The following is a 57,671-nucleotide window of genomic DNA, read 5'->3' as shown; positions in this document are numbered from 1 at the left end:
CGTCGACGGTGACCTCGGACTTGGTCTCGAGCGTGAGGTCGGTGATCGAGCCGGTCGGCACCGGGACGCGGAGCGCGAAGCCGTCGAGCTTGCCGGCGAGCTCCGGCAGGACGAGGCCGATGGCCTTCGCCGCACCCGTGGAGGTCGGGACGATGTTCAGGGCGGCGGCACGCGCACGACGCGGGTCCTTGTGCGGGCCGTCCTGGAGGTTCTGGTCGGCGGTGTAGGCGTGGACCGTGGTCATGAGACCGCGCTCGATGCCGAACTTGTCGTGGAACACCTTGGCGAGCGGCGCGAGGCTGTTCGTGGTGCAGGACGCGTTCGAGATGATGTTGTGGTTCGCGGGGTCGTACTGGTCCTCGTTCACTCCGAGCACGATGGTGACGTCGTCACCCGTGGCCGGGGCGGAGATGATGACCTTCTTGGCACCGGCGTCGATGTGCTTCTGCGCATCGGCGGCCTTGGTGAAGAAACCAGTCGACTCGATGACGATGTCGACACCCAGCTCGCCCCAGGGGAGGTTGGCGGGGTCGCGCTCCGCGAGGACCTTGATCGCCTTGCCGTCGACCACGATGTTGTCGCCGTCGAGCTCGACCGTCGCCGGGAGCTTGCCGGTGATGGAGTCGAACTTCAGCAGGTTCGCGAGGGACGCGTTGTCGGTGAGGTCGTTCACCGCCACGATCTCGAGGTCGCTGCCCTTGGCCAGTGCGGCCCGGAAGAAGTTACGGCCGATGCGGCCGAAGCCGTTGATACCGATCTTGACGGTCAATGGATCTCCTGGTGGGTGTGGAGCGCCCGGGGGGCGCTGCTTTCGGAGTCGTGTGGCCCTTCGGGCCCACGTGTGGTGGACGATACGCCCCGTAACGTCGCCGTAACGACCCTAGCAGTCGGACTCTGCCAGACCGCGCGGGATGACGGTCCGTCCGGACGGTCGCGAGCGCCGCCCTGGACCACCCCGACGACGGACGGGAGGCGCGGTGCCAGCTGGCACCGCGCCTCCCGTCCGGAACGTCGTCACGCCCGTCGATCAGGCCCCTTCGAGCTCCTCGGGAACGCTCGCTTCGGTCCCCGGGATCCCGAGGTCGGACGCGCGCTTGTCGGCCATCGCGAGGAGGCGGCGGATGCGCCCGGCGATGGCGTCCTTCGTCATCGGCGGGTCCGCGTGCTGGCCGAGCTCGTCGAGCGACGCGTCGCGGTGCTGCAGCCGCAGCGAGCCGGCGTACTGCAGGTGGTCGGGGACCTCGTCGCCGAGGATCTCGAGCGCACGCTCGACCCGTGCGCACGCGGCGACGGCGGCCTGCGCGGAGCGACGGAGGTTCGCGTCGTCGAAGTTGACGAGACGGTTGGCGGTGGCACGGACCTCGCGGCGCTGGCGCATCTCCTCCCAGTCGGCGGTGGTGCGGGCGGCGCCCATCACGGTCAGCATCTGGCCGATGGCCTCGCCGTCGCGGATGACCACGCGGTGCACGCCGCGGACCTCACGGCCCTTCGCCGCGATGCCGAGCCGCGAGGCAGCGCCGACCAGGGCCATCGCTGCCTCGTTGCCGGGGCAGGTGACCTCGAGTGCGGCGGCACGACCGGGGTCGGTCAGGGTGCCGGCGGCGAGGAACGCTCCACGCCAGATCGCGGCGAGGTCCTCGCGGTTGCCGGTGGTGAGCCGGTTCGGCAGACCGCGCACCGGGCGGCGGCGGGCGTCCATGAGGCCCGTCTGCCGGGCGAGGGTCTCCCCCGCCTCGAGCACGCGCACGAGGTACCGGGTGCCACGACGGGCGGACGCGGACGACCCCACCGACGCCTCGCTCCGCACGCCGTACAGCTCGGCGAGGTCCTTGCGCACACGGTGCACGATGATCCGGGTGTCGAGTTCGACCTCGACGGCGATCCGGCCCGAGATGACGTGCAGGCCACCCGCGAACCGCAGGATGGTCGCGAGCTCGGCAGCGCGGACCGTGTTGCGGTTCACGACGACCCGGGCCAGTTCGTCCTTGACCTCGGCAGTCAACGGCACAGCATCATTCCTAACGTTTCTTCTGGTGGGGTCCGCGTGCCCGGCGCACGTCGTGTGGAGCGGCCGGAGGGACGGTCACTCTCGGCCGAGGTCTCGGTTCTTCACACGCACGGCGACGTCGGGCATCCCGCGGAGGAGGTTCGCCAGCTCGGCGACGATGGCGACCGAACGGTGCTTGCCGCCGGTACAGCCGATGGCGATCGTAGCGTGTCTTTTGTTCTCGCGCTGGTACCCCTCGAACACCGGCTCGAGGACGTCGGCGTAGCGCTCGACGAACGTGCGGGCTCCGGGCTGGGCCAGGACGTAGTCCGAGACGGGTCGGTCGAGGCCCGTGTGCGGGCGGAGTTCCGGGACCCAGTAGGGGTTCGGCAGGAACCGGACGTCGGCCACCATGTCGGCGTCGGCGGGCAGTCCGTACTTGAACCCGAAGCTCATCAGGGTCACCTGGACACCCGTGAAGTGGTCGTCGGCGAACTGCTCGGTCACGGCGTTCGCGAGTTGGTGGATGTTCAGGTCGGAGGTGTCGATGACGAGGTCCGATGCCTCGCGCAGGGCAGCGAGCCGACTGCGTTCGCGGCCGATGCCGTCGAGCAGCGTGTCCTCGCCCTGGAGCGGGTGGGGCCGCCGCACCTGCTCGAAGCGCCGCACGAGGACCGCGTCCGTCGCCTCGAGGAACAGCACCCGGACGCGGGCCGAGGCGCTCTTGCGCACCTGCTCGACCGCCTGCTCGGGGTCGGTGAAGAACCGGCCGCCGCGGACGTCGACCACCGTGGCGATCTTCGGGATCTTCTCACCGGCACGGTCCGCGAGCTCGGTGAGCGGCGCGAGCATCTGCGTCGGGAGGTTGTCGACGACGTACCAGCCGAGGTCCTCGAGCGCCTTCCCCACCGTCGAACGACCGGCTCCGGACATGCCGGTGACGATGAGGATGTCGTGCTGCTGCGGCGATCGTGTCGGCGCTGGGACGCTGTCGGTCATCTGGGAGTGGGCTCCGTCGTGGCGGCCCGGGCGCGTCGCCCGGGGAGGTCTCGGCTGCGGGACAAGGGTATCGCCCGGACGCCGGGCTCGGGGTGCGTCATCCGGTCGGGTGCGGTCCGTCGGTCGGGTGCCGTCCGCCGGTCGGGTGCGGTCCGTCGGTCGGGCGCGGTCCGTCGGTCGGGTCCTGTTTGTCCGTCCGTCGGCCGCACGGGAGGCGCGGTGTGCGTCACGCGGGCAGGTGCGGGCCGTCGTCGGTCACCTCGGGGAGCCGGGCCGGTCCTCCGGAGCGGGTGGCGGCCGCCTGCGTGGCGGCCGCCAGGTCGGGCGCGCTGGCTGGGCCGGGCGCGCTGGCGGTGCCCGGTCCGCCGGCTGCGTCGGCCGCGCTGGCGCTGCCGGGTTCGATCGCCGTGTCCGGCGCACCGGCCCCGTCGGGAGCGCTCGTCGGCGTCGGGGCGCCCGCGGCCTCCGGCGCGCTCGTGGGCGTCGGGGCGCCCGCGGCCTCCGGCGCGCTCGTCGGCGTCTGCGCGAGCTTCGTGACCACGGCCGCCGCCGTCGCCGGCCCGACGCCGTTCACCTCGGCGATCTCCTCCGCCGTCGCCTCGCGCAGCCGCGCCACCGACCCGAAGTGCTTCAGCAGCGCGTTCACCCGGGTGGGTCCGAGACCCGGGATCTCGGACAGCCGCGACCGGACGTCCCGCTTGCGCCGGGTCCGCTGGTGCGTGATCGCGAACCGGTGTGCCTCGTCACGGATGCGCTGGATGAGGAACAGTGCCTCGGAGTTGCGCGGCAGGATCACCGGGAAGTCGTCGTCCGGCAACCAGAGTTCCTCGAGCCGCTTCGCGATGCCCACGAGCGCGATGTCGTGCACCCCGGCCTCGTCCATCGCGCGCTTGGCCGCCTGCACCTGCGGCTGCCCGCCGTCGACGATGAGCAGCTGCGGCCGGTAGGCGAACCGCTTGGTCGGCTTCGACCCCTCGACCACCTCGTCGCTGGTGACGTCGGGGACATCCGGCAGCTCGGCGTCCTCGTCGAGGCGCGCAAGCCGGCGGGACAGCACCTGGTGCATGCTGTCGGTGTCGTCGGTGGTCTCGGCGATCGAGTACCGCCGGTACTGGTCCTTGCGGGGCAACCCGTCCTCGAACACGACCATCGACGCGACGACGTTCGTCCCCTGCAGGTGCGAGATGTCGTAGCACTCCATGCGGAGCGGTGCCTCGGTCATGCCGAGGGCGTCCTGGATGTCCGCCAGCGCCGCGGACCGCGTCGTGTAGTCGGCGGAGCGCTTCGTCTTGTAGAGCATGAGCGCCTGGGCAGCGTTCTGCGCCGCGGTCCGGGCGAGCCCCGCCCGGTCACCCCGCTGCGCGGTGCTGAGCTTGGTGCCCCGACCCCCACGGCGTTCGCTGAGCCACTGCTGCAGCGCGTCGGCGTCCTCCGGCAGTTCCGGCACGACGACCTCGCGCGGGGGCTCCTCGCCGGTCGCGTACTGTCCCTGCACGATCTGCTCGATGAGGTCGCCCGTCGAGATGTCGAGTTCCTTATCGACGACCCACCCGCGTACACCGCGGATGCGCCCGCCGCGCACCGAGAACAGCTGCACCGCCGCGGCGAGCTCGTCCTCGGAGATGCCGAACAGGTCGAGGTCGACCGAGTCGCGGAGCACGACCGCGGACTTCTCGAGCACGGCCTCGAGCGCGCCGACCTGGTCGCGGAACTTCGCGGCCTGCTCGTACTGCATCGCGTCGGCCGAAGCGGCCATGCGCTGCCGCAGCTGGGTGATCACCCGGCGGTCGTAGCTCGCCATGAAGCGCACGAACTCCTCGACCAGCGCGCGGTGCTCGGCGATCGTGACCTTCTGGGAGCACGGACCGCCGCACTTGCCGATCTGCCCCGGGAAGCACGGCTTGCCGGTCTGCATCGCCTTCTTGTACGACGAGTCCGAGCAGGTGCGGATCGGGAACACCTTGATCATCAGGTCGATCGTGTCGTGCACGGCCCAGATCTTCGGGTACGGCCCGAAGTACTTCGCGCCCTTGATCTTCCGGTTCCGGGTGACCATCACCCGGGGCGACTCCTCGCCCAGGGTGATCGCCATGTACGGGTAGGACTTGTCGTCCCGGAACTTGACGTTGAAGGGCGGATCGAACTCCTTGATCCACGTGTACTCGAGCTGCAGCGCCTCGATCTCGGAACCGACCGTCGTCCACTCGACGCTCCGTGCCGTGAGCACCATGCGCCGCGTGCGCTCGTGCAGCGTCGGCAGCGGTGCGAAGTAGTTGCTCAGCCGGGCACGGAGGTTCTTCGCCTTGCCGACGTAGAGCACCCGGCCGGCTTCGTCACGCCAGCGGTAGACGCCCGGATCAGTGGGGATCTCCCCCGCCTTCGGACGCCACGGGACGGTGTCCGCCACCTACCGAGCACCCGCCTTCTGCTTCGCCTTCGGCTGCTTCTGGCTCGCCGTGCGTGCGCCGACCGCCTGTTCCTTGCCGACCCGCGCGTCCTGCGCGTCGAAGATCTCCTTGAGGAAGACCCCGGTGTGGCTCTCGGGCACGTTCGCCACGTGCTCGGGCGTCCCCGTCGCGAGGACCGTCCCGCCGCCGGATCCACCTTCAGGTCCCATGTCGATCAGCCAGTCCGCCGACTTGATGACGTCGAGGTTGTGCTCGATCGTGATGACCGTGTTTCCCTTGTCGACCAGGCTCTGCAGCACGAGGAGCAGCTTGCGGACGTCTTCGAAGTGCAGACCGGTGGTCGGTTCGTCGAGGACGTAGACCGTCCGGCCGTTCGACCGGCGCTGGAGCTCGGTGGCGAGCTTGACGCGCTGCGCCTCGCCCCCGGAGAGGGTCGTCGCGCTCTGTCCGAGCCGGACGTAGCCCAGCCCGACGTCGACGAGGGTCGCCATGTACCGGTGGATCGCGGAGATCGGCTCGAAGAACTCGGCTGCCTCGCTGATCGGCATGTCGAGGACCTCGGAGATGTCCTTGCCCTTGTAGTGCACCTGCAGCGTCTCGCGGTTGTACCGCGCACCGCCGCAGACCTCGCACGCGACGTAGACGTCGGGGAGGAAGTTCATCTCGATCTTGATCGTGCCGTCACCGGAGCAGTTCTCGCAGCGACCGCCCTTGACGTTGAAGCTGAAGCGACCGGGCTGGTAGCCGCGCGCCTTCGCCTCGGGCGTCTCGGCGAAGAGCTGTCGGATCCGGTCGAACACGCCCGTGTAGGTCGCCGGGTTGGACCGCGGGGTCCGACCGATCGGCGCCTGGTCGACGTGCACGACCTTGTCGAGCTGGTCGAGCCCCTTCACGCGGGTGTGCTTGCCCGCGATGTGCCGTGCGCCGTTGAGCTGGTTGGCGAGCACCTTGTAGAGGATGTCGTTGACGAGCGTCGACTTGCCCGAGCCGCTCACCCCGGTGACCGCGGTGAACACCCCGAGCGGGAAGTCCGCGTCGATCGACTTGAGGTTGTTCGCCCGCGCACCCTGCACGCTGATCGTGCGCTTGAGGTTGACCTTGCGACGCTCGGCCGGGACCTCGATCGCACGTCGACCCGCGAGGTAGTCGCCCGTGATCGATTCGCGGTTCTCGATGATCCCCTCGTACGAGCCGGAGTGGACGACGTTGCCGCCGTTCACACCCGCGCCGGGACCGATGTCGACGACCCAGTCCGCCGTGCGGATCGTGTCCTCGTCGTGCTCGACGACGATGAGCGTGTTGCCGAGGTCCTTGAGCTTCACCAGGGTGTCGATCAACCGCCGGTTGTCGCGCTGGTGCAGCCCGATGCTCGGCTCGTCGAGGACGTAGAGCACGCCGGTCAGTCCGGACCCGATCTGGGTGGCCAGACGGATGCGCTGCGCCTCGCCGCCGGACAGCCCGCCGGCGCCACGCGAGAGCGTCAGGTAGTTCAGACCGACCTCGAGCAGGAACTCGAGCCGCGCCCGGATCTCGCGCAGGACCGCCGCCGCGATGTGCGCCTCGCGCTCGGTGAGGGTGAGGCTCTCCATGAAGCCGTACGCGTTGTCGAGCGACATGTCCGTCACGTCGGCGATGCTGCGGCCGTCCACCGTCACCGCGAGCACCTCGGGCTTGAGGCGCGTGCCGTCGCAGACCGGGCAGGGGACCTCGCGCAGGTAGCCCTGGAAGCGCTGCCGCTGCGAGTCCGACTCGGCCTCGGCGAACTTGCGCTCGATGTAGGGCATGACGCCCTCGAACCCGCTCGTGTACCGCATCTCGCGGCCGAACCGGTTGCGCCAGGACACCGACACCTGGAAGTCCTTGCCGGTGAGGATCGCTGCCTGCACCGAGGCGTCGAGACGGTTCCACGGGGTGTCCAGGTCGAACCCGAGGTCCTTGCCGAGGCCGGCGAGGAGCTTCTCGAAGTAGGAGTAGAGCCCGCTCGTCCCCGTCCACGGCAGCAGGACGCCGTCGCGCAGGGACGCCTCGGGGTCGCCGAGGACGAGGTCCGGGTCGACCGACATGCGGGTACCGAGGCCGGAGCACTCGGGGCACGCACCGAACGGCGCGTTGAACGAGAACGTGCGCGGCTCGATCTCGGTGAGCGCCAGCGGGTGGTTGTTCGGGCAGGAGAGGTTCTCGGAGTAGGTCCGGACCGCACCGGGTCCCTCGGCGTCGACGAGGTCGATCGCGACCGTGCCGTCGGTCAGGCGCAGTGCCGTCTCGAGCGAGTCGGTCAGACGCCCGAGGATGTCCTCGTTCGCGACGAGACGGTCGACGATGACCGAGATGTCGTGCTTGACCTGCTTCTTGAGCTTGGGCGGGTCGCTGAGCTGGATGCGCTCCCCGTCGACGATCGCGCGGGCGTAGCCGGACGCCGCCAGTTCTTGGAAGAGGTCGACGAACTCGCCCTTCTTCTTGGAGATGACGGGCGCGAGCACCTGGAACCGCGTGCCCGACTCGAACTCCATGAGCTGGTCGGCGATCTGCTGCACGCTCTGCTTGCTGATCACCTCACCGCAGACGGGGCAGTGCGGGATGCCGATGCGCGCCCACAGCAGACGCATGTAGTCGTAGACCTCGGTGATGGTGCCGACCGTCGATCGCGGGTTGCGGTTCGTCGACTTCTGGTCGATCGAGACCGCGGGCGAGAGCCCTTCGATGAAGTCGACGTCCGGGCGGTCGACCTGCCCGAGGAACTGGCGCGCGTACGCAGACAGCGACTCGACGTAGCGGCGCTGTCCCTCGGCGAAGATCGTGTCGAACGCCAGCGAGGACTTGCCGGATCCGGACAGACCCGTGAACACGACGAGCGAGTCGCGTGGGATCTCGAGGTCGACGTCGCGCAGGTTGTGCACGCGGGCACCGCGCACGCTGAGCGTGGAGGTGCTGTGCGGTGCCGTGCCGCCGGGGATGTGGAGGTCTACGGGCTCGCCGAAGGCATTCCGGCCCGACGTCGAGGTTCCGCGGTCAGAGGTGATGGTCATCGTTGTCGATTCTACGAAGCGGCACCGACATTCGGCCGCGATGGACGGTCAGACGAGTGCGTCGAGAGCGAACGCGACCCCGGCGGCACGCTCGCTCGCCACCCAGAGCCGGGCGGCCTCGGCCCGGTCGTGGGCCCGCGGTTCGGCCCGGACGACCGCTGCCGGCCCCCGGAGCTGCATCCAGCCCGACGGCCCCCAGTACTCGCCGGACCGGACGCCGTCGGCGATCGCCGCGTGCACGAGCGGGTCGGCGCCGGCGTCCTTGCCCTGGGCGTACAGCCGCTGCGCCGGACGGGTCCACGCCGGCTCCGATCGGGACGATGCGACGTCGGGACGCTCGGGTGACAGCAGGTCGAGCGAGAACCCGGGATGCGCGACGACGCTGGAGACCGGTGACCCGGCATCGGCGAGGCGTTCGGCGAGCTCGAAGCCGAAGAGCATGACCGCGAGCTTGCTCCGCCCGTACTGGCGGTAACTCGAGTAGTGGCTCGCGCCGAGCGGGTCCGACGGGTCGAGCCGTGCCCACCGGTGTGCGATCGACCCGAGGTGCACCACGCGCCCCGCGCGGCGGTCGAGCAATGGGAGCGTCAGCGCCGTCCAGGCGAAGTGCCCGAGGTGGTTCGTGCCCACCTGCAGCTCGGTGCCCTGGGCCGTCCGCTGCATCGTGCTCGCGCCCACCACGCCGGCGTTGTTCACGATCGCGTCGACACCCTCCGGCTGCAGCGCCGCGAGCTCGTCGGCGGCTGCCCGCACGCTGTCGAGGTCGGCGAGGTCGAGGTGCACGTGCGCGAGGTCGGCGCCGTCCACGTGGCGACGGATGCTCCGCTCGGCCGCCGCAGCGCGCTCGCGGCTGCGGGTCGCGAGGACGACGCGGTGACCGGCGGCGGCGAGCTGCTCCGCGGCGAAGTACCCGAGGCCGGCACTCGCACCGGTGACGACGACGGTGCGACGAGACCCGTCGCGCGCGGCGCGCGCGCCGGCGTCAGCTGACATGGCCCGCCGACTCCATCTGGCGGAGCGCCTTCTTGAGGTCCTGCACCTCGTCGCGGAGCCGTGCGGCGAGTTCGAACTTCAGCTCGGCCGCCGCCTGCAGCATCTGCTCGTTGAGGTCGCCGATGGTCGCTTCGAGCTGCATCGCCCCCTCGCCGGCGATCCCGCCGCGCTTGAGGTTCGGCGTCGGCGAGCGTCGGCCGTCCGCTCCGGGGCGACCTTCGAGCAGCGCCTTCGTGTCGTCGTTCTCACGCGCCAGGATCTCGGTGATGTCGGCGATCTTCTTGCGCAGCGGCTGCGGGTCGATGCCGCGCTCGGTGTTGTAGGCCACCTGCTTCTCGCGGCGACGGTCGGTCTCCTCGATCGCGGTCTTCATCGAGTCGGTCATCTTGTCGGCGTACATCAGCACCTGGCCCGACACGTTGCGGGCGGCACGACCGATCGTCTGGATGAGCGACGTCGACGAGCGCAGGAAGCCTTCCTTGTCGGCGTCGAGGATCGCCACGAGGGAGACCTCGGGCAGGTCGAGCCCCTCGCGCAGGAGGTTGATGCCGACGAGCACGTCGTAGACGCCCTGGCGCAGTTCGGTCAGCAGCTCGACGCGCTTGAGGGTGTCCACGTCGGAGTGCAGGTACCGGACCCGGACGCCGGCGTTGCCGAGGAAGTCGGTGAGTTCCTCGGCCATGCGCTTGGTCAACGTCGTGACGAGGACGCGCTCGTCCTTCTCGACGCGCTGGTTGATCTCCTCGAGCAGGTCGTCGATCTGGCCGTCACTCGGCTTCACGACGATCTCGGGGTCGACCAGGCCCGTCGGGCGGATGATCTGCTCGACGACGCTGTCGGTCACGCCGAGCTCGTACCGGCCCGGGGTCGCCGACAGGTAGACCTTCTGGCCGGAGCGCTCGAGGAACTCTTCCCAGGTGAGCGGTCGGTTGTCGAGGGCGCTCGGCAGACGGAAGCCGTGCTCGACCAGCGTGCGCTTGCGGGAGGCGTCCCCTTCGTACATCGCGCCGATCTGGGGCACGGTGACGTGCGACTCGTCGATCACGATGAGGAGGTCGTCCGGGAAGAAGTCGAGCAGGCAGTGCGGCGGTTCCCCCGCGGCACGGCCGTCCATGTGGCGCGAGTAGTTCTCGATGCCGGAGCAGAAGCCGATCTGCTCCATCATCTCGATGTCGAACGTGGTGCGCATCCGGAGCCGCTGGGCCTCGAGCAGCTTGCCCTGCCCCTCGAGCTCGGCCAGGCGCTCGGCGAGTTCGTCCTTGATCGTGGCGATCGCCCGGTGCATGACCTCGGTGTCGGCGACGTAGTGCGACGCCGGGAAGATCGACACGGCGGGCATGTCCTCGATCACGTTGCCGGTGAGCGGGTGCAGGTACGACAGGGCCTCGACCTCGTCGCCGAACATCTCGATGCGGATCGCGTGCTCTTCGTACATCGGGATGATCTCGAGCGTGTCGCCGCGGACCCGGAAGGTCCCTCGTGCGAAGTCGACGTCGTTCCGCTGGTACTGCATCGCGACGAACTTGCGGACGAGCTGGTCGCGGGAGATGGTCTGGCCGACGTGCAGCGCGACCGAGGCGTTCATGTACTGCTCCGGCGTCCCCAGGCCGTAGATGCAGGACACCGTCGAGACCACCACGACGTCGCGCCGGCTGAGCAGCGAGTTCGTCGTCGAGTGCCGGAGCCGCTCGACCTCGGCGTTGACCGAGGAGTCCTTCTCGATGAAGGTGTCCGTCTGCGGGACGTACGCCTCGGGCTGGTAGTAGTCGTAGTACGAGACGAAGTACTCGACGGCGTTGTTCGGCAGCAGGCTCCGGAACTCGTTCGCGAGCTGGGCCGCCAGGGTCTTGTTGTGCGCGAGCACGAGCGTCGGCCGCTGCACCTGCTCGATGAGCCACGCGGTCGTCGCCGACTTGCCCGTACCGGTCGCACCGAGCAGCACGACGTCGGTCTCACCGGCGTTGATGCGACCGGCCAGTTCGGCGATCGCCGCGGGCTGGTCGCCGCTCGGCGAGTACTCGCTGATGACCTCGAACGGGCGGACCGCGCGCGTGGGCTCGATTGACACTGCCATGCCCACCACGGTAGTCGGCACCCCTGACACCGGAGCCGTCTGCTCGCCCTCGGCGTATCGTCCACGCCAAGCACGCTCCGAGACCGCTGATAGGGACCCGGCATAGCCTCCGATCCGTTCAGCAACCCGACTCGCTCTCACTCCCCGAAGAGGCCCCCATGACGACGGCGACCCCCGCCGCACCGACGAAGGGCACCCCGTTCCGCGGACGCATCCGCGGACGAGTGCTCATCCTGCTGTGCTGCATGTACGCGATCTCGTACATCGACCGCACCAACATCTCCACGGCGCTCCCGCACATCACCGAGGACTTCGGCTTCAACGAGACGACCGCCGGGCTCATCGTCTCCGCCTTCGCACTCCCCTACGCGCTGCTGCAGGTCTTCGGCGGCACGATCGCCGAGAAGTTCGGTCCCCGGAAGGCCTTGTTCGTCATCACCGTGATCTGGGGGGTCGCCACCCTCTGGACCGGGTTCTCGGTCGGCTTCTGGACGCTCTTCGCCGCCCGCGCGCTCCTCGGCCTGAGCGAGGCCGCCGCGTTCCCCGCCGCCACCCAGGCCATGAGCCGCTGGATCCCCCGCGACCGCAACGGCTTCGCACAGGGCGTCGTGCACTCCGCGGCGCGCCTCGGCAACGCCCTCGCACCGCTCCTCGTCGCCTGGGTCATCGGTGCGACCGGCAGCTGGCGGTGGGCCTTCTTCGCGACGGCGGTCCTGTCGATCGCGTGGGCGATCGTCTGGTTCGTCTGGTTCCGCGACAAGCCCGAGGACACCGCCGGCATCCAGCAGGTCGAGCTCGACGAGCTCCCGCCCGTCGAGACCCGCGCCACCCGGCCACCCGTCCCGTGGCGCACGCTGGCCCGGCAGATCTCCCCGGTGACCTTCGTCGACTTCGGGTACGGCTGGGTGCTCTGGGTGTTCCTCACCTGGATCCCGACGTTCCTCAGCGACACCTACGGCCTGCCGATCAGCCAGTTCGCCCTCTTCACCACGCTCGTGCTCCTCGCGGGCGTCGTCGGCGACACCGTCGGCGGGATGCTCAGCGACCGGATCATCCACCGCGGCGGCGACAGCCGGAACGCCCGGAGGATCGTCCTCGTCATCGGCCTCGGTGGCTCCCTCGTCTGTCTCGTCCCCCTCGTGATCGGGCAGGGCCTGGTCGTCGCGACGATCTCGCTCGCCCTCTCGTTCTTCTTCCTGGAGCTCTGCAACGCCAACCTCTGGGCCATCCCGATGGACGTCGCCCCGCAGTGGTCCGGCACCGCGTCGGGGTTCATGAACACCGGCTTCGGCATCGCCGGCGTGATCTCGCCGATCGTGTTCGGCGCGCTGATCGACGCCTCCGGCTGGCAGCTGCCCTTCGCGCTCTCCTGCGCGCTGCTCGCCGCCGCGGCCGTGGTCGCGTGGTTCATGAAGCCGAAGCGGCTCACGATGACGGACGGCGTCCTCGAGATCGGCGTCCCGAAGGCCGAGCAGCACGCCGGCTGATCCGCGTCGCGACGACCGCGACACGCTGCGGACGGGAGGCGCGGTGCCAGCCCGACCCGCGCCTCCCGTCCGGAACTGCGCACGACGGGAGGCGCGGTGCCAGCCCGACCCGCGCCTCCAGTCCCCGCGCGGTGCGGGCGACGCCCCATCGGCGGACGCGCTCAGCGCGTCGACCGCCGCCCGACGTCGTCCGTCTCCCCCACGAGCGCATCGTCCGGCTCGACCGGCTCGACCGGCTCGACCCGCGGTTCCGGGGCGACCACCGGCACGGCACCAGCACCCGCACCCCGAGCAGCCGCCTCCCGCTTCCGCGCCCGCGCCGCCCGCTGCCCACGCGACGACAACGACGGCCGCCCCGTGAGCGGCACGCTCAACGGCGTCCACCGGAACAGCTCCGTCACGGCCACCGACAGCACGAGCACGAGCACGTAGGTGACCAGCGTGAGCCAGGGCTGGGGCACGACCCGTTCGAGCCAGCTGTCGCCGTACAGCAGGATCCAGATCGCGAACGGGTGGCTGAGGAAGATGCCGAACGACCGGTCCGAGCCGTAGTCGACGACGCGGGCGAGCGCGCTCCCGGGCCGGCGCCGATCCGCCCAGCGCGCGCCGATCGCCAGGAACCCGACGAACACGGCGCTGCTCCAGAGCACCTGGACGGGCTGCAGGGGCGTGCCGGCGGCGTAGAGCGACTGCCCGAAACCGACCTGCAGCCACCACACGCTGAGGGTGAGCGCGCCGACGCCCGCGAAGCCCCAGAGGACGGCGCGGCGGTGCACCCGGATGAACCGGAGGAAGGCATCCGCGTGGTCGGCGGCGATCGCGCCGGAGACGATGAAGAACACGTACGAGAAGAAGAACTGCTTCTGGTAGCCGTGCATCCACGCGTCGCTGGCGGGGAAGTACTTGTACCCGGCGAAGACCACGAGCTGGAACACGAGCGTCACGGCGAGGACCGCGACGTGGTGGCCGCGCGTCCTCCGGACCAGCCACGCGATGACCGGCAGGAGCAGGTACACCTGCATCGTCACGAGCAGGAAGTAGAGGTGGTACCAGGAGACGCCGGTGACGATGCCCTCGGCGTACGTGCGCACGAGGTCGGGCACGTCGCCCCGGCGAGTGGCGCTGAGGAGCCAGGACGACGCCACGTAGACGAAGGACCACGCCAGGTAGGGCACGCCGACGAGCAGGAAGCGCTTCGGCCAGAACTGCGCCATCGGCCGCGGTCGGAGCGTGTAGCTGTAGACGAGCACGAAGGCCGTCAGCGAGAAGAAGACCAGGCGGGTGAAGTGGAGCAGGCCGAGCAGGGCGTTCAGCGGGACGTCGTCGGCGGCGACCGTGTGACTCGTGGTGTGGACGCCGATGACGCAGGCGAAGGTCAGGATGCGGAGGACGTCGACCTCGTAGAGGTGCCGCGGCTTCCCCTCGGCGGTGCGGGTCGGCGTCTGCACCCGACGGTCGGCAACGCCGGCGGTGGGCGTGGCAGCGTCGGCGCCGGGCGTGGCGGCGTCGGTCACGGGTGTTCGGCCATCGTCCGCACCTTCGCCCGCTGGACCTTGCCGGTCGGCGCGCGCGGCAGGTCGGGCACGACGACGATCTCGACCGGACGGCGGAACCGTGTGAGGTGCGCCTCGGCTCGCGCGGTGAGGTCGGCGACCAGGGCCTCGGCGTCCACGGCCTCGTCCGGCTGCGGGATCACGTAGGCGATCGGTACCGCGCCGAGGACCTCGTGCGGCCGCCCGACGACCACGGCCTCGAGCACGCGGTCGTCGCCGAGCAGCACGTCCTCCACCTCGGAGGGGTACACCTTCTCGCCGCCCCGGTTGATGACGTCGTCCGAGCGACCGGCGAGCGACACCCAGCCGTCCGCCGAGACCGATCCGACGTCGCCCGTGCTCAACCAGCCGTCCGCGTCGAAGCGCTCGGCTGCGCGACCGAAGAGGTAGCGGTGGACGATGCCCTCACCGCGGATCCAGAGGGCCCCGACCTCGTCGGCGGGCAGCACCGCGCCGTCCTCGCCCCGGACCTGCACCTCGGACCCGACCGGCACGCCGACGGTCCCGACGCGTGCGGGGGCACCGAGCGGCGTGGCGGTGATCTGCGACGCCCCCTCGGTCATCCCCCAGCTGACGACGAGCGGGACGTCGACGAGCGCCTGCCGCACCGGATCGGGCAGCGGAGCGGAGGCGCTGCGGACGAACCGGAGCCCTTCGGGGAAGTCGAGCGGACCGGTCTTGGCGAGGACCGCGAGGATCGCCGGGACCGCGTTCAGCCAGGTGATCCGGCGGTCGGCGAGCAGTTCCCAGAAGCCGGTGCGACGGAACCGCCGGTCGAGCACGAGGGTCCCGCCGGCCACGAGGGTCGCCAGCAACCCGACGACCTCGGCGTTCACGTGGAAGAGCGGGAGGGAGTTGAACCCGCGGTCCTCCGGCGTGAGGCGGTTGTGCTGCGCCACGGCCCGGGCCACGAACAGCAGCTGCGACTCGGGCAGTTCGACGCCCTTCGGGGTGCCGGTGGAGCCGGAGGTGAAGAGCACGACGGACCCCTCGCCGGGTGCGTCCGCGTTCTCCGACGGCAGGTCGCCGTCGCGGACGGATGCCGGGAGGAACGTGGCCGCGTCGATCCCGCTCGCCGGCGCCCCGGGGACGGTCGCGTCCACGGCGCGGTCCGACACCACGAGCGAGGCGCCGCCGATCAGGTCGGCGAGACGGCCGGGTTCCGAGGTCGGCTGTCCGGTGTCGACGGGGATCGCCCGCCGACCGGTCGCGAGGGCGGCGAGGTGCACGACCGCGAACGCGAGCGGGTCGGCGAGGTCGATCAGGACCGCCCCGGACGGCGCGACCCCGATCGCGTCGAAGGTCGACGACCACGCCGACACCGCGTCTTCGAGCGCGCGGTAGGTCAGGACGCGGTCACCGCGCGCGTCCTCGAGGTAGCTGCGCTCCCCGTCCTGCGCCGCGCGGGCACGGATGGTCGAGCGCAGGTCGGGTCGTTCGCCTGCTTGCTGCACGGACTCAGAGTATTGCGGGATCCTATGACCGGTCCGAGGGGAAGCGGTGGAGCAGCCACTGCCACAGCGCCTCCATCCGCGGGAGCCCGTCGCGGCCGATCGGGGTCGTGTCCTTGATCGTGCGCGAGTGCGACTCGGCCGGCGACCCCACCGCGATGTCGGTGAGGATCGCGTGCGGGTCCTCGTCGGGTCCGGGCGGCGCGGTGTCGGTCCGGAACGGTCCGTCGGGACCGTCGAGCCCGAGCACTTTCCAGGAGCCGCGGATCCGCGGGCCGAAGACGTCGCGCACGTCGTCGATCGCGTACATCCGGGCGACCGGTGTCCGCCCCGGGCGGTCCATCCAGGCCGCGTGCTCGCTGCCCAACGACTCGACGGGCGAGGAGAACATCAGCGCGCCCTGCACCGGCCGGATGTGCGCGATGTACGCCGCCTCGCCGCCGCCCTGCGAGTGCCCGGCCACCACGATGTCCTGCCAGGCGATGTCCGAGTCGCCCTGGACGAACCGTCCCCACCCGCCGTCCGGGTCGTGGTCGTCGAGGTAGGCGATCGCGTCGCGGAACCGCGAGACGATCGAGCCGGCCGGCTGCACCGAGCTGAACCGTGACGGCCGGGTGCCGTCGAACCGGTTCCGCTGCACCTGCCCGTAGCAGTGCGGATCCGCCTCGCACGTCCCTGACAGCGTCTTGCCGAGGTTCCAGTAGTCGAGCCCGAGCACGTGGTACCCGTCGCGCAGCGCCGCGGACAGGAACAGCTGGTAGTCGGCGGGCCGGGCGCGGGTCGCCGGCAGGAACAGCAGCAGCGGGCCGCCGGAGTCGGTGCGTGCCGCGAAGTCGTCACGGTTCGGCTCGAGCCGCTGCCCGTTGATCGTGCCGAGGCGGAAGCGGTGGAACTCCCCCACCGGACCGTGCTCGTCGCCGCGCGGTCGGTCGGCTGCGGACACCCGGCCGTGCTCCGCCACCCGATCGCCACCGAGGACGTTCGCCGCGACGAGCGACGCGGCGCCGATCGCCACGAGGAGGACGGCCGCGAGGACCAGGAGCACCCGGTGCTTCATCGGCCGATGCGCTCCCAGACCTCGTCGGCGGATCGGATCGTGTCGGCGAGGGTGCCGGTGGCGTCCACCACGTGGTCGGCCAGCGCCAGTCGGTCGGCGTCGCTCGCCTGTGCGGCGACGCGGCGCTCGGCTTCGTCGCGGGGCATGCCGCGGTGCTCCACGAGCCGCTCGATCCGCTGGGCAGCGGGTGCGTCGACCACCACGACCGCGTCGAACCGCAGCGGCCGGCTCCCCCGGGCTTCGGCGAGGAGCGGCACGTCGTAGACCACGACGGCGTCCGGGTCCGCTGCCTCGGCTGCGTCGAATGCCGCCTGGGCGAGACGCCAGACCTCGGGGTGGGTGATCCCCTCGAGGTCCTTCCGCGCCGCGGCGTCGGCGAACACGATCGCGCCGAGTGCCGGCCGGTCGAGCGAACCGTCGGGTGCGATCACGCCCGGGCCGAACCGCTCGGCGACCTGCGCGAGGCCCGGGCTGCCGGGAGCGACGGCGTCGCGCGCGAGCCGGTCGGCGTCCACCACGACCGCACCGTGCTCGGCCCAGCGGCCGGAGACGGTGGACTTGCCCGCGGCGATGCCGCCCGTGAGACCGATGATGCGCACACCGACAGGCTACCGACCCGCACCGGCGAGACCCCCGACGACCGTGCTCGGCACCGGGTCGAGACGGTGCTGCGGGCGCCGACGCTTCCGTGGTCGTCCGGTCAGGACCCGACTGAGCGGCGTCCACCGGAGCGCACTGACGAGCAGGACGGTCAGGACGACCGTGGCCGTCCACCCCACGACGATGCCGAACTCGAGGCCCACAGCCGGGAGCACACTCGCGGTGAGTTCGACGACCGCACGGAGGACGAGGGCGTGCGCGAGGTACAGCCCGAACCCGAGGTCCTGCATCGACCGCCCGATCCGGGCGACGACGCCGGAGGTCGGGTTCGTGCGGGTGGCCACCACGCAGACGCACAGTGACAGCAGCGACACCGTGATGACCCACACCTGACGGAGGACCAGCGGGACGAGTTCGGCGGCGCCCGACAGCGCACCGGACCTCGACTGGAACGCGGCCACGGCGAAGCCGATGCCGACGACCCCGACAGCCAGGCCGACGAATGGGAGGGCGCGCACCGCCCACCGACGGACCAGCGCGATCCTCGGAGCGAGCACGGCGGCGCCGACGATGTAGAGCGGGTACCCGAGCACGGTCTTGTAGAGCAGCGTCCGCTCGAGACCGCCGTGGTGCTCGGGCACGACCGTCGCGATCTGCGCGAGCGCCGCGGCGAGGAGGAGCGGCAGCACGAGCCGTCCCGGCGTCCGGGCGAGCGCACGGATGATCGGTGCACCGATCGTCAGCTGCACGGTGACCAGCACGAAGTAGAGGTGCGGTGCGGCGCTGCCCGAGGCGAGGCGCCAGAGCAGCTCCCCGACCGATTCGTCCGGCAGCGCACCGACGACCGCATCGACACCGACCGTGATGACCGACCACGCGACGAACGGCGTCAGGATCACCACCAACCGGCGCGAGAGCGACGAGGACGACACCGACCGAGCGATGAGGACGACGGCGATCGTCACGAAGAGGTAGCGGCCGTTCGGGGCCAGAGCGAGCAGGGCGGACTGCAGCGTGCCGGGTGGGACGACGTCGGAGACTGCTTCGCCCGTGTGGTCGAACACGATGCAGGCGAACATGATCGCTCGCGCAGCGTTCAGGAAGGCGAGGTGAGCAGTCTGCTGTTTCACACGTGGCATTCCACCGTTATACATGACGGCGCACGCTCCGGCGAGCAGTCTTCATGCACGGGTGACGAGCGCCGGCGCCCGGGTCACACGCCGTTGCATCGGCCGACCGGTCAGGCTCCAGCTCAACGGCGTCCGCCGGACGACGACCACGAACCCGAGCGTCCCTACGACCACACCGACCGAGAGCACGAGGGTGAGCAGGGCGAACGGCACGGGTCCGGAGACCGGAGCGAGCGCAGTGGCCAGCCCGTGCAGGAACAGCTCGTGCGCGAGGAAGAGACCGTACCCGAGATCCTGCATGCGTTCGCCAGCACGCTTCGCCATCTCGGACCATCGCCCGGTCGACGCGACCAGCTGCATGCACGTCGCGACGACGGCGAGACCGAAGAGCACGTTCCACACGGACCGGAGCTCGCGGAGCAGGAGGTCGGTGCCGAAGGCCCCTGGATCCTGCGTCGAGGTCGCGATGCCGATGTACCCGGCACCGAACACCGCGAGCCCCACGATCAGGTGCACGACGTGCGCGCGGAACCACGTCGTCGCCAGCTCGAGGTTGGCCGCGAGGACCGCGCCGCCGATCACCCAGAGCGGGTACGCGACGCAGAGCCAGCCCACCGGGAAACCCGTCGGCGCAATCACCAGATCGAGTGCGACGACAGCGAGCTGCGCCACAGCGGCGAGCACGACGAGCACGGCCTGCGCGCGTCGCCCCAGGCGTGCGAGGAACTGGATGAGCGGCGCCAGGAGCGTCAACTGGATCGTGACGATCACGAAGTACAGGTGTGGCGCCGCCGAGCCGGTCAGGATCGACAGCACGACGCTACCGACCCCACCCACACCGGGACCGTTCGCCACGACCTCGACGCCGGTGTACAGCACAGACCAGACCAGGAACGGCCACGCGATGACGATCACGCGCTTGACCGCCGACGACGACGACGCGGACCGCGCGATCAGGAACGCGGTGATGGTGATGAACAGGAAGCGCCCCTCCGGCGAGAGGGAGAGGACGACCTCGGCGATCGGGTCATCGGCTGTGCGCGCGCGAGCAAAGCCCTCCGCGTGGTTCCAGACCACTGCCAGGAACATGACGATCCGGAGTGGTGAGAGGAAGTGGATCCGCGGCTTGCTGCTCGTCGATGCACTCATTGCGCGCCTCCATCACCCCATGTGCGCGAGCGCAACCTGTGCATGTACAGAATACAATATACCACAAGTTCGAGGTGGCGCCGAAACGGCCGGAAGCCCGGCACCCCTTCTCAGGGATGCCGGGCTTCCGGTACGGCTGCGCCGCTCGATCAGTTGGTCGAGCTGAGCTTCTCGCGGAGCGCTGCGAGCGAAGCGTCGTCGGCCAGGGTGCCCTGACCGTTCGACTCGGTCGCGAACGTCGAGGACGACGACGACGAAGCGGTCGCCGGGAGGTCGAAGCCACCCTGCGCCTCGTCGGCGATGGTCTTCGCGACCTGCGCCTTGTGGGCTTCCCAACGCGACTGGGCGGCAGCGTACTGACGCTCCCACTCCTCGCGCTGGGTGTCGAAGCCCTCGAGCCACTCGTTCGTCTCCGGGTCGAAGCCGTCCGGGTACTTGTAGTCGCCCTTGTCGTCGTACTCGGTCGGCATGCCGTAGAGCGCCGGGTCGAACTCGGACCCTTCCGGGTCCACGCCCTCGTTCGCCTGCTTGAGGCTGAGCGAGATGCGACGACGGTCGAGGTCGATGTCGATGATCTTGACGAAGACCTCGTCGTTGACCGAGACGACCTGCTCGGCGAGCTCGACGTGCTTGTTCGAGAGCTCCGAGATGTGCACGAGGCCCTCGATGCCGTCGGCAACGCGGACGAAGGCACCGAACGGCACGAGCTTCGTGACCTTGCCCGGTGCGATCTGGCCGATCGCGTGGGTGCGGGCGAAGACCTGCCACGGGTCTTCCTGCGTGGCCTTGAGCGAGAGCGACACGCGCTCGCGGTCCAGGTCCACCTCGAGGATCTCGACGGTGACTTCCTGACCGACCTCGACGACCTCGCTGGCGTGCTCGATGTGCTTCCAGCTGAGCTCGGAGACGTGGACGAGACCGTCGACGCCGCCGAGGTCGACGAACGCACCGAAGTTGACGATCGACGACACGATGCCCTTGCGGACCTGGCCCTTGTGGAGGTTGTTGAGGAACGTGGTCCGGGACTCGGACTGCGTCTGCTCGAGCAGCGCGCGGCGCGAGAGGACGACGTTGTTCCGGTTCTTGTCGAGCTCGAGGATCTTCGCCTCGAGCTCCTGACCGAGGTACGGCGTGAGGTCGCGGACGCGACGCAGCTCGATGAGCGACGCCGGGAGGAAGCCGCGGAGGCCGATGTCGACGATCAGACCGCCCTTGACGACCTCGATGACCGTACCGGTCACGACGCCGTCGGACTCCTTGATCTTCTCGACGTCGCCCCAGGCGCGCTCGTACTGCGCACGCTTCTTCGACAGGATGAGGCGACCTTCCTTGTCCTCCTTCTGGAGAACCAGGGCCTCGACCTCGTCGCCGACCTCGACGACCTCGTTGGGGTCGACGTCGTGCTTGATGGAGAGTTCGCGCGAGGGGATGACACCCTCGGTCTTGTAACCGACGTCGAGGAGGACCTCGTCGCGGTCGATCTTCACGACGGTGCCGGAGATGAGGTCTCCGTCGTTGAAGAACTTCAGGGTCTTCTCGACCTCGGCCAGGAAGTCATCAGCCGAGCCGATGTCGTTGATGGCGACCTGCTTGGGAGCCTTGGTCGTGGTGGTTGTCATGTAGAGATTGCTCCGAACGGACATGAGTCGGGCCGAGACGGCGAGGGAGCGACCCCCTGGTCCGAACCGGATGCCGGTTCGAGCCGTCCTGGCGATGTGTTTGGTGAGCGCGGATTGCGCCGCACAAGTCTAACCGCAGCGAGCGAGCGCCCACAACCGGGCGTGTCGGATCGTGTCGGCCCCGATCGATCAGCCGAGCAGGGCGCTGCGGAGCGTGTCCAGACCGATGCTGCCGAGCGCGAGGGCCCGGTGGTGGAACGCCTTGAGGTCGAACGACGCACCCTCGCGGGCGGCCACCTCGTCGCGGATGGACTCCCAGACGCGCTGACCGACCTTGTACGACGGCGCCTGCCCGGGCCAGCCGAAGTACCGGGCCACCTCGAACTGCACGAACTCGTCGGACATGTTCACGTTCTGGCGCATGAAGTCGAGGGCGTACTCCCACGTCCAGGCGCCACCGTCGGGGTTCGTCTTCTGCAGGTGGACGCCGATGTCGAGCACCACCCGGGCTGCACGCATGCGCTGCCCGTCGAGCATGCCGAGCCGGTCACCGTCGTCGTCGAGGAAGCCGAGCTGCTCCATGAGGCGCTCGGCGTAGAGCGCCCAGCCCTCGACGTGCCCCGAGGACCCGGACAGCTGCCGACGCCAGGTGTTCAGCTCGCCGCGGTTGTAGACGCCCTGGCTGATCTGGAGGTGGTGGCCGGGGACGCCCTCGTGGTAGACCGTCGTCTTCTCGCGCCAGGTGCCGAACTCGGTGACGCCCTGCGGCACGGACCACCACATGCGGCCGGCGCGCGAGAAGTCGTCGGACGGGCCGGTGTAGTAGATCCCGCCCTCTTGTGTGGGGGCGATCCGGCACTCGAGGCGCTTGATCGGGTCGGCGATGTCGAAGTACTTGCCGTCCATCGCCCGGATCGACTCGTCGCTCGTCTCCTGCATCCACCGCTGCAGGGCGTCGGTGCCGTGCAGCACCCGCGCCGGGTCGGCGTCGAGGACCTCGATCGCCCGGGCGACGCTCGCACCGGACTCGATGCGGTCGGCGATGCGCTCCTGCTCGTCACGCATCCGCGCGAGTTCCTCGATCCCCCACTGGTACGTCTCGTCGAGGTCGACGACCGCACCGAGGAACCGCCGGGAGTGCAGCTCGTACGCCTCGCGCCCGACGGCGTCGACCGGCGTCGCGAGCGGCATCAGCTCGTGCTCGAGGAACTGCCCGAACGACCGGTACGCAGCAGCGGCGACCTCGGCCCCGCGGGCGAGCTCGGCCCGGAGCGGCTCAGGCACCGGACCGCCGTCGTCGAACGCGGCGCCGTCGACCAGCTGCCGGAAGACGCCGTCCGCCGCGCCGGTGCGGGTGGCCTGCTCGGCGATGAGCGCGACCTGGCGACGAGCGGGCGTGACGTCCTCGCGCGTTCCCTCGAGCAGGGTCTCGCGGATGCCCTCGATCGCGTCGGGGAGCGCGTGCAGCCGACTCGCGATGTCCTGCCAGTCGGACTCGGTCGCGGTCGGCATGAGGTCGAGGACGTCGCGCACGGACTGCGCCGGGCTGGCGATGACGTTGAGGTCGCGGAGGTGGAGCTTGCGGTCGAAGGACTCTTGGACGAGGTCGAGCTCGGCGCCGAGGTCGGTCTTCGTCACCTCGTCGACGGCGTCCACCGCGTCGGCGGCGTCCAGCGCACGCTTCGCGGCGCGCGCCGCGTCCGCCATGGCCGCCGCACCGGCGGGCGACGTGTCGCCGTACTCCCCCGTGCGCCCCGGGACGCCGATGTACGTGGCGACGGTCGGGTCGAGGTCGACGAGGGTGGACACCCAGTCCTCGGCGACGCGGTCGACGGCGGAGGGCTGGCGGACGGGACGGTCATCGGTCATGCTCACGACCCTATCCACGACGGCTCACGACGAGGAACCTGCGGGACTGGAGGCGCGGTGCGGGCCGGCGCCGCGCCTCCTGTCCAGCAGGCGGTCGCGCCTCAGTGCGCAGCGGCTTCCCAGTTCGGGCCGACGCCCACGGACACGTCCAGTGGGACGGTCAGCTCGGCCGCGCCGCCCATGCGGGTGCGGAGGATCTCCTCGACCCGCTCCTGCTCGCCGGGCGCGACCTCGAGGATGAGCTCGTCGTGCACCTGCAGCAGCAGGTGCGACGCGAGCCCGCCGTCGCGGAGGTCGGCGGCGACGCCGAGCATCGCGATCTTCATGATGTCGGCCGCCGAGCCCTGGATCGGCGCGTTCAGCGCCGCGCGCTCGGCGTTCTCGCGGAGGACGCGGTTCGGGCTCTTCAGGTCGGGGAACGGGCGACGGCGACCGAAGATGGTCTCGGTGTAGCCGTCCTCGCGCGCCTGCTCGACGACACCGCGCAGGTAGTCGCGCACCGCGCCGAACCGGGCGAAGTACTCGTTCATGAGGGTGCGCGCCTCGGACTGCTCGATGCGGAGCTGCTTCGACAGGCCGAACGGGCTGAGGCCGTACGCGAGGCCGTACGACATCGCCTTGACCTTCGTGCGCATCTCGGGCGTGACGTCGGCCGGCTCGACCGAGAACACCCGGGCGCCGACGAACCGGTGCAGGTCCTCGCCCTCGTTGAAGGCCTGGATGAGACCCGGGTCACCGGACAGGTGCGCCATGATGCGCATCTCGATCTGCGAGTAGTCGGCCGTGATGAGCGTCGTGTAGGGCTCGGCGACGGCGAACGCCGACCGGACCCGCCGCCCCACCGCGGTCTTCACCGGGATGTTCTGCAGGTTCGGGTCGGTCGACGAGATGCGGCCGGTGCTGCTGCCGGTCTGCTCGTACCGGGTGTGGATGCGTCCGTCGACGATCGCGGCGTCGAGCGTGTCCACGATCTGCCGGAGCTTCGTGGCGTCGCGGTGCTGGAGCAGCAGGCCGAGGAACGGGTGCGGGTGCTGTTCCTGCAGGTCGGCGAGGCTCGCGGCGTCGGTCGAGAACCCGGTCTTCGTCTTGCGGGTCTTCGGCATCGCGAGCTCGGTGAAGAGGACCTCCTGCAGCTGCTTCGGCGACCCGAGGTTCACCTCGTGCCCGATCTCGGCGAAGGCCTGCTGCGCGAGTTCGGCCGCGCGCTCCCCCAGGTCGTGCGACAGCCCGGTGAGCACCGGACGGTCGATCGCGACACCCGTGGTCTCCATGCCGGCGAGGACCGGGACGAGCGGGAGCTCGATGTCGTCGAGGACGGTGAGCGAGGACTCGTCGAGACGGGCGCGCAGTGCGGTGGTGACCCGGAGCACGAACCACGCGTGCACGCCGACGTTCACCGGGTCGGTCTCGGGGACGAGCTGGTTCGGGTCGGCCGTGGGGAGCTCTTCGCCGAGTTCCTGGTAGACGAGGTCGGCGAGGGGCTGCCCCTGCTTGCCCGGCTGCGCGAGCCACCCGGTCAGGCGGGCGTCGCCGGCGATGCCGTTCACCTCGAAGCCGACCGTGGCGAGTGCCTTGATCGCGGTCTTGGCGTCGTGGAAGTGCTTCGGGGCGTCGGAGGCGAACCACGCCGACAGCTGCTCGTAGTCCTTCGCGCCGCTGCCGCCCGGGACGAGGACGGCGTCGTCGTGCGTGGCGATGCCGATCGCGCTGAGGCGGCCGTCGATGACCTCGACCGCGACGCCGTAGCCGTTCGCCGCCTCGGCCGCGTTGCGCCGCTCGAGCCAGTAGCCGAGCTCCTCGTCGATGAGGGTCTTGACCGCGGGCGGCGTCGGCGCACCGCTGTCGACCGAGCCCTCGACCGCGCTGGACTCCGACGGCTCGCCGGAGCCCGCGACCTTGAACACACGGTCGAGCAGCGTGCGGAACTGCAGCTTCGCGAAGAGCTCGCGCACCGCGGCCTCGTCGAGGGGACGGAGTGCGACGTCAGCCGGCCCGACGGGCAGTTCCACGTCGTTCACGAGCCGGTTGAGCTTCCGGTTGCGGATCGCCCGGTCCTTCTGCTCGCGCAGGTTGTTGCCGACGACGCCCTTGATCTCGTCGGCGTGCTCGAGGACGCCGTCGAGGGAGCCGTACGCCGTGATCCACTTCACCGCGGTCTTCTCGCCGACCTTGTCGATGCCGATGAGGTTGTCGCTGGTCTCGCCGACGAGGGCCGCGATGTCGGGGTACTGGTGCGGCTCGATGCCGTACCGCTCGTACACCTTGTCGCGGTCGTACCGGGTGAGCTCGGAGACGCCGCGGACCGACGGGTACAGCAGCGTGACGTCGTCGTTCACGAGCTGGATCGAGTCGCGGTCGCCGGACACCACGTAGACCTGGTAGCCCTGTTCGGAGCCCTGGCGGGCGAAGGTGGCGAGGATGTCGTCGGCCTCGTAGTCCTCTTTCGTGACGGTGGTGATGCCCATCGCCTCGAGCGCCTGCTGGAGGAGCGGGATCTGGCCCTTGAACTCGGCCGGGGTCTCGGAGCGGGTGCCCTTGTAGTCCTCGTACTCACGCGTGCGGAACGAGAAGCGCGAGATGTCGAACGCGACCGCGAGGTGGGTCGGCTTCTCGCGCTGGAGGAGCATGAGCAGCATCGAGATGAAGCCGTGGATGGCGTTCGTGTGCTGCCCGTCACGGTTCACGAAACTGTCGACCGGCAGCGCGTAGAAGGCCCGGAAGGCGAGCGAGTGGCCGTCGATGACCATGAGGGTAGGCTTTGCGGAGTCCGACACCCGGACAGCCTACCGACGCCATCCGACACGGGAGTCCGCCAGCGTGACCGACCGAGCTGCCACCACCGGGACCGTCGACGAGCGCCTCGCCGACCGGGGGATGGGCGAGCTCGCCGAGAAGATGGGCATGGTCATCACGGAGCTCACGGCCGAGCGCGCGGTGGGCACCATCCCGGTCGAGGGCAACCGTCAGCCCGTCGGACTCCTGCACGGCGGCGCCTACGTCGTCCTGGCCGAGAGCCTCGGGTCGATGGCCGCGAACGTGCACGCCGGTCCCGGCCGGTACGCGGTCGGCATCGAGCTGAACGCCTCGCACTCCCGGAGCGCCACGAGCGGCCTGGTCACCGGTACCTGCACGGCACTGCACCTGGGCAACACGCTCACCACGCACGAGATCGTCCTCACCGACGACCAGGGGCGGCGCTGCTCCACCGTGCGCATCACCAACATGATCCGCGAAGCCCGCTGACCCCGGCGGGCGTCACGAAGGAGTGACCCGTGCCCGCCACCGACTGGAGGATCGAACTGATCCTCGTCCCCGTCAGCGACGTCGACCGATCCCGCGAGTTCTACGAACGGATCGGCTTCTCGATCGACCACGACCAGCGCGTCTCCGACGAGCTCCGCTTCGTGCAGGCCACCCCGCCCGGGTCCGCCTGCTCCATCGCGTTCGGTGAGGGCATCATGTCCCCGGACGTCGTCCCCGGCTCGCTCAAGTCGATCCAGGTCGTCGTCCCGGACGCCGACGAGGCCCTCGCGCACCTGCAGGGGCTCGGCGTCGACGCGATCGGGGTGGACGAGATGGCGTGGGGACGCTTCGTGTTCTTCACCGATCCCGACCGGAACGCGTGGACGCTGCAGCAGCTCCCGGCGCGCGGATGACCGGTCAGTCCTCGGGCGGGCGCTGCAGCAGCAGTCGGGCGTCGCCGAACCCGAGGCGGCGGTAGAGCGTCTCGCCCTCGACGCTCGAGTGCACCGACGTCCGCTCCGCACCGAGCTCGTCGGCGGCGTCGAGCAACGCGGTCACGAGGCGCTTCGCGACGCCGGCGCCCCGCAGGTCGGGGTGGACGTAGACGGTCTGCACGTCAGCGGTCAGCCGTCGCCCGGGTCGGTCCGGCGTCGGGGGCCGTGCGACGAGCCCGAGCCACGCCATGCCGAGCACCCGGCCGTCGCGTTCGGCCACGACGCAGCGGTGCGTGTCGGGGTGGGCGGCGGCGAACGCCGACATCGCCTCGCGGTACTCGTCCGGGGTCACGTCCGGCGTCGCACCGCCTTCGTCGACGCTCCACCGCCATCGCAGGTCGGCCATCGCCGGCATGTCGTCGGCCCTGGAGGCACGGATCACCACGTCGTCCATGGCTCCACCCTGCCAGGTGGTCGGCCTGGTGCGCGCCCGGGTCGCTACTTCTTGGCGCTGAGCTGCTCGATGATCGCCTTGGCGACGTCGTGCATGGTCAGGCGGCGGTCCATCGAGGCCTTCTGGATCCAGCGGAAGGCCTCGGGCTCGGTGAGGCCCATCTTCTCGTTGAGCAGGCCCTTGGCGCGGTCGACGAGCTTGCGGGTCTCGAAGCGCTCGACGAGGTCGGCGACCTCGGCCTCGAGCGTGATGATCTGCTGGTGCCGCGAGAGGGCGATCTCGATCGCGGGCAGGAGGTCGTTCGGCGTGAACGGCTTGACGACGTAGGCGAGGGCGCCGGCCTCGGTCGCACGCTCGACGAGGTCCTTCTGGCTGAACGCCGTGAGGAGGACCACGGGGGCGATGTGGTTCTTCGAGAGCTTCTCGGCGGCGGAGATGCCGTCGAGCTGCGGCATCTTGACGTCCATCACGACGAGATCGGGACGGAGGTCGGTCGCGAGCTGCACGGCGGTCTCGCCGTCACCCGCTTCGCCGACGACGTCGAACCCGTTGTCGCGGAGGATCTCGACGATGTCGAGGCGGATGAGCGACTCGTCCTCGGCGACGACGACGCGACGGGGTGCTGTTGCAGTTGCTTCTGTGTCACTCACACGCAGAAGCCTACTAGACCTCGGAAGTGCCAGTTGTACGAGTGGCGGGACTCGAACCCGCACGCCGTGAAGCAGAGCATTTTGAGTGCCCCGTGTCTACCATTCCACCACACTCGCGTAGGGGATCAGGCTAGCAGGACGCCCGCTCGCGGACGCGCACCGGCCGGCACCGTGACGCTCGCGGGCAGGCGCACGTCGAACACCGCGCCGCCGAGTTCTCCGTCGGCCCCGTGCGCGAGCGAACCGCCGTGCGCGACGGCGATCCCGCGCGCGATCGGCAGCCCGAGGCCGGCGCCGCCGGAGCGGGTGTCCCGAGCGTCCTCGAGCCGGACGAGTCGGTCGAACACGCGCTCGCGGTCGGCTGCCGGGATCCCGGGGCCGTCGTCCTCGACACGGAGCAGCATGCCGCCCGGTCCATTGCTGAGCGCGAGCCGGACCGTGCCGGTGCCCCCGGTGGCCCTCGCGGCGTTGTCGACCAGGTTGCCGAGCACCTGGGCGAGCCGGTCCGGGTCCACGTCGGCGTCGACCGGGTGCTCGGGGACCTCGACGCGCAGCTCCACGCCGGGCAACCGGATGCGGAGCCGCTCGGCCTCGGTGTCGAGCCAGCCGACGAGGTCCGTCCGGCGCCGGTCGAGGGCGATCCCCCGGTCCAGCCGCGCCATCGTCAGCATGTCGTCGACGAGCCGAGCCGCCCGGTCAGCCTGCCGCACGACGTGCACCGCGAGCAGCTCGTTCGTCTCCGGGTCGTCCGGACCGTTGCGCACGAGGGTGTCCGCCGCGGCCCGGACACCGGCGACCGGGGTCCGCAGCTCGTGGGCGGCGTCCGACAGGAACGCGCGCACCCGTTCCTCGGCGGCGACGGCCTGCGCCTCCGCGCCCTCGACCGCGTCGAGCATCTCGTCGAGGGCGAGCGCCACCCGGCCGATCTCCGTGTCCGTGCGGGACGGCCGGAGTCGGCGTCCGCGGTCCCCCGCGGTGATGGACCGGGCCGCGGCGGTCATCTCGTCGAGCGGGCGCAGCGAGCGTCGGACGACGAGCACGACACCCACGACGGCGACGCCGAGGAAGGCGGCGGACGCACCGCCCATCACCCAGCCGAGCTGCGCCAGGGTCTCCTGCACGTCGCGCGTGCCGGCGGTCAGCGTGATGCGGGTGCCGTCCTCGAGGTCCGAGCGGAGGGTCAGCACACCGTCGTCCTCGTGCACCGACGACGACGTGATGGTGGCGCCGGCACTGTCGGACGAGCCGGTGGTCGACGGAGCCGCCGAGGACCGGGCCGCCGGTCCGGGCAGGCCTGTCGGGTCGGGTGGCCCCTTCCGCAACTGCTCGGGGCTGGGGCCGGCCTCGACCGCGGCGCCGTCGGGTTCGACGATCCGCACGGAGAGCCCCTGCGCCGACAACCGGTCGGCGAGGTCGCTCGCGTCGAGCACCCCGACGAGCGCGGCCGCAGCGGACGCCCGGTCACGCAGGCGGTCCTCGACCTGGGCGGTCAGTCGGGCGCCGAGGACGGCCTCGACCGCGACGACGAGGGCCGTCAGCAGGACCGCGAGGAGCACCAGGATCGCGACCACGGTCCGCAGCCGGAGCGAGGTGGTCCGTAGGCGTCCGTCGCGCATCACGCCGCACCCCGGTCCACCGCGAGCCGGTACCCGAGGCCCCGGACGGTGTGCACGAGCCGCGGCCCGTGCGCCTCCATCTTCCGCCGCAGTGCGCTGAGGTGCACCTCGACCAGGTTGGGTGCGATGTCCTCGTAGCCCCAGACCTGGGTCGTGATCTGCCCCTTCGACACCGTCCGTCCGCGGCTCTCGGCGAGGAACCGGAGGAGTCGGAACTCGGTCGCGGTCAGGTCGAGCAGCACGCCGGCACGACGGACCGTGGAGCCGTCGGGGTCGAGCACGAGGTCGCCCACCTCGATCACGGACGGCACCCGTCCTCGGCGCCGGAGCACCGCCGTCACCCGGGCGACGAGTTCGGCCATCGCGAAGGGCTTCACGACGTAGTCGTCCGCCCCCTCGGCGAACCCGCGCAGTCGGTCGTCGAGCTCGTCCCGCGCGGTGGTCATCACGACGGCGGCGTCCGACCGGGCCCGGATGCGGGCGGCGAGCAGGATCCCGCTCGGCCCGGGGAGCATCCAGTCGAGCAGGACGAGGTCCGGGGCGGTGCGGTCGAGGTCGGCGGCGATGGAACGGCCGTCCGCGACCTCGGCGACGGAGAACCCCTCGGCGCGGAGGGTCGTCACGACGGCGGTGCGGAGGGAGTCGTCGTCCTCGACGACCAGGATGCGGGCGGGTGCGGTCACGGCGGACACCGTAGGTCGGCTCCGCCAGCACGGAGCATGGAACGGCCTGGAGAAACCCTGTGCTCCACGAATGCTTCAGTCCTGCTTCAGATTCGAACCCGAGCGTCGTCCTCGTCGGCGGACCGACCCGGTCGACCGACGGACGAACAGGAGAACACCATGGAGAACGAACAGGGCACGAAGCGTCGCCGGACCCTCCGCGCGGTCGGGATCGGATCCGCAGCGGCGGCCGTGCTGGTCCTCGGCGGGATCGGGGTGAGCGCAGCAGTGGCGGCCCCCGCCACGCCGAGCGCAGCGGCGACCGGAGCACCCTCCGGAGCACCGAGCGGGGCACCGACCGGCGCGCCCACGGGCGGTCCGGCCTCGGGCCCCGCGGGGAAGGGCGACTCGACGGGCACCGCCCCCGGCTGCGTCGCCGGCCCGCTCGCCGACGGGAAGGCGCCGACCCCGCCGACGGACGGCACGGCTCCGACCCCGCCGAAGGACGGGAAGGCACCCGAGCCCCCGAAGGACGGCACGGCACCCACCCCGCCGAAGGACGGAACGGCACCGAAGCCGCCGAAGGACGGGAAGGTTCCGACCCCGCCGAAGGACGGCGAGGTACCGACCCCACCGGCCGCACCCGACGCGGGCGCCACCTCGACACCGGAGCCGACGACCGGGTCCTGACCACCCCGCACCCGCCGCGGGAGGCGCGCGCCGTCGGCCGACGGACCGACGTGTGCCGTGCCTCCCGAGCCGGCGGAGCCGTCCGCTCAGGGACGCTCGATCGCCTCGATCGCCGCCACCACGCCCGACCGACGCGGCGACCGACGCGGCAACGCCGCGAGCAGCGCCCGCAGCACCTGCTCGTCCGCCGCGCCGTCCGCGGTGCGCGCCCACGCCTGCAGCGCGTCCACCCCGCCGTCCTGGAGGAGCGACTCACGGAACCGGGACCGGACGCGGTCACGCAGGTCGTCGACCCCGGGCGACGCGGACCCCGGCAGGACCGGTCCGGTGTACCGGTCGACGGCCTGGAGGCGCGCCCCGCGGTCGAGCGCGGACAGGACCGTCTCGACGTCGGTCCGGATCCCCTCCAGGCGGTACGGCCTGGACGTCAGGTGCGCGTCGAGCGCGTGGTGGGCGAGGACACGGCGGAGCCGAACCACCTCGGCCCGCAGCGTCTGGACTGCGCGCTGGTCGCCGTAGACGGCCACCGCGAGGTCCGCGGCGGCCAGCCCCTGCGGGTTCGCGGCGAGCACCGCGAGGATCTCCGAGTGCCGCTCCGACAACGCGACCGACCGCGATCCGACGTGCAGCGTCGCGGTGTCGGACCCGAGCAGGGTGAGCTCGGCGGACGGGGCCGCAGCCGGACGGTGTGCGGTCCGGGCCGAGAGCGCCGCCAGTGCGAGTTCGGCCTCGGCCGCCGCGGCCGTCGCCGTCAGGAGCGGCAGCGTGTGGCGTTCGACGGCGCGGTCGTCGCCCGTGATGTCGAGCGCGCCGACCACCGTGCCCGCAGCGTCGCGGAGCGGGACCGCCGTGCAGGAGAACCCCTTCACGGCCGTCGCGTAGTGCTCCTCGGCGTGGATCTGCACGGCGCGTCCGAGCCGGAGCGCGGTCCCCGGAGCACTCGTCCCGGCGCGTTCCTCCGCCCAGTCGGCACCGGGGACGAACCCCATGCCCTTCGCGGCGCGCCGGGCGGATCGTGCGCCGTCCACCCAGACGAGCCGACCCGATGCGTCCGCGAGGGCGACGACGCACCCCGCCGACCGGACGTCGTCGAGCAGCAGTCGTCGGACGACCGGCAGCGCGGTGCCGAGCGGACCGGCACGGCGGAGGGCGTCGAGTTCGTCCTCGCCGATCGAGGGCGTCGGCACGGTCTCGGGGTCGACGCGGGCCGAGCGACGCCATGATGCGGCGACGAGCGGGCGGAGACCGGACGGTTCGCGCATGCGCCCTCCTGTCCGGTCCCCGTCGCGTCGTCGCGAGCGGTGCGGTCAGCCTACGTCCGGCACCCCGCTCGGGCCAGGGCCGGCGCTGACCAGGCCCAGATCCGCGAGCTCGGCGTCGTCCAGCATCCGGGAGCGGGTGAGGAACCGCTTGCCCTCCGGTACCTCGAGGGAGAAGCCCGCGCCACGACCGTCCACGACGTCGATCGTGAGGTGGGTGTACTTCCAGTACTCGAACTGCGACCGCGACATGTACACCTCGACGGGCGCGATGCCGTCGACCTCGAGCGCGCCGAGGAGCACGTCGCCCGAGCCGGTCATGAACATGCCGACGGGGTAGCACATCGGGCTGGAACCGTCGCAGCACCCGCCGGACTGGTGGAACATGAGCGGGCCGTGCCGCGCGGCGAGGGAGCGCAGGAGCTCCCCCGCCGCCGGCGTCACCGCCACGCGGGCGGTGGCGGGCCGGTCGTCGGTGTCGGGCATCAGAAGAAGCCCATCGGGCCCTCGGCGTAGGACACCAGCAGGTTCTTCGTCTGCTGGTAGTGCTCCAGCATCATCTTGTGGTTCTCCCGTCCGATGCCGGACTGCTTGTAGCCGCCGAACGCCGCCCCGGCGGGGTACTGGTGGTAGGTGTTCTCCCACACGCGCCCGGCCTGGATGTCACGGCCGGCGCGGTAGAGCGTGGTGGCCTCGCGGCTCCACACCCCGGCGCCGAGGCCGTACAGCGTGTCGTTGGCGATCGAGATCGCGTCGTCGTAGCCGCTGAAGCTCGTCAGCGCGAGGACCGGGCCGAAGATCTCCTCCTGGAAGATCCGCATCGAGTTGTCCCCCTCGAACACCGTCGGCGTGACGTAGTACCCGCCGGACAGCTCCCCGCCGAGGTCCGCCCGCTCGCCACCGGTGAGGAGCTTCGCGCCCTCCTGCTTCCCGATGTCGATGTAGCTCAGGATCTTCTCGAGCTGGTCGTTCGACGCCTGCGCGCCGATCATCGTCGACAGGTCGAGCGGGTGCCCCTGCTTGACGGCGCGCACCCGGTCGAGGCCGTCCGCGACGAAGCCGTCGTAGATCTCCCTCGCCACGAGTGCCCGCGACGGGCAGGTGCAGACCTCGCCCTGGTTGAGGTTGAAGAACGCGAAGCCCTCGAGTGCCTTGTCGTAGAAGGCGTCCTGCTGCTGGGCGACGTCGGCGAAGAAGACGTTCGGGCTCTTGCCGCCGAGTTCGAGCGTCACGGGGATGAGGTTCTGCGACGCGTACTGCATGATGAGCCGGCCCGTGGTCGTCTCCCCCGTGAAGGCGACCTTGCGGATGTCCGGGTGCTGCGCGAGCGGTGCACCGACCTCGATGCCGAAGCCGTTCACGACGTTGAGGACACCGGCCGGGAGCAGGTCCCCGATCAGGTCGACGAGCACGTGGATGGACGCCGGCGTCTGCTCGGCCGGCTTCAGGACGACGCAGTTGCCCGCCGCCAGTGCCGGAGCGAGCTTCCACACCGCCATCAGGATGGGGAAGTTCCACGGGATGATCTGCCCGACGACGCCGAGCGGTTCGTGGAAGTGGTAGGCCACGGTGTCGTGGTCGATCTCCCCCGTCGAGCCCTCCTGCGCGCGGATCGCCCCGGCGAAGTAGCGGAAGTGGTCGATCGCCAGCGGGATGTCCGCGCCGATCGTCTCGCGGATGGGCTTGCCGTTCTCCCACGTCTCCGCGACCGCCAGGGCCTCGAGGTTCTGCTCCATCCGATCCGCGATCTTGTTGAGGATGCCGGCGCGTTCGGCGACGCTCGTCCGACCCCAGGCCGGGAACGCCTTCCACGCGGCCTCGACCGCACGGTCGACGTCGGTGGAGTCGCCGCGGGCGATCTCGGTGAACACCTTGCCGGTGACGGGGGTGGGGTTCTCGAAGTACTGTCCCCCGGCCGGCGGGACGTACGCGCCGCCGATGTAGTGGTCGTACCGGGAGCGGTACGAGACGAGGGACCCCTCCTCGCCGGGTGCGGCGTAGGTGGATGGTGACGGTGCGATGGTCATGGTGGACACCTTTCGACGACTCTGTCGGGGCGCTGGGTCCGCGCCTGCCCGAACGCTACGGCGGCGCAGGTTGCATCCGGTTGCACCCCTTCGCGGCGCTTCGCCCCCCGCGCGACGAACCGACCGCTGCCGGCCGAGGTAGCGTCGGAGCGAGCAGACCTGACAGGGAGGAGTGCTCGTGGACTCTCGTGCCGTCCGCACGTTCCGCGTGTTCGTCATCGTCACCGCGGTCGTCGCCATCGCGCTCGGCATCGTCGCGATCGTCTGGCCACGGCCGTCGCTCGTCGTCGTCGCACTGCTGTTCGGCGTGTACCTCGTCGTGGCCGGCGCACTGCGGGTGTTCGCCGCGGTGCGGGGGCACGGCACGCCGCCGGTGTGGCGCTGGACCTCCGGCGTCGTCGGCGGCCTGGTCGGGGTCGCCGGACTCGTGACGCTGCTGGACCCCGCCGTCCCGCTCGTCGTCTACGCGGTGCTCGCCGGCGTCGGCTTCATCGTCGAGGGGATCGCGTCGTTGATCGGCGGCTTCGTGGGACACCCGGGGTCGTCGCGGGTCCCGTCGATCGTGAGCGGGGTGCTCTCGATCCTCGGGGGCGTGGTCGTGCTGGTCGCGCCGGGGCTCGCGCTGACCGTGTTCATGGTCTTCTCGGGCATCGCGCTCATCGTCGTCGGCGCCGCGGCCCTGCTGCTGCTCCCGCCCCGGGCGGCCGTCCGTCGCTAGCCCGGGCGGGCCGGACGCGGCCTCGTCGGTCGTAGGAGGGCTACGCGCTGCCCGTCCCGAACAGCAGCCCGAGCCCGTAGGTGACCGCTGCCGCACCGAACCCGATCGCGAGCTGCCGGAGCGCTCGACGCAGCGGCGACGCACCGCTCAGCACGCCCACCACCGCGCCCGTGCCGAGCAGGGCGATCCCCACGAGGAGCGCCGCGACCGCGATCGCCGCCCACCCCTCGAGGCCGAACAGGTACGGGAGCACCGGGATGATCGCCCCCGACGCGAAGAAGCAGAAGCTCGAGACCGCCGCGCTCATGCCGTTGCCGATGGCCTCGTGGTCGTCCACCGGTGCCGTGCCCGTCACCGCGGCACCGCCGAGGACGTCGTCGGCGTGCTGCTGGGCCTCGGCCTCGGACATGCCCCGAGCCCGGTACACGAGGGCGAGCTCGTTCGCGTCGACGTCGAGGTCCGCGACCGCCCGGCCGGCTTCGGGATGCGGGGCCGATGCCGTGAGGAGCTCCCGCTGCGACCGCACCGAGACGTACTCCCCCGCCCCCATCGACAGCGCGCCGGCGAGGAGGCCCGCGATGCCGCTCAGGAGGACGAAGTGCCGGTCCGCCCCGGACGCGCTGACGCCGATGATGAGCGCCAGGTTCGACACGAGGCCGTCGTTCGCGCCGAACACCGCGGCTCGGAAGGTGCCGGACAGACGCATCCGCCCGCGGTTGGCGAGCCCGCGGACGACCTCGCCGTGGATCCGTTCGTCGGCCGCCATGCTCGCGGTCGCGTCGGCGTCGTCGGCGTACGGCGAGCGGTCCTCGGCGCGCTGCATGAGCGCGAGGACGAACACCGACCCGAACCGCTTCGCCAGCGACGCGAGCACCCGGGTGCGGAGGCTCCCGCGCTGCGGCCGCCCGACGTCGTCGCCGAGCAGGTCGAGCCAGTGCTGCTCGTGCCGCCCCTCGGCCTCGGCCAGGGCGGACAGGATCTCGCGTTCCTCACCGTGTCGCCGGGCGGCGAGGTTCCGGTAGACGGCGGCTTCCGCCCGTTCGTCCGCCAGGTAGCGGCGCCAGCGTCGGACGTCGGTGCGCTGGGCGGTGGGTCGGGACTGGAGGCTCACACCGGCCATCCTGCCCGTTCGCGCGACCGCGTGGTCGCGCGGCCGCGGGGCGGAACGCGACAGGGCGCGGACCGGAGGCTGCGTGCGTCGCCGCACCGCGCCTCCCGTCCGCGCCCTGTCGGGACGCGACGCGACGTCAGTCGCGCACGTAGGCCGGAGCGGCCTCGGCGTGGGCGTCACCCACGCGGTGCACGCGCAGGTCGTTCGTCGACCCCTCGATGCCGGGAGGGGAACCGGCCGTCACGATGACGCGGTCCCCGGGGGCGGCGAGGCCGTTCTCGAGGAGGACGTCGTCCACCTGCGAGAAGAGCTCGTCGGTGTGGGTCTTGCGCTCGACGAGGAACGAGCGGACACCCCAGGTGAGGGCCATGCGGCGACGCGTCGCCTCGTTCGGGGTGAACGCGATGATCGGCAGGCCGTGGCGCAGACGCGACATGCGGCGGGCCGAGTCGCCGGACTCGGTGAACACGCAGAGGTACGAGGCCTCGGTGAACTCCGCGATCTCGACCGCGGCGAGCGTGATCGCCCCGCCGAGGGTGCGCGGCTTGGTGCCGAGCGGCGCGATGCGCTCGAGGCCGTGGTCCTCGGTGGACTCGACGATGCGGGCCATCGTGCGGACCGTCTGCACCGGGTACTCGCCGACGCTGGTCTCGCCCGAGAGCATGACCGCGTCCGCGCCGTCGAGCACGGCGTTCGCGACGTCGGACGTCTCGGCGCGGGTCGGGATCGGCGACGAGATCATCGACTCGAGCATCTGGGTCGCGACGATGACCGGCTTCGCCATGCGGCGGGCGAGCTCGACGGCGCGCTTCTGCACGATCGGGACGGCCTCGAGCGGGAGCTCCACACCGAGGTCACCGCGGGCGACCATGATGCTGTCGAACGCGTCGATGATCTCCTCGAGCGCGTCGACGGCCTGCGGCTTCTCGATCTTCGCGATCACGGGGAGGCGCTTGCCCTCTTCGTCCATGATCTCGTGTGCACGCTCGACGTCGGCGGCGTTGCGCACGAACGACAGCGCGATGAGGTCGGCGCCCTGGCGGATGCCCCAGCGGAGGTCCGCCTCGTCCTTCTCGCTGAGGGCGGGGACGTTCACGGCGACGCCGGGCAGGTTGATGCCCTTGTTGTTGGACACGGTGCCGCCGACGACGACCTCGGTGCGGACGCGCACGCCGTCGGTGTCGAGCACGCGGAGGCGGACCCGGCCGTCGTCGATGAGCAGCGGGTCACCGGGCTTGACGTCCTGCGGGAGGCCCTTGAAGGTCGTGCCGCAGATCTCCTTCGAGCCGGGGACGTCCTCGGTGGTGATGGTGAACACGTCGCCGACCGCGAGGTCGTGCGGGCCGTCGGCGAACTTCGCGAGGCGGATCTTCGGACCCTGCAGGTCGACGAGGATCGCGACGGGCTTGCCGAGCTCCTCGGCCGCGCGACGGACGTTCTCGTAGTTGGCCTCGTGGACGCTGTAGTCACCGTGGCTGAGGTTGAGGCGGGCGACGTCGACGCCTGCCTCGATGATCTCCTTGACGGTCTCGTACTCCGACGTTGCCGGTCCGAGCGTCGAAACGATCTTTGCGCGTCTCAATGGATTCCTTCGTGGTGGTGGATGGTGCTTGGGTTTCCGCGCTGTGGGGCCGCGCGGAACGAAGCGAGGCCACCAGCACCCTATCGAGTGCCGGTGGCCTGTCGCTCACTGCTGGGTGGGCATCGGGTGGACGTCCATCGTCAGACCGAGATCGCCCGGTCGGTCGCCTTGACCGGAGCCGGGAGGATCGTCGAGCCCTCGAGGTACTCGTCGACCTTCGCGGCGGCGGCCCGGCCCTCGGCGATCGCCCACACGATGAGCGACTGCCCACGACCGGCGTCGCCCGCGACGAAGACGCCCGGCTCGTTGGTCGTGTAGTCGGCCTGGCGGGCGACGGCACCGGAGACCGTCACGGGCAGTCCGAGCTGCGGCGCCAGCGTGTCGGTCTCGGGACCGGTGAAGCCCATGGCGACGAGGACGAGGTCCGCGGGGATCTCGCGCTCACTGCCGGCCTTCGGGACCCGGCGGCCGTCGAGGTACTCGGTCTCGGCGACGCGGAGCGCCCGGACCTCGCCGGCCTCGTTCGCGAGGAACTCGACGGTGGACGCGAGGTAGTGGCGTTCGCCGCCCTCTTCATGGGCGCTCGTGACCTCGAACACGGTCGGGAACATCGGCCACGGCTGCTCGGACGGACGCTCCAGCGGCGGCTGCTTGCCGATCGCGAGGTTCGTCACGCTGAGCGCACCCTGCCGGTGGGCGGTCCCGATGCAGTCCGCACCGGTGTCGCCGCCGCCGATGACGACGACGTGCTTGCCCTCGGCCGTGACCTGGTTGTCGACGGTCGTGCCGGCGTTCGCCTTGTTCTGCTGCACGAGGTAGTCCATCGCGAAGTGCACGCCGGCGAGGTCGCGCCCCGGGATCGGCAGGTCGCGCGGGACCGTGGCGCCGGTGGCGACGACGACCGCGTCGTACCGGGACTTCAGGTCGTCCCAGGTGATGTCGCGCCCGATCTCGACGCCCGCACGGAAGCGGGTGCCCTCGGCCTGCATCTGGGCGAGCCGCGCGTCGATCTGACGCTTCTCCATCTTGAAGTCCGGGATGCCGTAGCGGAGCAGACCACCGATGCGGTCGTCGCGCTCGTACACCGCGACGGTGTGGCCGGCGCGGGTCAGCTGCTGTGCGGCGGCGAGCCCGGCAGGACCGGACCCGACGACCGCGACGGTCTTGCCGGTCAGGCGCTCCGGCGGGTGGGGCGTGACCCAGCCGTTCTGGAACGCCTCGTCGATGATCGAGACCTCGACCTGCTTGATCGTCACCGGTGGCTGGTTGATGCCGAGCACGCAGGACGCCTCGCACGGAGCCGGGCAGAGCCGACCCGTGAACTCCGGGAAGTTGTTCGTCGCGTGGAGTCGCTCGATCGCCTGCCGGCCCTCGCCGCGCCAGGTGAGGTCGTTCCACTCGGGGATGAGGTTGCCGAGCGGGCACCCCTGGTGGCAGAACGGGACGCCGCAGTCCATGCAGCGTCCGGCCTGTCGCTTGAGCGCGCCGGACTCCTGCTGCTCGTAGACCTCTTTCCAGTCCATGAGCCGCACGGGTACGGGTCGTCGGGCCGGGAGCTCGCGCTCCTGGACCTTCAGGAATCCCTTGGGGTCAGCCACCGGTCACCTCCAGAATGCGGTTCCAGACGACGTCGCCGTCCGGGTCGAGGCCCTCGTCGACGGCCTGCTGTCGGGTCTCGAGCACGGCCGCGTAGTCCCGCGGCAGCACCTTGACGAAGTCGCTCAGGTCACCGGACTCGAGCAGTTCGCTCGCGAGGGTCGACCCGGTCTCGGCGGCGTGCCGCGCGAGCAGGTCGTTCACGATCTCGACGTCGGCGCTGTCGAGCGGCTCGAGCCGGAGTTCACCGGACGCGAGCGAGTCGGTGTTCACGTGCTCTTCCCGCAGGCCGCGGACGTACGCGGTCCCGCCGGACATGCCGGCACCGAGGTTCCGACCCGTCTCGCCGAGGATCAGGGCGAGCCCACCGGTCATGTACTCGAGCGCGTGGTCCCCCACGCCCTCGACGACGGCGGTCGCACCGGAGTTGCGCACCAGGAAGCGTTCGCCCACGATGCCGCGGATGAACATGCTGCCCTGGGTCGCGCCGTAGCCGATGACGTTGCCGGCGATGACGTTCTGCGCGGGGTCGAAGCCACTGCCCGCGTCGGGACGCACGACGATCTCGCCGCCGGACAGCCCCTTGCCGACGTAGTCGTTGCTGTCCCCGACCAGGCGGAGCGTGATGCCCGCCGGCAGGAACGCACCGAGCGACTGCCCGGCGGAACCGCGCAACGTCACGTCGATCGACCCCGACGGCAGGCCGTTCTCGCCGTGGCGGAGCGTGACCTCGTGGCCGAGCATCGTGCCGACCGCGCGCTCCGTGTTCCGGATCGGCAGGTCGAGCGCGATCGTCCCGCCGTGCTCGAGGACGTCGGCCGTCTGCTGGATGAGCTGCACGTCGAAGTGCTGCTCCAGCTCGTGGTCCTGGTCGCGCTGGTGCCGGCGGGGCTCGTCGGCGTCGAACCGCGGTCCCTTGAGCACGGGCTCGAGGTCGAGGCCGGACGCCTTCCAGTGCTCGACCGCGCGGTCGACGTCGAGGGCGTCGGCGTGGCCGATCGCCTCTTCGAGGGACCGGAAGCCGAGCTCGGCGAGGAGCTCGCGGACCTCTTGCGCGATGAACTCGAAGAAGTTCACGACGAACTCCGGCTTGCCGCTGAATCGCTTGCGGAGCTCGGGGTTCTGGGTCGCGACGCCGACCGGGCACGTGTCGAGGTGGCACACCCGCATGAGGATGCAGCCCTCGACCACGAGCGGCGCGGTCGCGAAGCCGTACTCCTCGGCGCCGAGCAGCGCGGCCACGACGACGTCACGGCCGGTCTTCATCTGCCCGTCGACCTGCACGACGACGCGGTCGCGCATGCCGTTGAGCATGAGCGTCTGCTGCGTCTCGGCGAGGCCGATCTCCCACGGGGTGCCCGCGTGCTTGAGCGAGTTCAGCGGCGACGCACCGGTGCCGCCGTCGTGCCCGGAGACCAGGACGACGTCGGCGAGGGCCTTCGTCACACCGGCGGCCACCGCCCCGATGCCCGACTGGCTCACGAGCTTCACGTGGACGCGTGCGGACGGGTTCGCCCGCTTGACGTCGAAGATCAGCTGCTTGAGGTCCTCGATCGAGTAGATGTCGTGGTGCGGCGGTGGCGAGATCAGGCCGACACCCGCGGTCGCGTGCCGGGTGCGGGCCACCCACGGGTACACCTTGGTCGGGGGCAGCTGCCCGCCCTCGCCCGGCTTCGCACCCTGCGCCATCTTCAGCTGGATGTCGGTCGCGTGCGTCAGGTACATGCTCGTGACACCGAACCGCCCGGACGCGACCTGCTTGATCGCGCTCCGACGCTCGGGGTCGAGCAGGCGGTCGACGTCCTCGCCGCCCTCGCCCGTGTTCGACCGGCCGCCGAGACGGTTCATCGCGATCGCGAGCGTCTCGTGGGCTTCCTTCGAGATGGACCCGTAGGACATCGCACCGGTGTTGAACCGCTTGACGATCGACTCGATCGGCTCGACCTCGTCCAGCGGGACCGGCTTGCGGCCACCCTGCGCGAAGCGGAAGAGGCCGCGGAGCGTCATCAGCTGCTCGGACTGGTCGTCGACCGCCTGCGAGTACTCGCGGAAGATGTCGTAGCGACGGGAGCGCGTCGCGTGCTGCAGCCGGAACACGGTGTCCGGGTTGAAGAGGTGCGGCGGGCCTTCGCGACGCCACTGGTACTCGCCGCCGGTCTGCAGGCGCTCGTGCGAGAGGACCGCGCCGTCCTGCGGGTACGCCTGGGCGTGCCGCTCGGCGTTCTCCTTCGCGATGACCTCGATGCCGACGCCGCCGAGGATCGACGAGGTCCCGGTGAAGTACCGGTCGACGAACTCCTGGCTGAGCCCGACGGCCTCGAACGCCTGCGCGCCGGCGTAGCTCGACACCGTCGAGATGCCCATCTTCGACATGATCTTCAGCACGCCCTTGCCGAGCGCCTTGATCACGTTCTTGACGGCCTGCTCCGGCGTGATGCCGCTGATCATGCCCTGGCGGACGAGGATCTCGCAGGTCTCCATCGCGAGGTACGGGTTGATGGCCGAGGCGCCGTAGCCGATGAGGGTCGCGACGTGGTGGACCTCGCGCACGTCACCGGCCTCGACGATGAGCCCGACCTTCATGCGCTGCTCGGTGCGGATCAGGTGGTGGTGCACGGCGGCGAGCAGCAGCAGGCTGGGCACCGGTGCCTGTTCGGCGTTGCCGTCGCGGTCGGACAGCACGATGAACTGCTTGCCGGCTTCGATCGCCGCGTCGACCTCGTCGCAGACCGCGGCGATGCGCTTCTGCATGGCCTTCTTGCCGGCGTCGACGCGGTACAGGCCCTTGATCGTCACGGTCAGGTGGCGACCGGACTCGGTCTCGAAGTGCTGGATCTTGGCGAGCTCGTCGTTGTCGATCACGGGGAAGTCGAGCGTGATCTGCTTCGCGTGCTCGGGGCCGGCGCTCAGGAGGTTGCGCTCCGGGCCGAGTCCCATGCCCATCGAGGTGATGACCTGCTCGCGGATCGAGTCGAGCGGCGGGTTCGTCACCTGGGCGAACTGCTGGGTGAAGTAGTCGAAGAGCAGCCGGGGACGCTGGGACAGCACCGCGATCGGCGTGTCCGAGCCCATCGCCCCGAGCGGCTCCGCTCCGGTCTGCGCCATCGGACGCAGCAGGATGCGGACCTCTTCCTCGGTGTAGCCGAAGGCGCGCTGCCGACGGGTCACCGAAGCGGGCGTGTGCACGATGTGCTCACGGTCCGGCAGGTCACCGAGGTTGATCCGGCCGCCGTCGAGCCACTCGCCCCACGGGCCGGACGTGGCCAGCTCGCGCTTGACCTCGTCGTCCTCGATGATGCGACCGGCCTCGGTGTCGACGAGGAACATCCGGCCGGGACGGAGCCGGCCCTTGCGCACGACCTTGTCGGCCGGCACGTCGATGACGCCCGTCTCGGAGCCCATGACGATCAGGCCGTCGTCGGTCACCAGGAAGCGACCGGGGCGCAGGCCGTTGCGGTCGAGGGTGGCACCGACGAGCGTGCCGTCGGTGAACGTGATGGCTGCCGGGCCGTCCCACGGCTCCATGAGCATCGAGTGGTACTCGTAGAACGCCCGGAGCTCGGGGTCCATCCCGACCTGGTTCTCCCACGCTTCGGGGACCATCATCGACACCGCGTGCGGCAGCGACCGGCCGGTGAGCGTCAGGAGCTCGAGCACCTCGTCGAAGGACGCCGAGTCGCTGGCGCCCGGGCTGACGATCGGCAGCAGGGGCGCCATGTCGCCGAGCAGTTCGCTCTGCAGCTGCGACTGCCGTGCCCGCATCCAGTTGCGGTTGCCACGGACGGTGTTGATCTCACCGTTGTGCGCGAGCGTGCGGAACGGCTGCGCGAGCGGCCACGAGGGGAACGTGTTCGTGGAGTAGCGGGAGTGCACGATCGCGAGCTTCGACGCGAAGCGCTCGTCGCTGAGGTCCGGGTAGAACGGCTCGAGCTGGAGCGTCGTGACCATGCCCTTGTAGACCATGGTCCGGCTCGACAGCGACATGAAGTAGACCTCGGTGTCGTGCTCGGCACGCTTCCGGAGGCGGAAGGCCTGGCGGTCGAGCGCGACGCCGCTCCACGACGCGCCGTGCACGTCGTGCCGGATCGAGGCGACGAAGAGCTGCTCGAACGCGGGCATCGCCGCACGGGCCAGGGTGCCGAGGACCTCGGGTCGGACGGGGACCTCGCGCCAGCCCAGGACCCGCAGGCCCTCTTCACGCGCCAGTCGCTCGACGGCACCCTTCACCGCGTGCCGGTCGTCCTCGTCGACGGGCAGGTACGCGGTACCGACCGCGTACTCCCCCGCTGCTGGAAGATCGAAGGACACCTCGGCGCGGAAGAACTCGTCGGGCACCTGGCAGAGGATGCCCGCACCGTCACCGGTCCCGGCGTCCGAACCGACCGCGCCCCGGTGTTCGAGGTTGCGCAGCGCACCGAGGGCGGCGTCGACGATGTCGTGCCCGGCCGTGCCGCGGAGCGTCGCGACCATCGCCAGGCCGCACGCGTCCTTCTCGTTCGCCGGGTCGTACATGCCGGTGGCGTCCGGGATCGCGGAGAACCGACGGTGCGGCGGCACGAGTGCCGCCGGGGACTGGGGTGGCTGGAGCGCCATGGGGAACCGTCCTCACGAGGAAGTGGAACAGGGACAGCGGTGGCCCGGTGGTGCGTTCCGCCCAGATGGGCGGGACTGGTGCCCGTGCCCGCCGTCAGTGAGTTGCCCTGGCGGCGTGCGAGGTGTCGGACCCGCTTGTGGTGGGTCCGGGAGGTGCTGCTGACACTCGTGACCGATCGGGATCGGTCACGCAGGAGGGGTGCTTCCTACGCGCGGCCAGCGGTGCTGCTGGTGACCGGATCGGAGTCGGTGACGGCCGCCGGAGCGTCGTCGTCGGACTCTGACCAGGTGTCGTCCGAGTCTACCCCGGACTTCGAGCGGGGCTCGCGACCGGGCAGGTACGGACTCGGCTCCTTGCCGAGGTGCCGCTTGGACTGGACGAGGAAGATGATGATGCCCAGCAGGATCGCCGCGAAGGACATCCACACGTTCGTCCGGATGCCGAAGAACGTCTCGCTCGTGTCGACGCGGATGGACTCGAGGACCGAGCGACCGATGCCGTACCAGATCAGGTAGAGCGACAGGACCTTGCCCCACTGCAGGCGGAACTTCTTGTCGAGCAGCAGGATCACGACGACGCCGACGACGTTCCAGATGATCTCGTAGAGGAACGTCGGGTGGAAGAGCGTGCCCTCGGGCAGACCCTTCGGGAACGCCGCGTTCGACGACTCGATCTGCAGGCCCCACGGCAGGCTGGTCGGCATGCCGAAGAGCTCGTGGTTGAAGTAGTTGCCGAGGCGACCGAACGCCTGGGCGAGCAGCACGCCCGGCACGACGGCGTCGATGAACGCGGTGAACCGCAGGCCGACCTGGCGGCAGCCGATGTAGGCGCCGACCGAACCGAGGATGAGCGCGCCGAAGATCGCGAGGCCGCCCTCCCAGATGTAGAGGAAGGACAGCGGGTCGCGCCCAGGACCGAAGTAGTCGCTGACGTGGGTGAACACGTGGAACAGGCGACCGCCGATGATCCCGGCGGGGACGGCCCAGATCGCGATGTCGATGATGATCCAGCGCTCGACGCCGCGCGCGTTGAGCCGGCGGTTCGCGAGGATGACGGCGGCGACGATCCCGAGCAGGATGCAGATCGCGTAGGCGTGGATGCGGAAGTCGAGCGGCAGCGACCAACCGAACGCGTCGCGCAGCCAGGCGGTCAGGTCGAAGTACTGCCACGCGGTGCTCGGGCTCGGGATGCTCAGGAGGGGCATGGAGGTGCTGTCGCCTTTCGGTGCTGGCTGGGCGCGGTGCCGACGTGCCGTCGGCCCCGCTCACTGTAGCGCGGGAGGTGCGTGCGTCAGGAACCGAGGGCCCGGTCCTGTGGAAACTGTGACCGACGGGAGGCGCGGTGCGGGGCGGACGCGTCGCTCACCCGCACCGCGGTGCAGGTGGGCCGACGGGGTCGCCGGCACCGCGCCTCCTGGACGTCAGCGGCGCTGCGCGCCCGAGGTGAGGTCGGCTGCCCGGTCGGCCACGCCCTGCACGCCGAGGTCCGCCAGGGCCCGGACGAAGGCGGAGCCGATGATGGCGCCGTCGGCGTACTCGAGGACCTCGCCGACCTGCTCCGCCGTCGAGATGCCGAGACCGACGCACGTGCGCTCGACCCCGGCGTCGCGGAGCCGCGACACGACGGTGCGCGCTGCGACGTCGACGCCCTCGCGCGCGCCGGTGACGCCCATGGTGGAGACGGCGTAGACGAACCCGCGGCTGGACCGGACCGCCTGCTGCATGCGCGTGTCCGACGAGGAAGGGGCTGCGAGGAACACGCGGTCCAGGCCGGTGCGCTCCGACTCGCGGATCCACTCGGCGCCCTCGTCGGGGATGAGGTCCGGCGTGATGAGCCCGGCGGCACCCGCGGCGACGAGGTCGTCGGCGAACCGCTCGACGCCGTACCGGAGCACCGGGTTCCAGTAGGTCATCACGAGCACGGGCACGTTCGCCCGCTCGGTGATCTGGTGCACGGCGTCGAAGACCTGCGCGACGCGGAAGCCGTTCGCCAGGCTCTCCTCTGCCGCCCGCTGGATGACCGGGCCGTCCATCACCGGGTCGGAGTACGGCAGGCCGAGCTCGATGACGTCGACGCCGTTCTCGGCCAGGGCCACGGCGGCGTCGACGCTCGTCTGCACGTCGGGGTAGCCGGCGGGCAGGTAGCCGACGACGGCCCCCGCGCGCTCGGCGTTGGCGGTGTCGATCGTCGTCGCGACCGTCTGGTTCGTGGTCACAGCTGCACCGCGTTCTCGTCGAGGATGCCGAAGTAGCGACTGGCGGACGCGACGTCCTTGTCGCCCCGGCCGGACAGGTTCACGAGGATGACGCCCTCTGGACCGAGCTCCGTGCCGAGCTTGATCGCCCCGGCGAGGGCGTGCGACGACTCGATCGCCGGCAGGATGCCCTCGGTGCGGCTCAGCAGGCGGAAGGCCTCCATCGCCTCGTCGTCGGTGATCGGCTCGTACTTCGCACGCCCGATCGAGGCGAGGTAGGCGTGCTCCGGCCCGACGCTCGGGTAGTCGAGCCCGGCGGAGATGCTGTGGCTCTCGATCGTCTGGCCGTCCTCGTCCTGCATGAGGTAGGACTTCGTGCCCTGGAGGACGCCCTCGCGACCGAGCGTGATGCTCGCGGCGTGCCGACCGGTCTCGACGCCGTCGCCACCGGCCTCGAAGCCGTGCAGCGCGACGGACTCGTCGTCGAGGAAGGCCTCGAAGATGCCCATGGCGTTCGAGCCGCCGCCGACGCACGCGGCGACCGCGTCCGGCAGGCGCCCGACCCGGTCGAGGACCTGCTGGCGGGCCTCTTCGCCGATGACCTTGTGGAACTCGCGCACCATCTCGGGGAACGGGTGCGGGCCGGCGACCGTGCCGAGCAGGTAGTGCGTGGAGTCGACGTTGGCGACCCAGTCGCGCAGGGCGTCGTTGATCGCGTCCTTCAGCGTGCGGGAGCCGGTCTCGACCGGGATCACCTCGGCACCGAGCAGGCGCATCCGGGCGACGTTCAGCGCCTGGCGCTCGGTGTCGACGGCGCCCATGTAGACGACGCAGTCCATGCCGAACAGCGCCGCCGCGGTGGCCGTCGCGACGCCGTGCTGGCCGGCGCCGGTCTCGGCGATGAGGCGCGTCTTGCCGAGGCGCTTGGCCACGAGGGCCTGACCGAGCACGTTGTTGATCTTGTGCGAGCCGGTGTGGTTGAGGTCCTCGCGCTTGAGGATGATCCGGGCACCGCCGGCGTGCTTGGCGAACCGGGGCACCTCGGTGATGATCGAGGGCCGCCCGGTGTAGTCGCGCTGGAGCGTGTCGAGCTCGTCGCGGAAGGCCGGGTCCGCCCAGGCCTCGCGGAACGCCGCTTCGAGTTCGTCGAGCGCGAGGACGAGCGACTCGGGGACGAACCGCCCGCCGAAGTCGCCGAAGTACGGTCCGTGCAGGTCGCGGAGTGAGGTCACGATGGGTCTCCCGGGACACGCCCGGTGAACCGGGCTGGGATGGATGCTGTCGTCGCTCAGTCGCGGTCGGCGGCTGCGATGAACGACGCGAGTGTGGCAGCGGGGTCGTCGCCCGTCACGAGCGCCTCCCCCACCAGGACGACGTCGGCGCCGGCGGCACGGTAGTGCGCGACGTCGGCCGGACCGGCGACCGCGGACTCGGCGACGCGCACGACCCCGTCGGGGATCCGGTCGGCGAGCGAACCGAACAGGTCTCGGTCGAGCGAGAAGTCGGTCAGGTCGCGGGCGTTCACCCCGAGGATCCGGGCTCCGGCGTCGAGGCCGCGCGAGACCTCGTCCGCCGAGTGCGCCTCGACCAGGACGCGCATGCCGAGTTCTTCCGCCAGGGTGTGGAGCTCGACCAGCTGCTGCTGCTCGAGCGCCGCCACGATGAGCAGGACGACGTCGGCACCGGACGCCCGGGCCTCGATCACCTGGTACGGGTCGGCGATGAAGTCCTTGCGGAGGACGGGGACGCCCACCCGGGCCTTGACCGCTTCGAGGTCGGCGAGGCTGCCGAGGAACTTGCGCCCCTCGGTCAGGACGCTGATCGTCGAGGCTCCGCCGCGCTCGTAGTCGGCGGCGAGGGACGCGGGGTCCTCGATCGGGGCCATGGACCCGCGGGACGGGCTGGCACGCTTGACCTCGGCGAGGATCTTCACCCGGTCGCCGGGGGCCAGGAACGTGAGGGCGTCGAGCGGGGACGCGACGCGGTCCAGGTCGCGTTCGACGTCCGCATAGGGACGGTCGACGCGACGGGCCGCGGCGTCCTCGAGCGCGCCCGCGACGAGGGTCTCGAGCACGTTCGGCATGCCGGACCTACTCGGAGTGGTGCTTGGGGACGAACTTCGGGCCGTCGACGCCGTAGCCCGCCTTCTTCATGACGCCACCGACGATGAGGCCGATGAGCACCACGCCGGCGGAGGCCCAGACGCCCCACGGCTGGTCGAACCAGAAGAACAGCGTGCCGGCCGCGAATCCGATCAGCATGATCACGACGGCGGTCCAGGCTGCCGGCGAGTGGCCTTCGCCGAGTTCTGCGGGCTCAGTGTTGCTCACGGTGCTCCTCGTTCTGCTTCGACGCCGTCGTTCGACCGGCGTCCGTTCGATCCTACCGTGTCGTCCGGGGCCGCTCCGGCAGCGCCCGCGGTCGCGTCGTCGGGCCCTGCGGCTGCGCTGTCGGGGCCGGCGACCGCGTCCGAGGTCGGGTCGACACCGGCGCTCAGGTCGTCCCAGTCCACCACGGCGTCACGTTCGACCGGCGCCACCGCACGGGCATCCGCCGCCGCGCCCGCGGTGGCCGCACCGTACTTCCGGCTCGGCCCCGGCCAGGACCGCTGCACGACGAGCACGACGACCCCGAGCGCCATCGCGAGCACGCCGCCGACGATGCCGACGACCGGCCACGCCGACACGTCCACGCTCGACACGGCCCGGCGGACGGCGGACAGGTCCGCGACGCCCGCGACCTCGCCCACGGCACCCTTCGCTGCGGCGACCGGGTCGGCCAGGGCGGTGATGCCGGACACCACCACGCCGACGCCGAGCAGGATCTCGACGGCGGCGAGCACGATCCGGACGACCCGCCCGGCGATGGTCATCGCCAGGAAGAGCGCGAGGCTGGCGATCGCCAGGGCGGTGTACTGCGGGACCGCGGCCGCACCGTCGGCGTCCACCTTCGCGGCGACGGCAGCGCCCGCGTGGAGGTGGACCGTGAACCAGGTCTGCGTCCACGAGAGCATGATGATGCCCGCGACGCCGAGGCCGGCGACGACGACGAGCGGCCGGGAGCGGCGGGCCGTCACGAGTGCACCCCACGCATCCGGTTCGCGGTCGCGATGGCCCGCAGCGGTGCCGCGGCCTTGTTCACGGCCTCGATGTGCTCGGTCTCGGGGTCGGAGTCGGCCACGAGCCCGGCCCCGGCCTGCACGCGTGCCACACCGTCCTTGATGAGGGCGCTGCGGATCGCGATCGCGAGGTCGGCGTCGCCGGCGAAGTCGAAGTAGCCGACCACGCCCGCGTAGGCACCGCGCTTCGCGGGTTCGAGCTCGTCGATGATCTCGAGCGCCCGCGGCTTCGGCGCCCCGGAGAGGGTGCCGGCCGGGAAGGTAGCCCGGAACACGTCGATCGCCGAGGCCCCGGGCCGCACGGCGCCCTCGACGCTCGACACCAGGTGCATGATGTGGCTGAACCGCTCGACCGTCATGAACTCGGTCACGGCGACCGTGCCCGGCTCGCAGACCTTCTGCAGGTCGTTGCGCGCCAGGTCGACGAGCATGAGGTGCTCGGCGCGCTCCTTCGGGTCCTCGAGCAGGTCCTCGCCGAGACGGACGTCCGCCTCGGGTGTGGCGCCGCGCGGACGCGACCCGGCGATCGGGTGGGTGATCGCCCGGCCGTCCTGCACCTTGACCAGGGCCTCGGGCGAGGCACCGACGATCCAGAAGCGCTCGTCCGCGGTGTCCGCCAGCGACAGGAAGTACATGTACGGGCTCGGGTTGAGCGTCCGCAGCACGCGGTAGACGTCGAGGGGATCCGCGGTGACCTCGTGGTCGAAGCGCTGCGAGATGACGACCTGGAAGACGTCCCCGTCGCGGATGAAGCCCTTCGACCGCTCGACGGCCGCCATGTAGTCCGCGGGGGTGGACCGGTGGGTCGGGGTCGGCTCGGCGATGTCGAACGCCTCGGCGACGGTCGCGGCGGAGGGCTGCACGAGGTCGGCCTGCATCCGGTCGAGTCGCGCCTGGGCGTCCGCCCACAGCGCCTCGGCGTCGTCGACACTGTCGTTCAGCACGCTGGCGACGAGCAGGACGAGCCCGGTGCGGTGGTCGAGCGCGGCGAGCTCGGACACGAACGCGAGGGCCTGCCCCGGCACGTCGAAGTCGGCCGGCGGCACGTTCGGCAGGTGCTCGAGCTGACGGACGGCCTCCCAGCCGATGAACCCGACGGTGCCACCGACGAGCGGCGGGGTGCCGGGGATCCGCGGGGTCGCCCAGCGCTCGTGCAGCCGCGCCAGGACCTCGAGCGGCGCGCCGTCGAGCGAGTCGACGGCGCGGGACGCCGGGATGCCGGTGTCGATCCACGCGGCACGGTCGCCGTCCTGGGTGAGCACGCCGAAGCTGCGCACCCCGACGAAGGACCAGCGCGACCAGAGGCCGCCCTGCCCGGCGGACTCGAGCAGGAAGGTACCGGGCCGGCGGTCGGCGAGCTTCCGGTAGACACCGACCGGCGTCTCGCTGTCGGCGTAGAGCGCGCGCACGACGGGGACGACGCGGTGGGCGTCGAGCAGGGCGTCGAACTCCGGACGGGAGGTCGTGTGCGGCGTGTCGGAGAGCGTCGCGGTGCTCATCGGGTCTCCTCCACGGCCCCACCAGCGAGAGCGGACGGCGCACCGGCGAGAGCGGACGCGGCGCCGTCGGGCGCGGACGCCGTCACGGGCTCGAGGGGGTCGACGTCGAAGCAGCGGTGCGCGCCGGTGTGGCACGCGGCGCCGACCTGTTCGACGGTCACGAGGAGCGTGTCCGCGTCGCAGTCGAACGCCGCACCGCGCACGTACTGCGCGTGCCCCGAGGTGTCGCCCTTGCGCCAGTACTCGTTCCGGGACCGCGACCAGAAGGTCACCCGTCCCTCGGTCAGGGTGCGGCGGAGGGCTTCTCGGTCCATGTAGCCGAGCATGAGGACGTCCTTCGACGACTCCTCTTGCACGATGGCGGGGAGCAGCCCGTCCGCACCGAACCGCGCGCGGTCGAGGACCGCGTCCGTGCTGGTGCTGGTGCTGTCGGTCATGAGACTCCTAGCCTACGGCGGCGGATCAGCGGACGGCGTGCCCGGTCGCGCGCAACGCGGCCTTCACGTCACCGATGGTCATCTCGCCGCGGTGGAAGACGCTGGCGGCGAGGACGGCATCCGCGCCCGCCTCGATCGCGGGGGCGAAGTGCTCGAGCCGACCCGCGCCTCCCGAAGCGATGACCGGGACCGACGCGACCGCGCGCACCGCTGCCACGAGCTCGACGTCGAACCCGTTCTTCGTGCCGTCCGCGTCGATCGAGTTGACGAGGAGCTCCCCCGCGCCGCGCTCGACGGCCTCGCGCGCCCAGGCGAGCGCGTCGAGGTCGGACTCGGTCCGCCCGCCGTGGGTCGTCACGACGAAGCCCGACGGCATCCGGTCCGACCGCTTGATGTCCAGGGAGAGCACGACGGCCTGCGCGCCGAACCGGTCCGCGATCTCGCCGACGAGGTCCGGCCGCGCGATCGCGGCGCTGTTCACGCCGATCTTGTCCGCACCGCACTGCTGTAGCCGCGACACGTCGTCGACGCTCCGGACGCCGCCACCGACGGTGAGCGGGATGAACACCTGCTCGGCCGTGCGCGTCACCGTGTCGTACATCGTCGCGCGGTTCTCGACCGTGGCACCCACGTCGAGGAAGGTCAGCTCGTCCGCGCCCTGCTCGTAGTAGCGCGCGGCGAGCTCGACCGGGTCACCGGCGTCCTGCAGGTCCAGGAAGTTGACGCCCTTGACGACCCGGCCGCCCTTGACGTCCAGGCAGGGGATGACCCGGACGGAGACCCCGGTCACAGTCGTGCGGCGTGGATCGGGCTGACGAGGATGGCGCGCGCGCCGAGGTCGTACAGCGCGTCCATGATGAGGTTCGCGTCGTCGCGCGGGATCATCACGCGGACGGCCGACCAGTCGCGACCGTGCAGCGGCGAGACCGTCGGCGACTCGATGCCCGACGCGACGGCGGTCGCCTGCTCGAGGAGCCCGGTGGGGATGTCGTAGTCGAGCATCACGTAGCCGCGCGCGACGAGCACGCCCTGCAGTCGGCGTCGCAGGACGTCGATGCCGGGGATCGTCTCGTCGGTGGAGATGAGGAGCGCGGTCGACTCGAGGATGACCGGCCCGAAGATCTCGAGCCCGGCCGCCCGGAGCGTGCTGCCCGTCGAGACCACGTCGGCCACGGCGTCGGCGACACCGAGGCGCACGGCGCTCTCGACCGCGCCGTCGAGCTTGACGAGCGTCGCGGTGACGCCGTGCTTCGCGAGGAACTCCCCCACGAGCCCGGGGTAGCTCGTCGCCACCCGCACACCGTCGAGGTCCTGCAGCGTGCTGAACCGGCCGGGCGTACCGGCGAACCGGAACGTCGAGTCGGCGAACCCGAGCGCGTCGACCTCGTGCGCGGCGGATCCGGAGTCGAGCAGCAGGTCGCGGCCGGTGATGCCGACGTCGAGCGCGCCGGAACCCACGTACGTGGCGATGTCGCGCGGGCGGAGGAAGAAGAACTCGACGCCGTTGCGTTCGTCGAGCAGGTGGAGCGCCTTCGGGTCGCGGCGGCCGGCGTACCCGGCCTCGCGCAGCATGTCGGACGCGGTCTCGGACAGGGAGCCCTTGTTGGGCACGGCGATGCGGAGCATCAGGGGGTCTGCTTTCTGGTGGAGGGTCGGCGGCTGATCAGCGGATCAGAGATGTCGCCAGACGTCCGCCGGGGTGAGCCCCTTCGCCACCATGAGCACCTGCAGGTGGTACACGAGCTGCGAGATCTCCTCGGAGGTGCGCTCGTCGCCCTCGTACTCGGCCGCCATCCAGACCTCGGCCGCTTCTTCCACGATCTTCTTGCCGATCTGGTGCACGCCGGCGTCCAGTTCGGCGACGGTGCCGGAGCCCTCGGGGCGCGTGCGCGCCTTCTCGGTGAGCTCCTGGAACAGGTCGTCGAACGTCTTCACGCGCACCAGGCTACCGTCCCCCGCCGACACGGCCGACGTACCGTCCGGACGGGAGGCGCGGCTCGTGTCCGCCACGCCCGTCACCTCGGGCACCGGTCCGGTCACGAGCGTGCTGCCGCGGCCGCCTCGCGCAGGTCCGCGATGCGCGCGGCCGGCTCGCCGCCGTACACCGCGGAGCCCGCCACGAGGGTGTCGGCACCGCTGCGGACCGCCTCGGGCACCGTGTCGACCGCGATCCCGCCGTCGACCTCGAGCCAGACGTCGAGCCCCGATGCGTCGACCGCCGCACGGGCGTCGGCGAGCTTCGGCATCACCGAGCGCATGAACGCCTGGCCGCCGAACCCGGGCTCGACCGTCATGAGCAGGATCATGTCGTAGGCGTCGAGGTGGTGGAGCACCTGGGTGATCGGGGTGCCGGGCTTCACCGCGACGGCTGCCCGGGCGCCGTTCGAGCGGATCGCCGCGGCGGTCGCCACCGGGTCGTCGGCGGCCTCGAAGTGGAAGGTCACGCTCGACGCACCCGTCTCGGCGTACTTCGGCGCCTCGGTGTCGGCGTTCGTGATCATGAGATGGACGTCGAGCGGCACCGGGGAGACCTCCTGCAGGCGCTGCACGATCGGCAGGCCCAGCGTGAGGTTCGGCACGAAGTGGTTGTCCATCACGTCGACGTGCACCAGGTCGGCGGTCTCGATGCGGTGGAGCTCGCGTTCGAGGTTCGCGAAGTCGGCGGACAGGATGCTCGGCGAGATGCGGATCGTCACCCGTCGAGCCTACCGGGGTGCGTCCGTCAGCCCGCTCCGCACCGGCTTCAGTTCGCGCCGACCGCGCGGGAGCCGAGGTCCGAGCGGAGCATCGTCTCCAGCGCGGCGTCCACCAGCCGCTCCCCCTCGGCGCGGTCGATCCGACGCGAGACCACGAGCGCGGCGATCCCCTGCATGGTGGCGGCGAACAGGAGCTTGAACAGGTGCCGGGCGTCGCCGTCGCCGCCGTCCGCCAGCGCGCTCCCCATCGCGCCGTCGAGCACGGCGAACAGCGACGAGGCGGCGGCCTGCACCGACTCGGCCCGGGTGGTCGTCTTCGCCTGGAACATCAGGTCCATCAGCGCGGCGTCGTCGATCGCGAAGTCGACGTACGCGAGGGCGACCCGGCGGAAGCGGTCGTCCAGGTCACCGGCACCGGCCAGCGCTCGGCGCACCGCGGCGGCCAGCCGGTCGAAGCCGAGCTCGGCCACGGCGTCGAGGAGCGCCTGGCGATCGACGAAGTGGCTCCGCGGCGCTCCGTGGCTCACACCGGCGCGGCGCGCGAGGTCACGCAGGGACAGCCCGTCGACACCGTCCTCACGCAGGACCGTCACGGCCTCGTCGAGCAGGACGGCGCGGAGGTTCCCGTGGTGGAAGGGACGATCCGGCATGACTCCACCCTACCCCGCGACTAGGCATTGCCTATTTTCTAGTCAGTGCCTAGATTGGAACCATGACACCCCAACAGCACCTGCTCGTCTTCGGCGCGACGGGCCAGACCGGCCAGCACTTCACGCAGTTCGCCCTCGACGCCGGACACCGGGTGCGCGCCGTCGCCCGCACGCCGGCCAAGCTCACGATCCAGCACGACGACCTCGAGGTCGTACCGGGCTCCGTCCCCGACGACCTCGACCTCGACGCACTGCTGGACGGTGTGACCGCCGTCGTCGTGATGCTCGGGGACGTCGACGCGCAGCGTGGCCGTCTGGTCAACACGCCCTTCGTCCGGGCGCTCGTGCCGGCGATGCGTCGGAGCGGTGCCACCCGCCTGCTCTACCAGGCGGGCGGGTTGAGCGCGCCTCCCGGCCGGCGGCTCGCACCGGTGCTGCGGCTCGTGCGGGCGACGCTCGCCCGCGCGTACCGCGGTCAGCACGCCGACAACGAGGCGGTGATGCGCTACCTCGACGCCGAGGCGCGGGACATCGCCTGGACGGTGCACCGGGCCGGCATCGGCTCGGACGGCCCCGCGAAGGGCGAGCTCCGCCGCTCGGCGCGGTGGATCAGCATCGCGACCTTCCGCGACTGCGCCGCGTACAACCTGCGGGCGCTGTTCGACGAGGACGCCGTGCACACCTGCGACGGGAGCGCGTACCGCCGGTCTCGCTGAGCCGGCGGCCTGCTGCTGGGCTCTCGTGCTACGCGACGCGCCGGAACAGCGCGATGAACATCGCGTCCGTCCCGATCCGGTGCGGCCAGAGCTGCACCGTGTCCCCGTCGGCCACCCGCGGGTCCCGCGCAGCCACGGACCGCACGACGGACGCGGTGTCGAGCTGCTCGAGCTCGCCACCGTGCCGCGCCATCAGGGCGTCGACCTGGCCGCGGGTCTCCGCCAGGTGCGGCGAGCACGTCACGTACGCGAGGGTCCCGCCCGGTGCGAGCACCCGCACGGCGGCGTCGAGCAGCTCGGCCTGCAGCGCGGCAAGCTCGGGGACGTCCTCGGGCTGCTTGCGCCACCGGGCCTCCGGACGACGCCGGAGCGCTCCGAGTCCGGTGCACGGCGCGTCGAGCAGGATCCGGTCGAACGTCACCCCGGCGCCGTCGCGACCGAAGCGCCGACCGTCGCCCTCGACCACGGTCACGCCGTCACCGGCGCCCGCGAGGGCCTTCCGCACGAGTCCGGCACGCGCCGGCACGAGTTCGTTCGCCACGAGGGTCGCCCCGCCCTGTGCGGCCTCGGCCGCGAGGAGCGCCGCCTTGCCACCGGGCCCGGCGCAGAGGTCGAGCCACCGCTCCCCCGGCCGGATCGCCGACGACCGGCTGAGCGCCAGTGCCGCGAGCTGGGAGCCCTCGTCCTGCACGCGGAGCCGTCCGGCGGTGACGCCCGGCACGCGGGCCGGGTCGCCGGAGATCCCGCGGATGCCGACGGGCGAGACCGGCAGGTCCGCCTCGGGGTCCGCGAGCGGTTCGGGAGGCGCGACCTGCGTCTCGTCGTCGGCGTCCGTCTCGTGTTCGGTCGCGGTCGCGGCGTGGGCCCGGGCAGCGGCGACGTCCTCGTCGGTGGCCAGCCCGGGCAGCGCGGCGAGCTGCACCCGGGGTGCGGCGTTGTCGGCCGCCAGGAGCGCGGCGAGCTCGTCCCGCGAGCGTTCGGCAGCGAGGGCGTCCCGCAGCGCGGACACCACCCACGTGGGGTGCGACCACCGGGTGGCGAGCAGTGCGTCCCCACCGCGGCCCTCGGTGATGAGCGCGTCCCACTCGTCGTCGGTGCGTGCGGCGACCTTGCGCAGCACGGCGTTGACGAAGCCGGTGGCGCGGCGGGCACCGACCTCGCGGGCGAGCTCGACCGTGGCGTCGACGGCGGCGTGCGTCGGGGTGCGCATCCCGAGCAGCTGGTGGGCGCCGAGCCGGAGGACGTCGAGCACGTCGGACTCGACGTTGTCGATGCGACGACCGGAGGCGAGGGCGATGATCGCGTCGTACCGGCCGAGCATCCGGATCGACCCGTAGGTCAGCTCGGTGGCGAACCCGGCATCGCGCGCGGAGAGCCCGGCGCGGCGGATCCGGGTCGGGAGCAGGAGGTTGGCGTAGGCGTCGTCGACCTGCACCGCCCGCAGCACGTCGAAGGCCACACGGCGGGCACTCGTCTGCCGCGGTCCGTGGTGCCGGCGCTGCCCGGTGTTCGCGGCGCTCACGCCAGGACCTTCCCGTCGAGGGAGCCGAGGCCCCGGGCCCAGGCGGCGGCGTCCATCGCCTTCTTGCCGGCGGGTTGCACCTCGGTGAGCACGAGCGGGTCGTCGGCGGTCCCGACGAGCAGCCGACCGCCCTGGACGCTGAGCGTACCGGGGGCGAGCGACGGGGCGGGGTCTGCCACGCCTCCTGGCAGTCGGTTGCTGCGGAGCAGCTTGACGCGGGTCTCGCCGAGGTGGGCGTACGCGCCGGGCTCGGGCGTGACGCCGCGCAGGCGTGCGTGCACGACGGTGGCCGGTGCGGCGAAGTCGATGCGACCGTCATCGATGGTCAGCTTCGGGGCGAGGGTGGGCTCGCCGGTCTGCTCCACGGCGACCGCGGTGCCCGCGGCGATGTCGTCGACGACGCGGACGACGGTCTCGGCGCCGGTCTCGGCCATCGCGGCGAGGACCTCGCCGGAGGTCGCCTCGGGGTCGATGTCGAACGGGTCGCTCGCGTACACCGGACCGGCGTCGAGCGCCTCGACGAGCTGGAACACCGTCGCGGCGGTGCGGGTGTCGCCGGCCATCACCGCGCGCTGGACGGGGGCGGCGCCGCGGTACTGCGGCAGGTCCGAGAAGTGCAGGTTCACCCAGCCGAGCCGCGGGGCGTCGAGCGCCGGGCGTCGGAGCAGGGCGCCGTACGCGACGATGACGCCGAGGTCGACCCCGAGGTCGGCGATGCGGGCGGTGACCTCGTCGTCGACCCGCGACGCCTCGATCACCGGGAGGCCGAGCTCCTGTGCGACCTGGGCGACGGGGGTCGGG

The 57,671-nt window shown here is 71.3% G+C and carries 48 protein-coding genes and 1 tRNA gene (2 of these 49 cut by a window edge); 6 read left to right on the top strand and 43 right to left on the bottom strand.

The features are described 5' to 3' along the window. From gap to uvrB, 7 genes are all read right to left on the bottom strand, one after another. Positions 1-769: the 5' portion of a type I glyceraldehyde-3-phosphate dehydrogenase gene (gene gap, locus ACIPEP_RS12760; protein WP_070416209.1), read on the bottom strand. 236 nt of this gene lie to the left of the window's left edge; 769 of the gene's 1,005 nt are visible here — the first part of the coding sequence; the start codon lies at positions 767-769; its stop codon lies off the left edge, out of view. A 258-nt stretch (positions 770-1,027) separates the two neighbouring features. Continuing rightward, positions 1,028-2,008, bottom strand: a complete 981-nt coding sequence (whiA, locus tag ACIPEP_RS12755; RefSeq protein ID WP_070416210.1) for a DNA-binding protein WhiA — start codon at positions 2,006-2,008, stop codon at positions 1,028-1,030. 75 nt (positions 2,009-2,083) lie between these two features. Then, a complete protein-coding gene (gene rapZ / locus ACIPEP_RS12750) occupies positions 2,084-2,986 on the bottom strand; it encodes an RNase adapter RapZ (RefSeq protein ID WP_070416211.1) in 903 nt (300 codons plus the stop codon). Positions 2,987-3,212: 226 nt separating this feature from the next. Further along, positions 3,213-5,393 carry an excinuclease ABC subunit UvrC gene (gene uvrC, locus ACIPEP_RS12745; protein WP_402717461.1) on the bottom strand — a complete coding sequence of 727 codons (2,181 nt, stop codon included), beginning with the start codon at positions 5,391-5,393 and terminating at the stop codon, positions 3,213-3,215. Further along, entirely contained in the window at positions 5,394-8,420 is a 3,027-nt protein-coding gene (gene uvrA, locus ACIPEP_RS12740) for an excinuclease ABC subunit UvrA (RefSeq protein WP_402717460.1), read from the bottom strand. It abuts the gene before it with no gap. Between the two features lie 48 nt (positions 8,421-8,468). Further along, positions 8,469-9,413, bottom strand: coding sequence for an SDR family NAD(P)-dependent oxidoreductase (locus ACIPEP_RS12735; RefSeq protein WP_229084951.1), 945 nt, complete (start codon positions 9,411-9,413; stop codon positions 8,469-8,471). Next, positions 9,403-11,475 (bottom strand): excinuclease ABC subunit UvrB, encoded by a 2,073-nt coding sequence (gene uvrB, locus ACIPEP_RS12730; protein ID WP_070419051.1) that lies wholly within the window; start codon positions 11,473-11,475, stop codon positions 9,403-9,405. Before uvrB ends, ACIPEP_RS12735 begins: the two co-directional genes overlap by 11 nt. 170 nt (positions 11,476-11,645) lie before the next feature. Here uvrB and ACIPEP_RS12725 point away from each other — a divergent pair, with 170 nt between their 5' ends. Continuing rightward, the gene (locus ACIPEP_RS12725) at positions 11,646-12,974 is read left to right on the top strand and encodes an MFS transporter (RefSeq protein ID WP_070416214.1); all 1,329 of its coding nucleotides are present in this window, start codon (positions 11,646-11,648) and stop codon (positions 12,972-12,974) included. A gap of 161 nt (positions 12,975-13,135) precedes the next feature. On the opposite strand, the gene ACIPEP_RS12720 is transcribed toward ACIPEP_RS12725, so the two are convergent. The 9 genes from ACIPEP_RS12720 to polA form a co-directional block, all read right to left on the bottom strand. Continuing rightward, positions 13,136-14,488, bottom strand: coding sequence for an acyltransferase (locus ACIPEP_RS12720; RefSeq protein ID WP_402717459.1), 1,353 nt, complete (start codon positions 14,486-14,488; stop codon positions 13,136-13,138). Then, positions 14,485-15,981, bottom strand: a complete 1,497-nt coding sequence (locus ACIPEP_RS12715; protein WP_402717458.1) for a class I adenylate-forming enzyme family protein — start codon at positions 15,979-15,981, stop codon at positions 14,485-14,487. The genes ACIPEP_RS12720 and ACIPEP_RS12715 overlap by 4 nt, the downstream gene beginning before the upstream one ends. 22 nt (positions 15,982-16,003) lie before the next feature. Beyond that, positions 16,004-17,035, bottom strand: a complete 1,032-nt coding sequence (locus ACIPEP_RS12710; protein WP_402717457.1) for a BPSS1187 family protein — start codon at positions 17,033-17,035, stop codon at positions 16,004-16,006. Continuing rightward, positions 17,032-17,634, bottom strand: coding sequence for a dephospho-CoA kinase (gene coaE, locus ACIPEP_RS12705; protein WP_229084959.1), 603 nt, complete (start codon positions 17,632-17,634; stop codon positions 17,032-17,034). Before coaE ends, ACIPEP_RS12710 begins: the two co-directional genes overlap by 4 nt. A 9-nt stretch (positions 17,635-17,643) precedes the next feature. After that, a complete protein-coding gene (locus ACIPEP_RS12700; RefSeq protein ID WP_402717456.1) occupies positions 17,644-18,774 on the bottom strand; it encodes an acyltransferase family protein in 1,131 nt (376 codons plus the stop codon). Positions 18,775-18,816: 42 nt separating this feature from the next. Further along, a complete protein-coding gene (locus ACIPEP_RS12695) occupies positions 18,817-19,914 on the bottom strand; it encodes an acyltransferase family protein (protein WP_402717455.1) in 1,098 nt (365 codons plus the stop codon). Between the two features lie 149 nt (positions 19,915-20,063). Continuing rightward, positions 20,064-21,533 carry a 30S ribosomal protein S1 gene (gene rpsA, locus ACIPEP_RS12690; RefSeq protein ID WP_070416219.1) on the bottom strand — a complete coding sequence of 490 codons (1,470 nt, stop codon included), beginning with the start codon at positions 21,531-21,533 and terminating at the stop codon, positions 20,064-20,066. Between the two features lie 189 nt (positions 21,534-21,722). Then, positions 21,723-23,402 (bottom strand): DUF885 domain-containing protein, encoded by a 1,680-nt coding sequence (locus ACIPEP_RS12685; RefSeq protein ID WP_402717454.1) that lies wholly within the window; start codon positions 23,400-23,402, stop codon positions 21,723-21,725. 101 nt (positions 23,403-23,503) lie between these two features. Continuing rightward, a complete protein-coding gene (polA, locus tag ACIPEP_RS12680; protein ID WP_229084965.1) occupies positions 23,504-26,176 on the bottom strand; it encodes a DNA polymerase I in 2,673 nt (890 codons plus the stop codon). Positions 26,177-26,276: 100 nt separating this feature from the next. Between polA and ACIPEP_RS12675 the strand changes: the two genes are divergently transcribed. After that, entirely contained in the window at positions 26,277-26,645 is a 369-nt protein-coding gene (locus tag ACIPEP_RS12675) for a PaaI family thioesterase (protein ID WP_071296366.1), read from the top strand. Between the two features lie 29 nt (positions 26,646-26,674). Then, entirely contained in the window at positions 26,675-27,058 is a 384-nt protein-coding gene (locus tag ACIPEP_RS12670) for a VOC family protein (RefSeq protein WP_092387036.1), read from the top strand. A 4-nt stretch (positions 27,059-27,062) separates the two neighbouring features. On the opposite strand, the gene ACIPEP_RS12665 is transcribed toward ACIPEP_RS12670, so the two are convergent. The 5 genes from ACIPEP_RS12665 to ACIPEP_RS12645 all read right to left on the bottom strand — a co-directional run bounded on the left by ACIPEP_RS12665 (position 27,063) and on the right by ACIPEP_RS12645 (position 30,482). After that, entirely contained in the window at positions 27,063-27,533 is a 471-nt protein-coding gene (locus ACIPEP_RS12665) for a GNAT family N-acetyltransferase (RefSeq protein ID WP_402717453.1), read from the bottom strand. 44 nt (positions 27,534-27,577) lie between these two features. Next, positions 27,578-28,183, bottom strand: coding sequence for an ANTAR domain-containing response regulator (locus ACIPEP_RS12660; RefSeq protein ID WP_022905562.1), 606 nt, complete (start codon positions 28,181-28,183; stop codon positions 27,578-27,580). 36 nt (positions 28,184-28,219) lie between these two features. Continuing rightward, a tRNA-Leu gene (locus tag ACIPEP_RS12655) sits at positions 28,220-28,300 on the bottom strand. A gap of 8 nt (positions 28,301-28,308) precedes the next feature. Beyond that, on the bottom strand, positions 28,309-29,799 hold the full coding sequence (locus ACIPEP_RS12650) for an ATP-binding protein (protein ID WP_402717452.1): 1,491 nt from the start codon (positions 29,797-29,799) through the stop codon (positions 28,309-28,311). Further along, positions 29,799-30,482: a response regulator transcription factor gene (locus ACIPEP_RS12645; protein ID WP_071296365.1), complete on the bottom strand. Its 684-nt coding sequence runs from the start codon at positions 30,480-30,482 to the stop codon at positions 29,799-29,801. The genes ACIPEP_RS12650 and ACIPEP_RS12645 overlap by 1 nt, the downstream gene beginning before the upstream one ends. A gap of 159 nt (positions 30,483-30,641) precedes the next feature. Between ACIPEP_RS12645 and ACIPEP_RS12640 the strand changes: the two genes are divergently transcribed. Then, the gene (locus ACIPEP_RS12640; RefSeq protein WP_402717451.1) at positions 30,642-31,151 is read left to right on the top strand and encodes a hypothetical protein; all 510 of its coding nucleotides are present in this window, start codon (positions 30,642-30,644) and stop codon (positions 31,149-31,151) included. An 86-nt stretch (positions 31,152-31,237) separates the two neighbouring features. On the opposite strand, the gene ACIPEP_RS12635 is transcribed toward ACIPEP_RS12640, so the two are convergent. The 3 genes from ACIPEP_RS12635 to ACIPEP_RS12625 are packed head-to-tail and all read right to left on the bottom strand — an operon-like array spanning position 31,238 to position 34,437. After that, positions 31,238-32,413 carry a GAF domain-containing protein gene (locus tag ACIPEP_RS12635; protein ID WP_402717450.1) on the bottom strand — a complete coding sequence of 392 codons (1,176 nt, stop codon included), beginning with the start codon at positions 32,411-32,413 and terminating at the stop codon, positions 31,238-31,240. Positions 32,414-32,458: 45 nt separating this feature from the next. Next, entirely contained in the window at positions 32,459-32,896 is a 438-nt protein-coding gene (locus ACIPEP_RS12630) for a DUF779 domain-containing protein (protein WP_070416227.1), read from the bottom strand. Next, on the bottom strand, positions 32,896-34,437 hold the full coding sequence (locus ACIPEP_RS12625) for an aldehyde dehydrogenase family protein (RefSeq protein ID WP_402717449.1): 1,542 nt from the start codon (positions 34,435-34,437) through the stop codon (positions 32,896-32,898). The genes ACIPEP_RS12630 and ACIPEP_RS12625 overlap by 1 nt, the downstream gene beginning before the upstream one ends. 178 nt (positions 34,438-34,615) lie before the next feature. On the opposite strand from ACIPEP_RS12625, the gene ACIPEP_RS12620 reads away from it, so the two are divergent. Beyond that, entirely contained in the window at positions 34,616-35,155 is a 540-nt protein-coding gene (locus ACIPEP_RS12620; RefSeq protein ID WP_070416229.1) for an HdeD family acid-resistance protein, read from the top strand. A 40-nt stretch (positions 35,156-35,195) separates the two neighbouring features. On the opposite strand, the gene ACIPEP_RS12615 is transcribed toward ACIPEP_RS12620, so the two are convergent. From ACIPEP_RS12615 to ACIPEP_RS12535, 17 genes are all read right to left on the bottom strand, one after another. Beyond that, positions 35,196-36,275: a VIT1/CCC1 transporter family protein gene (locus tag ACIPEP_RS12615; RefSeq protein WP_071296287.1), complete on the bottom strand. Its 1,080-nt coding sequence runs from the start codon at positions 36,273-36,275 to the stop codon at positions 35,196-35,198. Positions 36,276-36,402: 127 nt separating this feature from the next. Next, entirely contained in the window at positions 36,403-37,848 is a 1,446-nt protein-coding gene (gene pyk / locus ACIPEP_RS12610; RefSeq protein WP_070416231.1) for a pyruvate kinase, read from the bottom strand. A 140-nt stretch (positions 37,849-37,988) separates the two neighbouring features. Next, positions 37,989-39,446, bottom strand: a complete 1,458-nt coding sequence (locus ACIPEP_RS12605) for a glutamate synthase subunit beta (protein ID WP_092387017.1) — start codon at positions 39,444-39,446, stop codon at positions 37,989-37,991. Beyond that, the gene (gene gltB / locus ACIPEP_RS12600; RefSeq protein WP_402717539.1) at positions 39,439-43,956 is read right to left on the bottom strand and encodes a glutamate synthase large subunit; all 4,518 of its coding nucleotides are present in this window, start codon (positions 43,954-43,956) and stop codon (positions 39,439-39,441) included. Before gltB ends, ACIPEP_RS12605 begins: the two co-directional genes overlap by 8 nt. A 287-nt stretch (positions 43,957-44,243) precedes the next feature. Beyond that, on the bottom strand, positions 44,244-45,242 hold the full coding sequence (lgt, locus tag ACIPEP_RS12595) for a prolipoprotein diacylglyceryl transferase (protein WP_083294946.1): 999 nt from the start codon (positions 45,240-45,242) through the stop codon (positions 44,244-44,246). A 216-nt stretch (positions 45,243-45,458) separates the two neighbouring features. Further along, a complete protein-coding gene (gene trpA / locus ACIPEP_RS12590) occupies positions 45,459-46,253 on the bottom strand; it encodes a tryptophan synthase subunit alpha (RefSeq protein ID WP_070416233.1) in 795 nt (264 codons plus the stop codon). Next, positions 46,250-47,464 (bottom strand): tryptophan synthase subunit beta, encoded by a 1,215-nt coding sequence (trpB, locus tag ACIPEP_RS12585; protein WP_261646525.1) that lies wholly within the window; start codon positions 47,462-47,464, stop codon positions 46,250-46,252. Before trpB ends, trpA begins: the two co-directional genes overlap by 4 nt. Before the next feature lie 56 nt (positions 47,465-47,520). Further along, positions 47,521-48,306, bottom strand: coding sequence for an indole-3-glycerol phosphate synthase TrpC (trpC, locus tag ACIPEP_RS12580; RefSeq protein ID WP_229085047.1), 786 nt, complete (start codon positions 48,304-48,306; stop codon positions 47,521-47,523). Positions 48,307-48,322: 16 nt separating this feature from the next. Beyond that, positions 48,323-48,562 carry an HGxxPAAW family protein gene (locus ACIPEP_RS12575; RefSeq protein WP_070416235.1) on the bottom strand — a complete coding sequence of 80 codons (240 nt, stop codon included), beginning with the start codon at positions 48,560-48,562 and terminating at the stop codon, positions 48,323-48,325. Further along, on the bottom strand, positions 48,559-49,308 hold the full coding sequence (locus tag ACIPEP_RS12570; RefSeq protein ID WP_402717448.1) for a Trp biosynthesis-associated membrane protein: 750 nt from the start codon (positions 49,306-49,308) through the stop codon (positions 48,559-48,561). The genes ACIPEP_RS12575 and ACIPEP_RS12570 overlap by 4 nt, the downstream gene beginning before the upstream one ends. After that, positions 49,305-50,849: an anthranilate synthase component I gene (locus tag ACIPEP_RS12565; protein WP_402717447.1), complete on the bottom strand. Its 1,545-nt coding sequence runs from the start codon at positions 50,847-50,849 to the stop codon at positions 49,305-49,307. The genes ACIPEP_RS12570 and ACIPEP_RS12565 overlap by 4 nt, the downstream gene beginning before the upstream one ends. Then, on the bottom strand, positions 50,846-51,286 hold the full coding sequence (gene hisI, locus ACIPEP_RS12560) for a phosphoribosyl-AMP cyclohydrolase (RefSeq protein WP_402717446.1): 441 nt from the start codon (positions 51,284-51,286) through the stop codon (positions 50,846-50,848). Before hisI ends, ACIPEP_RS12565 begins: the two co-directional genes overlap by 4 nt. Positions 51,287-51,311: 25 nt before the next feature. Next, positions 51,312-52,076, bottom strand: a complete 765-nt coding sequence (hisF, locus tag ACIPEP_RS12555; protein ID WP_229084985.1) for an imidazole glycerol phosphate synthase subunit HisF — start codon at positions 52,074-52,076, stop codon at positions 51,312-51,314. Continuing rightward, a complete protein-coding gene (hisG, locus tag ACIPEP_RS12550; RefSeq protein WP_022906699.1) occupies positions 52,073-52,912 on the bottom strand; it encodes an ATP phosphoribosyltransferase in 840 nt (279 codons plus the stop codon). The genes hisF and hisG overlap by 4 nt, the downstream gene beginning before the upstream one ends. 45 nt (positions 52,913-52,957) lie before the next feature. Then, positions 52,958-53,221, bottom strand: a complete 264-nt coding sequence (locus ACIPEP_RS12545) for a phosphoribosyl-ATP diphosphatase (RefSeq protein ID WP_031259753.1) — start codon at positions 53,219-53,221, stop codon at positions 52,958-52,960. A gap of 101 nt (positions 53,222-53,322) precedes the next feature. Next, positions 53,323-53,982 (bottom strand): ribulose-phosphate 3-epimerase, encoded by a 660-nt coding sequence (gene rpe / locus ACIPEP_RS12540; RefSeq protein WP_071296283.1) that lies wholly within the window; start codon positions 53,980-53,982, stop codon positions 53,323-53,325. 47 nt (positions 53,983-54,029) lie between these two features. After that, positions 54,030-54,632 (bottom strand): TetR/AcrR family transcriptional regulator, encoded by a 603-nt coding sequence (locus ACIPEP_RS12535; RefSeq protein ID WP_402717445.1) that lies wholly within the window; start codon positions 54,630-54,632, stop codon positions 54,030-54,032. A gap of 62 nt (positions 54,633-54,694) precedes the next feature. Between ACIPEP_RS12535 and ACIPEP_RS12530 the strand changes: the two genes are divergently transcribed. After that, a complete protein-coding gene (locus ACIPEP_RS12530) occupies positions 54,695-55,348 on the top strand; it encodes an NAD(P)-dependent oxidoreductase (protein ID WP_402717444.1) in 654 nt (217 codons plus the stop codon). A gap of 28 nt (positions 55,349-55,376) precedes the next feature. Here the strand turns inward: ACIPEP_RS12530 and ACIPEP_RS12525 are convergent, their stop codons facing one another. Next, a complete protein-coding gene (locus ACIPEP_RS12525) occupies positions 55,377-56,870 on the bottom strand; it encodes an RsmB/NOP family class I SAM-dependent RNA methyltransferase (RefSeq protein WP_402717443.1) in 1,494 nt (497 codons plus the stop codon). Continuing rightward, on the bottom strand, positions 56,867-57,671 hold the 3' portion of the coding sequence (gene fmt / locus ACIPEP_RS12520; protein WP_402717442.1) for a methionyl-tRNA formyltransferase. 131 nt of this gene lie beyond the right edge of the window; the window shows 805 of its 936 coding nt (coding positions 132-936); the start codon falls outside the window, past its right edge; it ends in the stop codon at positions 56,867-56,869. The genes ACIPEP_RS12525 and fmt overlap by 4 nt, the downstream gene beginning before the upstream one ends.

The sequence above is a fragment of the Curtobacterium sp. NPDC087082 genome (assembly GCF_044745045.1).
Lineage (GTDB): Bacteria > Actinomycetota > Actinomycetes > Actinomycetales > Microbacteriaceae > Curtobacterium.
Note: the sequence above shows the minus strand (reverse complement) of the source record. Positions and strands in the feature narration are given on the sequence as shown.

Coding starts and splice junctions, on each gene's coding strand:
- rapZ (WP_070416211.1), bottom strand. CDS start 2,986: ATGACCGACAGCGTCCCAGCGCCGACACGATCGCCGCAGCAGCACGAC.
- uvrA (WP_402717460.1), bottom strand. CDS start 8,420: ATGACCATCACCTCTGACCGCGGAACCTCGACGTCGGGCCGGAATGCC.
- ACIPEP_RS12735 (WP_229084951.1), bottom strand. CDS start 9,413: ATGTCAGCTGACGCCGGCGCGCGCGCCGCGCGCGACGGGTCTCGTCGC.
- ACIPEP_RS12725 (WP_070416214.1), top strand. CDS start 11,646: ATGACGACGGCGACCCCCGCCGCACCGACGAAGGGCACCCCGTTCCGC.
- ACIPEP_RS12710 (WP_402717457.1), bottom strand. CDS start 17,035: ATGAAGCACCGGGTGCTCCTGGTCCTCGCGGCCGTCCTCCTCGTGGCG.
- ACIPEP_RS12700 (WP_402717456.1), bottom strand. CDS start 18,774: ATGCCACGTGTGAAACAGCAGACTGCTCACCTCGCCTTCCTGAACGCT.
- ACIPEP_RS12695 (WP_402717455.1), bottom strand. CDS start 19,914: ATGAGTGCATCGACGAGCAGCAAGCCGCGGATCCACTTCCTCTCACCA.
- rpsA (WP_070416219.1), bottom strand. CDS start 21,533: ATGACAACCACCACGACCAAGGCTCCCAAGCAGGTCGCCATCAACGAC.
- ACIPEP_RS12685 (WP_402717454.1), bottom strand. CDS start 23,402: ATGACCGATGACCGTCCCGTCCGCCAGCCCTCCGCCGTCGACCGCGTC.
- ACIPEP_RS12675 (WP_071296366.1), top strand. CDS start 26,277: ATGGGCGAGCTCGCCGAGAAGATGGGCATGGTCATCACGGAGCTCACG.
- ACIPEP_RS12665 (WP_402717453.1), bottom strand. CDS start 27,533: ATGGACGACGTGGTGATCCGTGCCTCCAGGGCCGACGACATGCCGGCG.
- ACIPEP_RS12650 (WP_402717452.1), bottom strand. CDS start 29,799: ATGCGCGACGGACGCCTACGGACCACCTCGCTCCGGCTGCGGACCGTG.
- ACIPEP_RS12640 (WP_402717451.1), top strand. CDS start 30,642: ATGGAGAACGAACAGGGCACGAAGCGTCGCCGGACCCTCCGCGCGGTC.
- ACIPEP_RS12635 (WP_402717450.1), bottom strand. CDS start 32,413: ATGCGCGAACCGTCCGGTCTCCGCCCGCTCGTCGCCGCATCATGGCGT.
- ACIPEP_RS12630 (WP_070416227.1), bottom strand. CDS start 32,896: ATGCCCGACACCGACGACCGGCCCGCCACCGCCCGCGTGGCGGTGACG.
- ACIPEP_RS12625 (WP_402717449.1), bottom strand. CDS start 34,437: ATGACCATCGCACCGTCACCATCCACCTACGCCGCACCCGGCGAGGAG.
- ACIPEP_RS12615 (WP_071296287.1), bottom strand. CDS start 36,275: ATGGCCGGTGTGAGCCTCCAGTCCCGACCCACCGCCCAGCGCACCGAC.
- gltB (WP_402717539.1), bottom strand. CDS start 43,956: ATGTACGACCCGGCGAACGAGAAGGACGCGTGCGGCCTGGCGATGGTC.
- lgt (WP_083294946.1), bottom strand. CDS start 45,242: ATGCCCCTCCTGAGCATCCCGAGCCCGAGCACCGCGTGGCAGTACTTC.
- ACIPEP_RS12565 (WP_402717447.1), bottom strand. CDS start 50,849: ATGAGCACCGCGACGCTCTCCGACACGCCGCACACGACCTCCCGTCCG.
- hisI (WP_402717446.1), bottom strand. CDS start 51,286: ATGACCGACAGCACCAGCACCAGCACGGACGCGGTCCTCGACCGCGCG.
- hisG (WP_022906699.1), bottom strand. CDS start 52,912: ATGCTCCGCATCGCCGTGCCCAACAAGGGCTCCCTGTCCGAGACCGCG.
- ACIPEP_RS12535 (WP_402717445.1), bottom strand. CDS start 54,632: ATGCCGGATCGTCCCTTCCACCACGGGAACCTCCGCGCCGTCCTGCTC.
- ACIPEP_RS12530 (WP_402717444.1), top strand. CDS start 54,695: ATGACACCCCAACAGCACCTGCTCGTCTTCGGCGCGACGGGCCAGACC.